Source organism: Paraglaciecola polaris LMG 21857 (assembly GCF_000315055.1).
Classification (GTDB): domain Bacteria; phylum Pseudomonadota; class Gammaproteobacteria; order Enterobacterales; family Alteromonadaceae; genus Paraglaciecola; species Paraglaciecola polaris.
On record NZ_BAER01000064.1, the window covers coordinates 57,672 to 115,085 of the forward strand.

At 43.7% G+C, this 57,414-nt stretch carries 48 protein-coding genes, 4 tRNA genes and 1 pseudogene (1 of these 53 cut by a window edge); 42 read left to right on the forward strand and 11 right to left on the reverse strand.

What is annotated here, in order from left to right:
• Nucleotides 1–390, reverse strand: the beginning of a protein-coding gene (gene nadB / locus GPLA_RS12660; RefSeq protein WP_007105320.1) for an L-aspartate oxidase. 1,215 nt of this gene lie to the left of the window's left edge; the window shows 390 of its 1,605 coding nt (coding positions 1–390); it begins with the start codon at nt 388–390; its stop codon lies off the left edge, out of view.
• A 230-nt stretch (nt 391–620) separates the two neighbouring features.
• Here nadB and rpoE point away from each other — a divergent pair, with 230 nt between their 5' ends.
• From rpoE to GPLA_RS12710, 10 genes are all read left to right on the forward strand, one after another.
• Nucleotides 621–1,199, forward strand: a complete 579-nt coding sequence (gene rpoE / locus GPLA_RS12665) for an RNA polymerase sigma factor RpoE (protein WP_007105321.1) — start codon at nt 621–623, stop codon at nt 1,197–1,199.
• A 132-nt stretch (nt 1,200–1,331) separates the two neighbouring features.
• Nucleotides 1,332–1,934 (forward strand): sigma-E factor negative regulatory protein, encoded by a 603-nt coding sequence (locus GPLA_RS12670; protein WP_007105322.1) that lies wholly within the window; start codon nt 1,332–1,334, stop codon nt 1,932–1,934.
• Between the two features lie 40 nt (nt 1,935–1,974).
• Entirely contained in the window at nt 1,975–2,976 is a 1,002-nt protein-coding gene (locus tag GPLA_RS12675) for a MucB/RseB C-terminal domain-containing protein (RefSeq protein WP_007105323.1), read from the forward strand.
• 1 nt (nt 2,977) lies between these two features.
• Nucleotides 2,978–3,460 (forward strand): SoxR reducing system RseC family protein, encoded by a 483-nt coding sequence (locus GPLA_RS12680; RefSeq protein ID WP_007105324.1) that lies wholly within the window; start codon nt 2,978–2,980, stop codon nt 3,458–3,460.
• A 189-nt stretch (nt 3,461–3,649) separates the two neighbouring features.
• A complete protein-coding gene (gene lepA, locus GPLA_RS12685; protein ID WP_007105325.1) occupies nt 3,650–5,446 on the forward strand; it encodes a translation elongation factor 4 in 1,797 nt (598 codons plus the stop codon).
• Nucleotides 5,447–6,352: a signal peptidase I gene (lepB, locus tag GPLA_RS12690; protein ID WP_007105326.1), complete on the forward strand. Its 906-nt coding sequence runs from the start codon at nt 5,447–5,449 to the stop codon at nt 6,350–6,352.
• Nucleotides 6,353–7,036 carry a ribonuclease III gene (gene rnc / locus GPLA_RS12695; RefSeq protein ID WP_007105327.1) on the forward strand — a complete coding sequence of 228 codons (684 nt, stop codon included), beginning with the start codon at nt 6,353–6,355 and terminating at the stop codon, nt 7,034–7,036.
• Complete coding sequence (gene era / locus GPLA_RS12700) at nt 7,029–7,931, forward strand: GTPase Era (protein ID WP_040514683.1); 903 nt, start codon at nt 7,029–7,031, stop codon at nt 7,929–7,931. Before rnc ends, era begins: the two co-directional genes overlap by 8 nt.
• A gap of 65 nt (nt 7,932–7,996) precedes the next feature.
• The gene (gene pdxH / locus GPLA_RS12705) at nt 7,997–8,638 is read left to right on the forward strand and encodes a pyridoxamine 5'-phosphate oxidase (RefSeq protein WP_007105329.1); all 642 of its coding nucleotides are present in this window, start codon (nt 7,997–7,999) and stop codon (nt 8,636–8,638) included.
• Nucleotides 8,639–8,651: 13 nt separating this feature from the next.
• A complete protein-coding gene (locus tag GPLA_RS12710) occupies nt 8,652–9,446 on the forward strand; it encodes a TatD family hydrolase (protein WP_007105330.1) in 795 nt (264 codons plus the stop codon).
• Here the strand turns inward: GPLA_RS12710 and GPLA_RS12715 are convergent.
• Nucleotides 9,443–10,093, reverse strand: coding sequence for a hypothetical protein (locus GPLA_RS12715; RefSeq protein ID WP_226993106.1), 651 nt, complete (start codon nt 10,091–10,093; stop codon nt 9,443–9,445). The two genes, GPLA_RS12710 and GPLA_RS12715, sit on opposite strands and share 4 nt — an antisense overlap.
• 231 nt (nt 10,094–10,324) lie before the next feature.
• On the opposite strand from GPLA_RS12715, the gene GPLA_RS12720 reads away from it, so the two are divergent.
• The 4 genes and pseudogenes from GPLA_RS12720 to GPLA_RS12735 all read left to right on the forward strand — a co-directional run bounded on the left by GPLA_RS12720 (nt 10,325) and on the right by GPLA_RS12735 (nt 14,903).
• Nucleotides 10,325–11,245 (forward strand): ABC transporter ATP-binding protein, encoded by a 921-nt coding sequence (locus GPLA_RS12720; RefSeq protein WP_007105332.1) that lies wholly within the window; start codon nt 10,325–10,327, stop codon nt 11,243–11,245.
• A 2-nt stretch (nt 11,246–11,247) separates the two neighbouring features.
• Nucleotides 11,248–11,982, forward strand: coding sequence for an ABC transporter permease (locus GPLA_RS12725; protein ID WP_007105333.1), 735 nt, complete (start codon nt 11,248–11,250; stop codon nt 11,980–11,982).
• 2 nt (nt 11,983–11,984) lie between these two features.
• Nucleotides 11,985–13,866: pseudogene (locus GPLA_RS12730) on the forward strand (GldG family protein).
• Nucleotides 13,863–14,903 (forward strand): DUF4340 domain-containing protein, encoded by a 1,041-nt coding sequence (locus GPLA_RS12735; protein ID WP_007105334.1) that lies wholly within the window; start codon nt 13,863–13,865, stop codon nt 14,901–14,903. The pseudogene GPLA_RS12730 and the gene GPLA_RS12735 overlap by 4 nt, the downstream one beginning before the upstream one ends.
• Before the next feature lie 6 nt (nt 14,904–14,909).
• On the opposite strand, the gene GPLA_RS12740 is transcribed toward GPLA_RS12735, so the two are convergent.
• Nucleotides 14,910–15,479 (reverse strand): DUF1415 domain-containing protein, encoded by a 570-nt coding sequence (locus GPLA_RS12740; RefSeq protein ID WP_007105335.1) that lies wholly within the window; start codon nt 15,477–15,479, stop codon nt 14,910–14,912.
• 15 nt (nt 15,480–15,494) lie between these two features.
• Nucleotides 15,495–16,352 carry a bifunctional methylenetetrahydrofolate dehydrogenase/methenyltetrahydrofolate cyclohydrolase FolD gene (gene folD / locus GPLA_RS12745; RefSeq protein ID WP_007105336.1) on the reverse strand — a complete coding sequence of 286 codons (858 nt, stop codon included), beginning with the start codon at nt 16,350–16,352 and terminating at the stop codon, nt 15,495–15,497.
• A gap of 166 nt (nt 16,353–16,518) precedes the next feature.
• Between folD and GPLA_RS12750 the strand changes: the two genes are divergently transcribed.
• From GPLA_RS12750 to GPLA_RS12805, 11 genes are all read left to right on the forward strand, one after another.
• Nucleotides 16,519–17,148 carry a GNAT family N-acetyltransferase gene (locus GPLA_RS12750; protein ID WP_007105337.1) on the forward strand — a complete coding sequence of 210 codons (630 nt, stop codon included), beginning with the start codon at nt 16,519–16,521 and terminating at the stop codon, nt 17,146–17,148.
• 246 nt (nt 17,149–17,394) lie between these two features.
• A tRNA-Pro gene (locus tag GPLA_RS12755) sits at nt 17,395–17,471 on the forward strand.
• Nucleotides 17,472–17,499: 28 nt separating this feature from the next.
• A tRNA-Arg gene (locus tag GPLA_RS12760) sits at nt 17,500–17,576 on the forward strand.
• Nucleotides 17,577–17,604: 28 nt separating this feature from the next.
• Nucleotides 17,605–17,680 (forward strand) — tRNA-His (locus GPLA_RS12765).
• A gap of 3 nt (nt 17,681–17,683) precedes the next feature.
• Nucleotides 17,684–17,768: transfer RNA gene (locus tag GPLA_RS12770), tRNA-Leu, on the forward strand.
• A gap of 272 nt (nt 17,769–18,040) precedes the next feature.
• Nucleotides 18,041–19,351: a trigger factor gene (tig, locus tag GPLA_RS12775; RefSeq protein ID WP_007105338.1), complete on the forward strand. Its 1,311-nt coding sequence runs from the start codon at nt 18,041–18,043 to the stop codon at nt 19,349–19,351.
• Nucleotides 19,352–19,437: 86 nt separating this feature from the next.
• Complete coding sequence (gene clpP / locus GPLA_RS12780) at nt 19,438–20,076, forward strand: ATP-dependent Clp endopeptidase proteolytic subunit ClpP (RefSeq protein ID WP_007105339.1); 639 nt, start codon at nt 19,438–19,440, stop codon at nt 20,074–20,076.
• A gap of 90 nt (nt 20,077–20,166) precedes the next feature.
• Entirely contained in the window at nt 20,167–21,444 is a 1,278-nt protein-coding gene (gene clpX / locus GPLA_RS12785) for an ATP-dependent protease ATP-binding subunit ClpX (protein WP_007105340.1), read from the forward strand.
• 255 nt (nt 21,445–21,699) lie between these two features.
• Nucleotides 21,700–24,066, forward strand: coding sequence for an endopeptidase La (gene lon, locus GPLA_RS12795; RefSeq protein WP_007105341.1), 2,367 nt, complete (start codon nt 21,700–21,702; stop codon nt 24,064–24,066).
• A 220-nt stretch (nt 24,067–24,286) separates the two neighbouring features.
• Nucleotides 24,287–24,577 carry an HU family DNA-binding protein gene (locus GPLA_RS12800; RefSeq protein ID WP_418889522.1) on the forward strand — a complete coding sequence of 97 codons (291 nt, stop codon included), beginning with the start codon at nt 24,287–24,289 and terminating at the stop codon, nt 24,575–24,577.
• 155 nt (nt 24,578–24,732) lie between these two features.
• A complete protein-coding gene (locus tag GPLA_RS12805; RefSeq protein WP_040514686.1) occupies nt 24,733–26,616 on the forward strand; it encodes a SurA N-terminal domain-containing protein in 1,884 nt (627 codons plus the stop codon).
• Nucleotides 26,617–26,664: 48 nt separating this feature from the next.
• Here GPLA_RS12805 and GPLA_RS23720 read toward each other — a convergent pair whose 3' ends face one another.
• Entirely contained in the window at nt 26,665–26,838 is a 174-nt protein-coding gene (locus tag GPLA_RS23720) for a hypothetical protein (RefSeq protein WP_007105343.1), read from the reverse strand.
• Nucleotides 26,839–27,060: 222 nt separating this feature from the next.
• Here GPLA_RS23720 and ndk point away from each other — a divergent pair, with 222 nt between their 5' ends.
• The 9 genes from ndk to der all read left to right on the forward strand — a co-directional run bounded on the left by ndk (nt 27,061) and on the right by der (nt 36,846).
• Entirely contained in the window at nt 27,061–27,492 is a 432-nt protein-coding gene (gene ndk, locus GPLA_RS12810; protein WP_007105344.1) for a nucleoside-diphosphate kinase, read from the forward strand.
• A gap of 132 nt (nt 27,493–27,624) precedes the next feature.
• Nucleotides 27,625–28,767 carry a bifunctional tRNA (adenosine(37)-C2)-methyltransferase TrmG/ribosomal RNA large subunit methyltransferase RlmN gene (locus tag GPLA_RS12815; protein WP_007105345.1) on the forward strand — a complete coding sequence of 381 codons (1,143 nt, stop codon included), beginning with the start codon at nt 27,625–27,627 and terminating at the stop codon, nt 28,765–28,767.
• A 20-nt stretch (nt 28,768–28,787) separates the two neighbouring features.
• Complete coding sequence (pilW, locus tag GPLA_RS12820; protein ID WP_007105346.1) at nt 28,788–29,777, forward strand: type IV pilus biogenesis/stability protein PilW; 990 nt, start codon at nt 28,788–28,790, stop codon at nt 29,775–29,777.
• Nucleotides 29,778–29,812: 35 nt separating this feature from the next.
• Nucleotides 29,813–30,790 carry a RodZ domain-containing protein gene (locus tag GPLA_RS12825; RefSeq protein ID WP_007105347.1) on the forward strand — a complete coding sequence of 326 codons (978 nt, stop codon included), beginning with the start codon at nt 29,813–29,815 and terminating at the stop codon, nt 30,788–30,790.
• Nucleotides 30,791–30,865: 75 nt separating this feature from the next.
• Entirely contained in the window at nt 30,866–31,984 is a 1,119-nt protein-coding gene (ispG, locus tag GPLA_RS12830) for a flavodoxin-dependent (E)-4-hydroxy-3-methylbut-2-enyl-diphosphate synthase (RefSeq protein WP_007105348.1), read from the forward strand.
• Nucleotides 31,985–32,098: 114 nt separating this feature from the next.
• Complete coding sequence (gene hisS / locus GPLA_RS12835) at nt 32,099–33,379, forward strand: histidine--tRNA ligase (RefSeq protein ID WP_083882057.1); 1,281 nt, start codon at nt 32,099–32,101, stop codon at nt 33,377–33,379.
• 68 nt (nt 33,380–33,447) lie between these two features.
• Nucleotides 33,448–34,071, forward strand: a complete 624-nt coding sequence (locus GPLA_RS12840; protein ID WP_007105350.1) for a YfgM family protein — start codon at nt 33,448–33,450, stop codon at nt 34,069–34,071.
• Between the two features lie 10 nt (nt 34,072–34,081).
• Complete coding sequence (gene bamB, locus GPLA_RS12845) at nt 34,082–35,311, forward strand: outer membrane protein assembly factor BamB (protein WP_007105351.1); 1,230 nt, start codon at nt 34,082–34,084, stop codon at nt 35,309–35,311.
• 86 nt (nt 35,312–35,397) lie between these two features.
• The gene (der, locus tag GPLA_RS12850) at nt 35,398–36,846 is read left to right on the forward strand and encodes a ribosome biogenesis GTPase Der (protein WP_007105352.1); all 1,449 of its coding nucleotides are present in this window, start codon (nt 35,398–35,400) and stop codon (nt 36,844–36,846) included.
• Between the two features lie 115 nt (nt 36,847–36,961).
• On the opposite strand, the gene xseA is transcribed toward der, so the two are convergent.
• Nucleotides 36,962–38,296 (reverse strand): exodeoxyribonuclease VII large subunit, encoded by a 1,335-nt coding sequence (xseA, locus tag GPLA_RS12855; RefSeq protein WP_007105353.1) that lies wholly within the window; start codon nt 38,294–38,296, stop codon nt 36,962–36,964.
• Nucleotides 38,297–38,399: 103 nt separating this feature from the next.
• Between xseA and guaB the strand changes: the two genes are divergently transcribed.
• From guaB to GPLA_RS12875, 4 genes are all read left to right on the forward strand, one after another.
• Nucleotides 38,400–39,869, forward strand: coding sequence for an IMP dehydrogenase (gene guaB / locus GPLA_RS12860; protein ID WP_007105354.1), 1,470 nt, complete (start codon nt 38,400–38,402; stop codon nt 39,867–39,869).
• Nucleotides 39,870–39,946: 77 nt separating this feature from the next.
• The gene (gene guaA / locus GPLA_RS12865; RefSeq protein WP_040514688.1) at nt 39,947–41,524 is read left to right on the forward strand and encodes a glutamine-hydrolyzing GMP synthase; all 1,578 of its coding nucleotides are present in this window, start codon (nt 39,947–39,949) and stop codon (nt 41,522–41,524) included.
• Between the two features lie 78 nt (nt 41,525–41,602).
• Entirely contained in the window at nt 41,603–42,136 is a 534-nt protein-coding gene (locus tag GPLA_RS12870) for a YaeQ family protein (protein WP_007105357.1), read from the forward strand.
• A gap of 125 nt (nt 42,137–42,261) precedes the next feature.
• On the forward strand, nt 42,262–43,389 hold the full coding sequence (locus GPLA_RS12875; protein ID WP_007105358.1) for a 1-acyl-sn-glycerol-3-phosphate acyltransferase: 1,128 nt from the start codon (nt 42,262–42,264) through the stop codon (nt 43,387–43,389).
• A gap of 132 nt (nt 43,390–43,521) precedes the next feature.
• Here GPLA_RS12875 and GPLA_RS12880 read toward each other — a convergent pair whose 3' ends face one another.
• Nucleotides 43,522–43,755 (reverse strand): hypothetical protein, encoded by a 234-nt coding sequence (locus GPLA_RS12880; RefSeq protein WP_007105359.1) that lies wholly within the window; start codon nt 43,753–43,755, stop codon nt 43,522–43,524.
• Between the two features lie 208 nt (nt 43,756–43,963).
• Between GPLA_RS12880 and tadA the strand changes: the two genes are divergently transcribed.
• Complete coding sequence (tadA, locus tag GPLA_RS12885) at nt 43,964–44,452, forward strand: tRNA adenosine(34) deaminase TadA (RefSeq protein WP_007105360.1); 489 nt, start codon at nt 43,964–43,966, stop codon at nt 44,450–44,452.
• Here the strand turns inward: tadA and GPLA_RS23725 are convergent.
• Both GPLA_RS23725 and mltF read right to left on the reverse strand, forming a co-directional pair.
• Nucleotides 44,449–44,601 carry a hypothetical protein gene (locus GPLA_RS23725; protein ID WP_007105361.1) on the reverse strand — a complete coding sequence of 51 codons (153 nt, stop codon included), beginning with the start codon at nt 44,599–44,601 and terminating at the stop codon, nt 44,449–44,451. The genes tadA and GPLA_RS23725 overlap by 4 nt on opposite strands.
• 252 nt (nt 44,602–44,853) lie before the next feature.
• Nucleotides 44,854–46,575 (reverse strand): membrane-bound lytic murein transglycosylase MltF, encoded by a 1,722-nt coding sequence (mltF, locus tag GPLA_RS12890; RefSeq protein WP_226993107.1) that lies wholly within the window; start codon nt 46,573–46,575, stop codon nt 44,854–44,856.
• A 154-nt stretch (nt 46,576–46,729) separates the two neighbouring features.
• On the opposite strand from mltF, the gene purL reads away from it, so the two are divergent.
• The 3 genes from purL (at nt 46,730) to GPLA_RS12900 (ending at nt 53,660) form a co-directional block, all read left to right on the forward strand.
• Entirely contained in the window at nt 46,730–50,617 is a 3,888-nt protein-coding gene (gene purL / locus GPLA_RS12895) for a phosphoribosylformylglycinamidine synthase (RefSeq protein WP_007105363.1), read from the forward strand.
• A gap of 361 nt (nt 50,618–50,978) precedes the next feature.
• On the forward strand, nt 50,979–51,143 hold the full coding sequence (locus GPLA_RS23730) for a hypothetical protein (protein ID WP_007105364.1): 165 nt from the start codon (nt 50,979–50,981) through the stop codon (nt 51,141–51,143).
• Nucleotides 51,144–51,758: 615 nt separating this feature from the next.
• Nucleotides 51,759–53,660, forward strand: coding sequence for a M1 family metallopeptidase (locus GPLA_RS12900; RefSeq protein ID WP_007105366.1), 1,902 nt, complete (start codon nt 51,759–51,761; stop codon nt 53,658–53,660).
• 86 nt (nt 53,661–53,746) lie between these two features.
• Here GPLA_RS12900 and GPLA_RS12905 read toward each other — a convergent pair whose 3' ends face one another.
• Together GPLA_RS12905 and GPLA_RS12910 are read right to left on the reverse strand one after the other, a co-directional pair.
• The gene (locus GPLA_RS12905; protein ID WP_007105367.1) at nt 53,747–54,523 is read right to left on the reverse strand and encodes a coiled-coil domain-containing protein; all 777 of its coding nucleotides are present in this window, start codon (nt 54,521–54,523) and stop codon (nt 53,747–53,749) included.
• A 294-nt stretch (nt 54,524–54,817) separates the two neighbouring features.
• Entirely contained in the window at nt 54,818–57,034 is a 2,217-nt protein-coding gene (locus GPLA_RS12910; RefSeq protein ID WP_007105368.1) for a TonB-dependent receptor family protein, read from the reverse strand.
• Nucleotides 57,035–57,414 lie beyond the last annotated feature (380 nt).

Here is a 57,414-nt window from a genome sequence, read left to right on the forward strand (position 1 = left end):
TATACGCCTATGGCTATGCCCCCCTTCTCTGGTTAAGTGATATCGTTGCTCCCCATCACTGCTATCAGTCATTTGATCAAACGGCATACCAAAATCAATCAGCCACTGCATGCAAGCTTTAGCGCGAGATGCAGTGAAGTGCACGGCTTTTTCATCACATAAACCAGCGCCGGCCATAAGCGTGTCTTTTACGTGGGATTCGATAGAATCATCTTCGTCGAAAACGGCTGCTATGCCTCCTTGGGCATAGCGAGTTGAACCTTCAGCCAAGCTGCTTTTACTTAACACGATAATCTGACAGTGCTCTGCAAGTTTTAGGGCTAAGCTGAGGCCAGCAGCGCCGCTGCCTATAATTAGTACGTCACAACGATGTTCAACAGTGGAGTGCATAGGGTAAACTACACCAATAATGCCAATAGAGGGTGGCAATACTAATTAATGTAGTGAAAAATACAATGACATTAGGGGATTGATGTCGCGATTGCCCATCGTGAATGAAGAATGTTTCGAATTTATTTCGAAAATAAATTCTTACAAAACGAACTTATTGCAAATAGCATGGTCAATTATAGTGCTTGCATGAGCCAGAATAAATATTTGTAGCAGGAGTATTGGCTCGAATGAGCGAGCAGTTAACAGATCAGCAAATTGTTGAGAAAGTGCAACGTGGAGATAAAGACGCATTTGGATTGTTGGTCGTTAAGTACCAACACAAAGTTGCTTATTTAGTATCACGATATGTGAAGAACTCCGGTGACGTTGCGGACGTAGCACAAGAAGCCTTTATTAAAGCTTACCGTGCATTACCTAATTTTAGGGGCGATAGCGCATTTTACACCTGGTTATATCGAATAGCCGTAAATAGCGCTAAAAATTATTTAGTCTCGCAAGGCAGAAAGCCCCCAGCGAGTGATGTAGATGCAGAAGATGCGGATTTCTATGATGGCAGTGATGCCTTGAAAGAAAATAATTCGCCAGAAAAAAGTTTAATGTCGGATCAAATGGAAAAATTATTGTTTGATACGATGGATAAGTTACCCGAGGATTTACGTATGGCCATAAGCCTACGTGAATTAGAGGGATTAAGTTACGAAGAAATTGCCAACGTGATGGATTGTCCTGTAGGGACTGTTCGTTCACGAATATTCAGAGCTCGAGAAGCGCTGGATAAGGTGATTCAGCCTTTGTTGCAACGCTAACAAAGGCAAGAACGGCAGATGCATCGCTAGTATTCTTAATATATGCGAGCGATGCAGCTGTAACAGTAATTTGAGATAGATTTTTATTTCAAGTAACAGTTTATTTAAGCGTATATTCAGGAAGCTTGTTATATGTCGCAAAAAATTGAAAATTTATCTGCACTAGTTGATGGTGAGTTACACGACGAACAGTTACTAGATGCAATAAAGAATGATGCTGAGCTAGCTAGTAAATGGCAGAGTTATCATATAATTCGCGATGGTCTTCGTAAAGAAATGGCTGCGCAAATCAACATTGATATTGCTGCAAATGTAGCAGCAGCTCTTGCATCAGAGCCTGCGATTCTTGCGCCGAAAAAATCATGGCGTGATCTACCTTTAATCGGTTCTGTGGTACCCTTTGCTAAACAAGGTGGGCAAATGGCCGTTGCGGCGTCAGTCGCTGTCGCCATGATAATTGGTGTGCAACAATTCAATCAAGCTGATGTCGAACAGCCTTTTAATTCAGCTCCGGCGTTATTGGGTATTCAAGGTGGTTTGTCACCGGTTAGCTTAGAGCAAACACGTACGTTGCCAAGAGCTGATGCATCTGAACAGCGCCGTGTCATTAACGCCTACTTAAACGACCACAAGCAGCAATTGCGTTTCAAGGCCGCTCCGGTCCAAGACGAATCTGAAGTAGAGTTATATGATACCGAACAGCCAAATAACGTTGAAAACATACCGCAAAGATAAATTTTCTAAATTCATTAGGCAGATAGCATTCGTCTGCCTAATGCCTTTATCCTTTTCCAGTATTGGGCAAGTGACTGATGATGCTCAGGATAATCTTTCTGTTAATTTGCCGTCTCCCTCTTATACTCAAGAAGTTGAAGCCTTTCCTTCAGATAGTGCTGTTGGCTGGCTGCAAAAAATGGCCTATGCCCACAGTAATTTAAATTACAGTATTTCTTTTGTTTTGCTTAAACCCGGCGTGGATTCACAGCCTTATTTATGGCGCCATGGCGTGGATGCTCTAGGTGCCAAAATGGAGCAACTCAACTTACTTAACGGACCTGGTCGCGAAGTTGTGCGCATTGGCAACAAAGTCAGCTATTTTGAACCTAATGTACCGCCCTATAGTTTGCAGTCAAATGTAATTAATGGTCCGTTTCCTAGTGAGTTTTTTCAACGCCCAGAGGAAATCGAGGACAGTTATGATTTTGTCATGGTTGGCCGTAGTCGGGTATCTGGACGTGCAGCACAGCAAATTCGTATCGTCAGCAAAGATAAATCACGTTTCGGCATGAATGTATGGTTAGATCAAGAAACTGGCTTAATGCTTAAATTGAATTTAGTGGACTTGAACGGCCAGTTGTTGGAACAAATTCAAGTAACGGCTTGTAATGTGACGGAGCAACCTGATGACTTCTTTGACAAAGTAGAACCCGCTATGCTGCCAGAAGTATTAAAGCTTAGACCGCAAACACATGCTAAAGCCATATGGAATATAGCCTATATGCCCGTAGGAATGGTTGAGGTTAAACGCGATATTCATCGCTTACCCATAACAGGTCAATCCGTTGAGTACGTGATGCTAAGTGATGGTTTAGTCGATGTATCTATTTATATGCGTGAAAGCCAAAATGATGGAGTCAATCAAGATATTTTACTGCGTCACGAGTCGGATACCTTACTAACGTTGAACCAAGGCAAACTCAATGTCACCGTCGTTGGGAAACTTCCCCCTGAAACGGCCAGCCATATAGCGAATTCCATTCATCTAGCGACCAATTAATATGATTGAAGAAGTCGGAACCGTTATTGATGTTCAATCACAACATGGGCAGCAAATTATAAAAATAGCGACTCAGGTTAAATCGACCTGTGGTAGTTGCCATGCAAAAGATAACTGCGGAACGGGCGTTATAGCAAGGGCGTTAGCAAATAAACGTGATGCTTTGTGGCTGAAATGTGATGAAGCCGTAGCCATAGGACAAGAGGTGAAATTGGGTGTTCCAGAGGCGATGCTGTTGAACGCATCGGTATTGGTTTACATTTTGCCACTTTTTTCATTGATTGGATTTGCTATCGTAAGTTCCATGTTGTTTACCAGTGAAGGCTGGGTGATCTTATTTTCTTTGTTGGGAGCGACTTTCAGTTTTTTAGGCGTAAAACGTTATATAGCAAAGCATAGTAAAGGCCAATTTGAGCCCATGTTATTAGCCGTGTTACCTAGTTTAAAAACCAAGGTAGATTGTATCGACGTGTCAATGATTTAACCTTAAATTGAATTCCGTGCATTAATTATGCATATCGGCAGAGTTCTTTATCGCAAATTGGCTGATAAAATTGTAAAATCCGCATCTATTTAATTTAATTTGTTCCCCTAATTTCCTTGAGCACATATCTGCTGCTTGCAAAATTACGCTTAGGGCAGGCAAAACGTACTAGGTACATTTCAAAAGTCTATGCAACACAAGCACATACGTAACTTCTCAATCATCGCCCATATTGACCACGGTAAATCTACGCTTTCGGATCGTTTGATTCAGCATTGCGGTGGATTAACAGAACGTGAAATGTCGGCTCAGGTTCTTGACTCAATGGATATTGAGCGCGAGCGCGGTATTACTATTAAAGCCCAGAGTGTCACGCTCAATTATAAAGCGAAAGATGGTGAAACTTATCAACTTAATTTTATCGATACGCCGGGACATGTAGATTTCTCTTATGAAGTATCTCGCTCTTTAGCGGCTTGTGAAGGCGCGCTACTTGTTGTTGATGCTGGCCAAGGTGTTGAAGCTCAGACATTAGCGAATTGTTACACCGCGATAGACTTGAACATGGAAGTGGTGCCTATCTTAAACAAAATTGATCTACCTCAGGCGGAGCCTGATCGTGTAGCAGAAGAGATCGAAGACATTGTTGGGATTGATGCTATTGATGCGGTGCGTTGTTCAGCTAAAACAGGTGTTGGTATTGAAGATGTATTGGAAGTCATTGTGCGCCAGATACCACCTCCTGAAGGAGAGATTGATGCGCCTTTAAAAGCATTGATTGTTGATTCGTGGTTTGATAACTATCAGGGCGTCGTGTCGCTAGTGCGTATCGTTCAAGGTGAGCTTCGTAAAAATGACAAAATAAAAATCATGTCGACAGGTGTGGTGCATCAAGCTGATAAAGTCGGTATTTTCACCCCGAAAGCAACGGACACTGGTACGTTACGTGCGGGCGAAGTAGGCTTTATTGTTGCCGGTATTAAGGAAATTCATGGTGCTCCAGTCGGTGATACGATTACGCTTGCGCGAAACCCAGCAGATAAAGCCTTGCCGGGCTTCAAAAAAGTTAAACCACAAGTTTATGCGGGTTTGTTCCCCATCAGTTCCGATGATTACGAAGATTTCCGTGATGCGCTAGCTAAACTTAGTTTAAATGATGCCTCTTTGTTCTTTGAGCCTGAAAGTTCTTCAGCCCTAGGCTTTGGTTTCCGCATTGGATTCTTAGGCATGCTGCACATGGAAATTATTCAAGAGCGGTTAGAGCGTGAATATGATCTGGATCTGATCACAACAGCACCAACCGTGGTTTACGAAGTTATCACCACTGACGGTGAAACCTTGTACGTGGATAACCCCTCTAAGTTACCACCGGTTAATGCTATTGAAGAAATTCATGAACCGATAGTGGAAGCACATATTCTTGTGCCACAAGAATATTTGGGCAGTGTTATCACCTTATGTGTAGATAAGCGTGGGGTACAAACCAATATGACGTATCACGGCAAGCAAGTTGCGGTGACATATGAATTGCCCATGGCTGAAGTGGTAATGGACTTTTTCGATAAGCTGAAATCAACCAGTCGCGGTTTTGCATCACTTGATTACAATTTCAAACACTTCCAAACAGCGGAAATGTCTAGACTAGACATTCTGATTAACGGTGAGCGAGTTGATGCATTAGCGATGATTACACACAAAGACAATGCACAATCCCGTGGCCGAGAGTTAGTTGAAAAACTGCGGGAGTTAATTCCACGACAAATGTTTGATATCGCCATTCAAGCGGCTATCGGCAACCAAATTGTGGCCCGCAGTACGATAAAACAATTACGTAAAAACGTTATCGCCAAGTGTTATGGCGGTGATGTCAGTCGTAAGAAGAAGCTTCTTCAGAAGCAAAAAGACGGTAAAAAACGCATGAAGTCAGTCGGTAACGTCGAGCTTCCACAAGAAGCGTTTCTTGCTTTGCTTAAGGTAGGTAAGTAAATGGCAAATTATTTTTCATTATTCTTAGTTGTTCTGACCATTGCGTCAGGACTCATTTGGTTGGCTGACTCGTTGATGTTTGCACCTAAGCGCAACGATCGTAAGGTTGTGGCCGAAGATGGCTCAAGTGTAACAGGCGACCCTGAAGAACAAAATTTACCTTGGTTGGTGGATACCGCCCAGCAAATCTTCCCCGTTATTGCGTTTGTTTTGGTGTTACGTTCGTTTTTGTATGAACCATTCCAAATACCATCAGGCTCGATGATGCCCACGTTATTAGTGGGGGATTTCATTCTGGTCGAAAAGTATGCATATGGTGTTAAAGATCCTGTTTTTAGGAGTAAGTTTTGGGACACAGGCGCTCCTGAGCGCGGTGACGTAGCCGTATTTAAGTATCCTAAAAACCCTAGCCAAGACTATATTAAGCGCGTGGTTGGGTTACCGGGTGACACGGTGATTTATCGTAACAAGCAATTATTTATTAAACCTGCATGTAATGACGGTAAAGATTGCCCCTCGATCGAGCCTGTAGAGCTTAATTTTGTTGACCGCGGTGAGGCCTATCAAAACTTTGTACCGCTGGAAAAATACCAAGAAAAACTTGGAGAAGTCACTCACGATATTTTCCGTTTACCCAGTAATTTAAATCGCACCCAAGATTATTACCAACAACCAGGTACCCAGACTGACGAATGGATTGTGCCTGAAGGTCAATACTTCATGATGGGTGACAACCGTGATAATAGCCTAGACGGCCGTTTTTGGGGATTTGTGCCTGATGACAACTTGGTAGGTAAAGCGGTTGCTATTTGGATTAGTTTTGAGTTTGACCGAGTGCCAAGTAGCTGGATCCCGAGCTGGATCCCAACCGGTGTTCGGTTTAGTCGTGTGGGTAGCATTATTTAGATGCAGTTGATTGACCCTTACAGACCTTTATATACCAAACTCGGTTACGAATTTGCAGATCCTCAGAACCTGACGATTGCTCTTACACATCGTAGTGTGGGCTCTAACCACAATGAACGCCTAGAGTTTTTGGGTGATGCAGTGCTCGGCCTCGTGATTGCTAAGGCGCTTTATGAGCGCTTTCCTAAGCAGCCCGAAGGAAACTTAACACGTATGCGCTCAAGCTTAGTGAAAGGCGATACACTGGCTGAAGTTGCTAGGGAGTTTTCATTAGGGGATTTATTACTACTTGGACCGGGAGAACTTAAAAGTGGAGGTCATCGCCGAGATTCTATTCTCGCCGATGCCGTTGAAGCGATCATTGGTGCGATATACCAAGAAGTCGGTATGCAAGGCTGCGAACCGCTAATATTAGCTTGGTTTGCTAAGCGCATTGATGCACTTAATCCAGATGCGACACCTAAGGACGACAAAACCCGTCTACAGGAATATTTACAAGGCCGCCAGCTGCCATTACCTGAATACGAAGTAGTTGATATTAGCGGCAAGTCCCATGACCAAACTTTTACCGTGCAATGCACGGTAGCAGGGTTAAGTACACCTATTGTTGGTCGTGGAAAAAGTAGACGCCGAGCTGAACAGCGAACGGCAAAGCAAGCACTCGAGAATTTGAAAAATGTCTGATATCACTTATTGTGGAATGATCGCCATCGTTGGCCGTCCAAATGTAGGGAAATCAACCCTACTTAATGCCTTACTTGGGCAAAAAGTGAGTATCACTTCGCGTAAGCCTCAAACTACACGCCATCGTATTATGGGTATCGACACCCATGAAAATCGTCAGGCAATCTATGTGGATACACCCGGCTTACACATCGAAGAAAAACGCGCTATTAATCGTTTTATGAATCGTGCAGCATCAAGCTCAATTGCTGATGTGGGTTTAGTGCTATTTGTTGTTGAAGGGACGCGTTGGACCGATGACGACCAAATGGTTTTAACCAAAATCATACAGAGCAATGTTGACTGCTGGTTGATCGTAAATAAATCGGACAATGTAAAAGATAAAGAGATCCTGTTGCCCCACCTGAAATGGTTAGGTGAGCAACATGCGTTTAATAAAATCATGCCGATTTCCGCGAAAAATGGCAAGAATGTCACGCAGCTAAGAGACATGGTAAATGAAATCTTGCCTGAAAGTGAATTCTACTTTCCAGATGACTACATTACCGACCGTTCGAGTCGCTTTATGGCTGCTGAGATTATTCGTGAAAAGCTTATGCGGTTTACCGGTGATGAATTGCCATATTCAGTGACCGTCGAGATCGAACAATTTATGTTGGCGGAAAATGGGGTTTATCGTATCAATGGTTTGATTTTAGTTGAGCGTGATAGCCAGAAAAGCATGGTCATTGGCAAAGGTGGACAACGCCTTAAAACTATTGGTGCTGAAGCGCGTAAAGACATGGAGCATTTGTTTGATACCAAGGTGTTTTTAGAACTTTGGGTTAAGGTCAAATCGGGTTGGGCTGACGATGAACGTGCACTGCGTAGTTTAGGCTACGGGCAAGATAACTAATCCATTCGTTATCGGCTTACGTAGTAACCACCATCTATCGACATGTGTTTTTGCAGGAGTAAATAATGCAACCTCTAAGTCAGATCCGGCGCGAGTATAGCCAAGGACACCTCACTGAAGATTCGTTACTAAAAGATCCGTTTGCCCAGTTTGATAAATGGATGGACGACGCGGTTAAAGCAAACTTACCGGATCCAACTGCTATGACCGTTGCCACGGTCGATAATCAAGGGCAACCATCGCAACGCATTGTTTTGTTAAAAGATGTGATGGATGGTTGCTTCGTTTTCTATACCAATCTTGGTAGCCGTAAAGCACGAGATTTAGCGCTAAATCCAAAAATTTCGCTGCATTTTCCATGGCATATTCTTGAACGACAAGTTGTCGTCAGAGGCCGTGTCGATTTACTCGGCAGAGAAGACGTACAACGTTACTTTTCATCTCGTCCTCTTTCGAGTCAATTGGCAGCATGGACATCTAAACAGAGTCAACCTGTTGCCAATCGTGCGGCCTTATTGACTCGGTTTGAAGCCACTAAAGCGCAATTTTTAGAGCAGGAAATACCTGCCCCAAAATTTTGGGGTGGCTATAAGGTTATCCCTCAAGAAATTGAATTTTGGCAGGGTGGGGATCACCGCTTACATGACCGTTTTGTGTTTAGTCGTAAAAATGCACAAGATTGGGCAATTGAACGCTTGATGCCTTAAAGGCGTTTTACTTGTGATTGATAGCCATTGCCATTTAGATTTTGACGCGTTTGATATCGATCGTCACACCGTTCTCGCACAATGTCAGGCGTTAGGGATAAAGCGTATTGTTATTCCTGGTACCCAAGCCAGCACCTGGCATGCCTTGATTGCGTTATGCGATATTTACCCGCAACTGCATTTTGCTCTAGGCATTCACCCTTACTTTTTAGATAACTTTGTTAATGCTCATTTATTGGCGCTCGACGAGCTGCTTTTGGCGCATAAAAGTCGCGTTGTGGCTGTGGGTGAAATCGGCCTCGATTATAGTTTGCATACCAGTGAGAAGATTCAAATGCACATCTGTGTCGAGCAGTTACAGCTAGCGCAACAACACCAATTGCCTGTGATTGTGCATCACCGACGCTCCCACAATGCGTTAATCCGTACGTTGAAACAGCAAAAATTCGAGCAAGGCGGCATTATTCATGCGTTTTCTGGCAGCCTATATGAGGCTCAGTCGTACATAGAACTCGGTTTTAAGTTGGGGGTTGGCGGTACTATTACTTATCCTCGAGCACAAAAAACACGAAAGGCCATAAGCCAAGTGCCACTTACCAGTCTCGTATTGGAAACCGATGCACCTGACATGCCGATTAATAACAAACAGGGGGAGCGAAATAACCCGCATTATTTACCGTTGATTTTACGAGAGCTACAAGCTTTACGCGCTGAGCCCGCTGATGAAGTACAATATGCTTGTCTGCACAATACGCTGGATATACTGGCAAATTTATCAAGTAATACAGTGCAATCAATAAATGACTAAGGTTTAGGTTTAGCTGTACCCCCATGCATATCAGTTTTGGGGAGGTTATTAGGGTGAATATAATGTCGATAACGTACTTTATAGAAAATTCTGGTTAGAAGCAGGGCACCTAGAGCAGCTAATAACCCCAATACTTGAGTCTGCTTGCGCAGTTGCGCTTGGTATTCACTATGCCAAACCATAACGCTTTGCTCGTTTAAGAGTAAACGCACATAGCCATATATTTGCTTGTCCACGCGAATATCTTGCACAAATACCAATGGCACGGCACTTTTAGCCTCATGATATTGTTTAACTATGGGTTGCTCAATACCAAGTTCTTCAATTTTCTGGCCGTACTGATCATATACCGCTACGGCCTCAATATGAGGGTCCTTAAGCAGAATATCCAATACTTGGCTAATACGTTGTTTGTCATTGTTGATAATTGGTTGGGCAAGAATTTCACTGCTAATTAAGCCAATACTATTCCCTAGTTGAGTACTTTCTTTGTTGCGCCAATTCTGTGCATTTTCGTTGTCAACAAACCACAGGTTTACGAATAACAACAGCATCACAATGACAATGACGAGGTTAATTATGCGTTTAAATATGGAGTAGCGACTATGCATATATAAGTCGACTGTGTGTAGTAGGGATTTTGCCATGCTCATAGCCGGAGACAATAAGGTAACAGCGCTGATTTGCCAAGAAATTTCGCGTATATACAGGCAAAAATCAATCCTTTGGCAAGTTTTAACGCAGAGTTTAATTGCTGTAAATCGAGTTATGCTCAGTTAAGTAGCATTGATTGCTATTTGACGTGCGCACAAGCGTTGAAACAGACTCTAGAACGCTATATCTTTAGCACGCTATCTTTTGGTCATACTAGGAACATCATGATATCAGTAAAGAACCTATCGAAATCGTTTGGCCATTTCTGCGCGGTCGAAGATCTAACTTTCGATATAAAGCCGGGCGACATCGTCGGCTTCTTGGGGCCTAATGGCGCTGGAAAATCGACTACGATGAAAATGTTAACTGGTTTTTTGCAACCTACCAGTGGCAGTATCGATATTTTTGATATGTCTGTGTTGCGTGATGCTAAAGACATTCAGCAACATATCGGCTATTTACCTGAAGGTGCGCCAGCATATGGAGATATGACGACCTATCAGTTTCTTAAGTTTATTGCAGAGATTCGAGGGTTCAGAGGTAAAGACAAAGAGCAGCGCATTAATCATGTGATAGAACAGATTGAGCTCCAAGATGTGGTTAATCGGCCCATAGAGAACTTGTCGAAAGGATTTAAACGACGTGTGGGGCTCGCACAGGCACTGATACATGATCCTGACATACTGATTTTAGACGAGCCCACAGATGGATTAGATCCGAATCAGAAGCATCAAGTGAGAGAACTGATAACAAAACTGGCCAAAGATAAGATCGTTATTATTTCCACTCATATATTGGAAGAGGTGACGTCGGTGTGTAATCGGGTCATGATTATCGCTAAAGGTAAATTACTGTTTGATGATACGCCTCTGAGCTTACAGCAGCGCTCACGGTACTATCATGCGGTGACCATTCATTTGAGTTACCTTGCGGATATTTCTGGCTTGGCAGAGCTTGAAGGGGTGGCTGAAATGGAAGTGGACCAGAAAACGGGACATGTCACGCTATTCCCTGAGCCGGGACATCATATCTTGCATGAAGTAACAGCCCACGTGCAACGTGCAAAATTACCTGTCGATACATTGTTTATTGAGCAAGGCAGGTTAGATCAAGTTTTCAGAGAATTAACAACAGAGGTTGCATAGCTGTGGCGCATATTTTTATTTTGTTTAAACGCGAATTTGCAGGTTATTTCGCCTCTCCAGTGGCGTATGTATTTATTGGTATTTTCTTAGTGTTATCGTCGGTCTTTGCATTTTTCATTGGTGGATTTTATGAGCGCGGGCAAGCTGATTTACTGGCATTTTTTAATTTCCACCCATGGTTGTATTTGTTTCTTGTTCCGGCTATCGCAATGCGAAGTTGGGCCGAAGAACGCAAAAGCGGCAGTATTGAATTATTGATGACACTTCCGATAAGCACATGGCAAGCTATGCTTGGGAAATTCTTAGCCGCTTGGAGCGTGTTAGGTTTAGCACTCATACTAACGTTTCCCTTATGGTTGACGGTGAATTACTTAGGCAACCCCGATAACGGGATTATCGTTGCTGCTTATTTAGGCAGTTGGTTGATGGCGGGGGCATTTTTGGCAATTGGGATGTGCATGTCAGCATTATCAAAAAACCAAATTATCGCCTTCATTCTTGCCATAGTTGTGTGTTTTCTTTTTGTGGTGAGTGGCAGCTCAATTGTATTGGATTCCTTTAAGGGGTGGGCGCCGTCGTTGTTGCTTGACACTGTGGCATCATTTAGCTTTCTAACGCATTTCGAAGCGATGGCAAAAGGTGTTATCGCGTTAAATGATCTCGGTTATTTCTTATTGGTCACTATGGCATGGCTGTATGCGGGATTGCTTATTATTGAACTGAAGAAGGCTGATTAACCATGACGAATAGATTAACAACTTGGTTAAGTATGCTGTTTATTGCGATTTTATTTTTTGCATTAGTTTTACTCAATAATCAGCTACTGAGTGCTTACCGTGTGGATCTGACAGAAGATGATGTTTATTCACTGTCACAAGGTAGTCAGCAAATATTGACGGAAATTGATGAACCGTTAAATTTGTATTTTTTCTTCTCCGACAAAGCTTCAAAGAATATGACGACGTTACGTAATTACGCAGCGCGAGTGCAGAGCTTGTTAGAAGAATACGCAGGACGATCCAATGGTAAAATTAAACTACATATTCTGGACCCCGAAGCCTTTTCTGAAAAAGAAGACCGGGCAGAGCAGTTCGGTTTGACTGGGGCTAATATTGGGCCCGCGGGGGAGGTGATTTATCTTGGGTTAGGGGCAAGCAATGCACTCGATGATCAGAAAATTATTGCCTTTTTTGACCCACAGCAAGAACGCTTTTTGGAATATGAAATTAGTAAGTTGATTTACCAACTGATTAATCCTAAGCAAGTTAAAGTGACTTTGTTGACTGATTTACCTGTTGCCGGTGGGCAAAATCCTTTGACCGGAAGCTTCGATCAACCTTGGACTTTCTATACGCAATTACAGCAATTGTATATAGTCGATAAAATAGGCAGTGATGCCTCCGAGCTGCCAAAAGGTACGGATGTATTGATGGTTGCTCACCCTAAAACACTCAGCGATGAATTACTGTACGCAGTCGATCAATATATTATGGGGGGGGGGCCGAGCACTTATTTTTGTTGACCCCCATAATGAATCAGATCAAATGAGCATGTTAACGGGGTCGGCTATGGGAGCAAATAGTTCAAATTTGACACGCTTGTTTGATACTTGGGGGGTGAATTTCGATGAGCAGCAGGTGTTACTCGATGCATTTTCCGGGCTTGATGTGCGCACACAAACAGGTGATGTTGCACGGCATTTTGGTTTTGTTGGTTTCAGTGGTAATGAGTTAAACGAGCAAGATGTGACCACGTCAAATTTGGATTTAATTAACGGTGCGTCATTTGGCGTGTTTAGTAAAAAAAGTAATTCTGCTTTACGTTGGTCGACGTTGATTCACTCAACAAAAAATTCTGACTTGATCGATAGCGTCCAGTACGCGCAAATGCGTGACCCTCAAGCCTTAAGTCAACAGTATAAAAGTGACAACAAAGAATACATTTTAGCTGCAAGATTGACAGGCAGTGCCAAATCCGCTTTTGACCAAGCACCCGAAGGTATCGATACCGATAAACGTTTAACACAAACACGAGATTTGAATCTAATATTGGTTGGCGATAGCGATTTGCTCTCCGATCGATTCTGGGTGCAGCAATCATCGTTTTTTGGTCAGACGATCACCACACCATTTGCGAATAATGGTGACTTTTTGACTAACGCTGTTGAAAATTTAGCTGGCAGTAATGCGCTGATAAGCATTCGTAGTCGTGGCACATTCGCTCGTCCATTCGACAAAGTAGAGCAGTTAAAGCTAGTTGCAGAGCAGAAATTCAGAGAACAAGAGAAAATACTACAGCAGCAACTCGAAGAAACGGAAGGGCAACTATCGCAGTTGCAGGAGCAACAGGGCGAAGGGGGGTCTTTAGTCATATCTCCTCAACAGCAAAAAGCAATCGATGACTTTATGCAACAAAAGGTACAGATCCGCAAAGCGCTACGTGATGTGCGCCATCAACTAGATAAAGACATTGAGAAACTGGGTAACTTGCTTAAGTTTGTCAATATTGTGCTGGCTCCGGTGCTGTTGGTTTTATTGCTGATGTTATGTCGGCGTTTATTGCGCAGCCGATATAAGCCAACAGTGCAAACTTCAAAGATGTCTAAGGAGGGACAATCATGAATCGTTCATTCGTTGTGCTGGCGGTATTGGCTGTGCTGGCCTGTGGGGCGGGTTATTGGTTGTTGCAACAAGATGATTCACCTCAAGACATCTCTCAAGCTGCGTTACCAACACTCGACCAGAAAGCAACCGAAGTGGATCGCATTACTTTAAGAAATGCCGGTGGTATTTTGCTCAATGCACGGCGTGATAATGATCGCTGGCAAACCGAGGTATATTTAGATGATGGTACTCAAGTTGGTCAATTTCCTGTTGACCGAGAAAAGCTAGCCACTCTAGTTCAGGCATTGGCTCAGGCTAGATTAGTGGAGTCTAAAACACAAAAAGACAGTAACTATCATCACCTAGGTTTACAGGATATTTCAGTCAGCGATAGTTTAGCAACGCTGATTACGTTAGGGAATAAAGAACAGTCTTGGCAGGTATTGGTTGGAAATCACGCTTCAGTTGGTAACAACAGTTACCTACGTATACCCAAACAAGCACAGGCGTGGCTAAGCGACCGTCCGATTAATCTGCCTATGACCAATAGCGAATGGTTACAGCAGCCAATTTTACCGTTTGATGAAACTGACTTTTCCAGTATCGCGAGAGTCGATGGTGATCCATGGCAGATTTATAGAGCGAGCGTAAATGAATCATTTATGTTGATAAATAAGCCGCCAGCACAAGAGCTCAAATATGCAGGGGTACTCGATGCAGTTGCGCTTAATTTAGCTGGGATCCATTTCGAACAGCTGTTACCGCTAACCTCAGTCGATTGGGAAAGTGTGATCCCCATGGTCATGCTTGATGTAACTACAGCGTACGGTCACACATTTAGAGTTGAAATAGCCAAGCAGCAAGATAGTGCCTTTTTACGGATTACCAGCGCGTCCCCAACCGATTACTGGGCGGATTGGATTTACCAAATACCTAAATTTAATGGTGAGCAGCTCAACAAAAATATAAACGATTTTCTATTAGGTGAAGCGCAAAAAGAAGCAAAACAGCCGATTAGGTCTTATCCTATTGACGAGGGGGAGTCGCCGAATTAAAGTGGATTAATCTTTGCTTTCAGGTCTGTTGAGTCTGTGCAGGGTTTGCTGCCAGTACATTTGACCCAGTTGTCGTGCTTTGTCGATATTACGTAAAGGAATGTTCTCTGGATCGGGGTAGGTACGCATCACTCGATCTAGGCTGCTTTCCCGTAATACATGCAGTATAGGTAGGGGGGCTCTGTTGGTATAATTCGATAAGTCGTCAGGGGCCTCACCTTCAAAGCAATAATCAGGATGGAAACTGGCTAATTGGAATTGCCCTGCATATCCGCCTCCCTCAATCAGTGCCTGTGACATAGCGACCAGATCGAGATAATCATCAAAATCACTGAAACCAGTGCTGAATATAAGCAAACTGGTCTCAATTTGACTATTTTGCTCCAAGGTGTGCAATTCAGTTAAAAGCTGATCCGTGGCATTTTTAAGGGTGACAGCCCGACTAACCGTATATGCGATACTTTCACGCTCAAATTCGCGTTTGGCGAATGGACAAAAGTTATGCCCGATAATGATGTCACTCAACCAAGCCTGTATCGTTTGAATGGCAACATCATTGTGTGGAATGTTATTCACGGTTAGGTAATACCCTTAACTTGAGTGATACTTAACGTAGGCTTCTAAGGTATTCTCAATTAGACTCGCCACCGTCATTGGACCCACTCCGCCGGGAACTGGGGTTATCCAACCCGCACGTTGCTCAGCGGTAGTAAAGTCGACATCACCGACTAAGGTGCCGTCGGTTTGGCGATTTATGCCAACATCGATCACGATAGCGCCGGGTTTGATCCACTCTCCAGGAATAAATGCTGAAATACCTACCGCAACTACTAAAAGGTCCGCCCGTTCAACATGAGATTGTAAATCTTTGGTAAATTTATGACAGCTGGTTACTGTGCAGCCTGCTAATAACAATTCCATAAACATTGGTCGGCCAACGATATTTGATGCGCCGACGATAACGGCATCAAGACCTTTCACTGGGCGCTTAGTTGATTCAATTAGGGTCATAATGCCTTTTGGCGTACAAGGACGAAGGGCCGGTATACGCTGGGCTAAACGACCGATGTTATAAGGATGGAAACCATCTACGTCTTTATGAGGTAAAATACGTTCTAATACTTGCTCTTTGTCTAAACCAGCTGGTAGAGGTAATTGCACTAATATGCCGTCTATCTCTGGATCATTATTCAGCTTATCAATCAGTTCAAGCAACACCTGTTGAGATGTGGTTGATGGCAAGTCATAGGATTTTGAAACAAACCCAACCTCTTCACAGGCTTTACGCTTGTTGGCAACATAGACATGAGATGCCGCATCACTTCCCACTAAAACGACCGCTAAACCTGGGGGGCGTTTGCCCGAAGAAACAATAGATTCAACATGAGAGGCAACGTGCTGACGGACTTGTTGGGCGATTAATTTACCATTGATTTTTTGAGCAGGCATATAAAAAGTAACTGAAAGACAAGGGGTCTGTATTGTCACATAATGCGGTTGTTTCAACAATCCGCAGCACGCAAATTTGTAAATAGTATCGAATCTACTTGCCCCAAAGTTACATCTAAACAAAGATACCGTTATATCAGTCTTGTTTATATTTAAGGTGTGTGGTTTGGAACTCTCTCCAGTAGAAATATTTGGCTATTGCGCGTCAGCTGTTATTGCGTATTCGCTAACTAGAAGTTCAATTGTTCGATTGCGTTGGTTCAATTTAGCTGGGGCTTCTTCGTTTTGTTTATATGGAATTATTATACAAGCCTACCCAGTGGCCATATTAAATGGATTTATTACGTTAACTAATCTGTTTTTCCTGCGTAGATTACTTTTTGATGTAGAACGGCAGTTTTCTGTGCTGGCCGTCAGTCGTCCGTCAAATTATGTAGATTTCTTTTTAGAATTCCATCAGCAAGAAATTAAACATTTGTTTCCGCGTTTTATGAAAGTGTCTGCGGATCCTCAGCGTCAATATTTTTTTCTAACTGAGCGAACCGAAGTCGTAGGGATGTTATCTGGTTACCGTGATGTAAATGATGACTTTGTCGTTGATTTTGATTTTGTTATCCCGGCTTACCGCGACTGTCACCTCGGTCAACATGTAATAGGTAAGGGCCAACAACTGTCAAAACAATTTGGATTTAAGAATATTGTTGCATTAGCGGACAGTTATGAGCATGAAAATTATTTAAATCGCATTGGATTTAGTCCGAAAAAGAACGGACGCTGGACATTTGACGGCCAATAAAAGAAAAATTTCACCTGGTTTCGGCCTACAACGTCAAAATAACGGTAATTGCGTTGTGAGTATTTCACTTGCTTTGGTACCTTGATTTGTATGTTTCACACTCTTTTTGCTGGTTTATCGGACAAATTGCTAAAAAAAACAGCAGTCAGTTATTTTCTTTTAAAAAAGTGTTTGACGAGAGAAATACATCTGTTTACTATGCGCTCCCCGTTGAGAGACAGAGAATAACTCTTCGGGTTGTTAAGTCGGTGAGTAGCGCAGCTTGGTAGCGCACTTGGTTTGGGTCCAAGGGGTCGCAGGTTCGAATCCTGTCTCACCGACCATTTTCTCAAATTGTAAAAGATTCGTCGAGCGCCCGTAGCTCAGCTGGATAGAGCACCCGCCTTCTAAGCGGGTGGTCGCAGGTTCGAGTCCTGCCGGGCGCACCATGCGAACCTGGCAACAATTATCGCTTTGGTGGGCGTAGCTCAGTTGGTAGAGTCCCGGATTGTGATTCCGGTTGTCGTGGGTTCGAGCCCCATCGTCCACCCCACTTGCGGAAGTGGTGAAATTGGTATACACGCTGGATTTAGGTTCCAGTGCCTTAGGGCGTGAGAGTTCAAGTCTCTCCTTCCGCACCATCTCTTATACTCCTTGTAAAAACTCTAATCCAATTCTTTGAATCATCAGATCTTTTCTTATCTCAAACTAAACTAATTAGTATTTCGACTCGACTTAAAGTAGTTGAATCGCTATACTGCTGCGTCTTTTTTATCCGGCTAGGCGAGATGATAAATAGGTCAACTCGTGATTGTGTGGGACGGATTAGGTTTACCTTAGTCATATTCCAGCGATAAAAAACCCATCAAAAATTTTATAAATGCGCAGACGAGCGCAAAGTTGAGGTAGAAGAATGCAAGTTTCCGTTGAGACGACTCAAGGTTTAGAACGCCGTCTTACCATCACTGTTCCTGCAGAATCAATTGATTCACAGGTTAAGTCTCGCTTACAACAGTTAGCTAAGACCCAACGTATTAATGGTTTCCGTCCAGGTAAAGTTCCAGCTAGCGTAATTAAGAAGCGTTATGGGCAAGCCGTACGTCAAGAAATTGCCGGCGAAGCTATGCAGCGCAACTTCTATGAAGCGATCGTGCAAGAAAAAATTACCCCAGCAGGTATGCCTAATTTCGAAATGAAAACTGACGTTGACGGACAAGACTTAGAGTTTGTTGCTGCGTTTGAAGTGTATCCTGAAGTTGAAGTAAAAGACGTTGAAAAAATTGAAGTAGAAAAGCCTGTGGTAGAAATTACCGATGCTGATCTGGACACTATGATGGAAACGTTGCGTAAACAGCACGCTACATGGAAAGAAGTTAAACGTAAATCGAAGAAAGACGACCGTGTAACGGTTGATTTCATCGGTACCATTGATGGTGAAGAATTTGAAGGCGGAAAAGCTGAGAACTTCGAACTAGAAATGGGCAAAGATCGCATGATCCCTGGTTTTGAAAAGCCAATCGTTGGCGCAAAAGCTGGCGAAGAAGTAGTGGCTGACGTGACTTTCCCTGAAGATTACCACGCTGAAGCCCTTAAAGGTAAAGCAGCACAATTTAAAATTACCGTCAATAAAGTAGAAGGCCTAAGCCTTCCTAAAGTTGACGAAGAATTTGCTAAATTGTTCGGTGTCGACAATGGTGACGTTGAAGCGCTTAATGCTGAAGTACGTAAAAACATGCAACGTGAACTTGAGCAAACATTGAAAGCCAATGTGAAAGAACAAGTGATTGAAGGTTTGTTAGCAAACAACGTAATCGATTTGCCAAAAGCATTAGTTGATCAAGAAATCAATGCTTTACGCGAGCAAGCGAAGCAACGTTTCAGCCAACAACAAGGCGGCAACGTTGATAACCTTCCTGAACTTCCAGCTGATTTATTCCAAGAAAATGCACGTAAGCGTGTTTCTATTGGCTTGTTGCTAGGTGAAGTCATCAAAAATGAAGAGTTGAAAGTTGACTCAGCTAAAGTTGATGCGTTGATCGAAACTGCTGCTTCTGCGTATGAAGATCCTCAAGAAGTGATCGAGTACTACAAAACTAACGATGAATTGATGCAACAAATGCAAAATGTCGCGTTAGAAGAGCAAGCGGTTGAAGTGCTTCTAAGTAAAGCAAATGTGAAAGAAGTAAACAAAGCTTTTGATGAGATCATGAACAAACAGGCATAAATTGCCCTTTGTTAATTGACTTATCTAGTCTGCAACTGCTTAAATGCTCGGTAAATACCGAGCATTTTTATTTGTGAAGAAAATATATGATGAATACACCGTTTGATCCTACAAATGCATTAGTACCTATGGTGGTTGAACAAACCGCGAAAGGTGAGCGCTCTTATGATATTTATTCACGCTTACTGAAAGAGAACGTCATTTTCATGGTTGGCCAAGTTGAAGACCACATGGCTAACCTAATTGTTGCCCAGATGTTATTTTTGGAAGCTGAAAATCCTGAAAAAGATATTTTCTTATACATCAATTCCCCGGGCGGCTCAGTAACTGCAGGTATGGCAATTTACGATACCATGAACTTTATTAAACCTGATGTGAGCACAGTGTGTATAGGTCAGGCTGCGAGTATGGGCGCATTTTTGTTGTCCGGCGGAGCGAAAGGTAAACGTTACTGTCTGCCAAATGCGCGTGTCATGATCCATCAACCATTGGGTGGATTCCAAGGTCAAGCATCTGATTTTGAAATACATGCAAGAGAAATCCTGTCTATTAAAGAGAAGATGAATCGTTTAATGGCAGCGCATACCGGACAAGATTACGACAAAGTTGCACGTGACACAGACCGAGACAATTTTTTAAGCGCTCAGGAATCTGTGGACTATGGTTTAGTAGATCAAGTGTTGTCGAGTCGTCCAGATGTCAGCAACAGCGACACTAAGAAGTAACCAGTTACTGTTGATATTGTTTAGTGCGTTTATGTGCATGGAATTGGCAATAAGACGCGCTATATCAACCAAATGAAGAAGAGATAATAGATGAGTGATAAGCAAAGCGGAGATGGCGATAACAAGCTACTTTATTGTTCTTTCTGTGGAAAAAGCCAGCACGAAGTGAGAAAACTTATTGCCGGTCCATCAGTTTTTGTGTGTGATGAGTGCGTTGAGTTATGTAACGACATTATTCGTGAAGAAATTAAAGAAATCGCACCTAAGCAGAAGCAAGATGAACTTCCCACACCGAAAGAAATTCACAGTCATCTCGATGATTATGTCATCGGTCAAGAGCATGCCAAAAAGGTGTTGTCGGTAGCGGTATATAACCACTACAAACGCCTGCGTAATGGCGATGTACACGATGGCGTAGAACTCGGTAAAAGCAACATTTTGTTAATGGGTCCCACTGGTAGCGGTAAAACCTTACTAGCAGAGACGTTAGCGCGTTTATTAGATGTGCCCTTTACTATGGCTGATGCCACGACGCTTACTGAAGCGGGTTATGTGGGTGAGGACGTTGAAAATATCATTCAGAAGTTATTGCAAAAATGCGATTACGATGTTGAAAAAGCGCAACGTGGGATCGTATACATAGACGAAATCGATAAAATTTCTCGTAAGTCAGATAATCCATCGATTACGCGTGATGTGTCTGGTGAAGGTGTTCAGCAAGCTTTACTTAAATTGATCGAAGGCACGGTTGCTTCTGTACCTCCTCAAGGAGGGCGTAAGCATCCTCAACAAGAATTTTTGCAAGTTGATACTTCTAAAATTCTCTTTATCTGTGGCGGAGCGTTCGCAGGACTTGATAAAGTCATTGAACAACGCGCTCATACCGGCACAGGCATTGGTTTTGGAACGGCGATTAAAGACATCAACAATAAAGCCAAAGAAGGAGAATTGTTGAAAAAAGTTGAGCCAGAAGATTTGGTTAAATACGGTCTTATTCCTGAGTTTATTGGACGCTTACCTGTTTTAACCAGTCTCGAAGAATTAAGTGAAGATGCGCTTATCCAAATTTTACGTGAGCCTAAAAACTCACTTACTAAGCAATATGCCGCTTTATTCGCCCTTGAAGGAACGGAGTTAGAATTTAGAGAAGATGCACTTCAGGCTATTGCTAAAAAAGCCATGTCACGTAAAACGGGAGCCCGTGGTCTTCGCTCAATCGTTGAAGCTGTGTTACTCGATACAATGTACGAGTTACCGTCTATGTCTAATGTTTGCAAGGTAGTGGTGGACGAAACGGTTATTCGTGGCGAGTCGAAACCTATATTAATATACGATAGCGCGGCGGATAAAAAATCCATCTCGGAATAGTAAATCAGACAAAATTATAAAGGCTCCTCAGGAGCCTTTTTTTATATCTGCGCATTGCTTTACATTGATGCTAAAGTCAAAAGTTTGAGGATCTATGAATATATAATCTTTTTCCGCGCTCGATTTATGCTTTATTGGGGGTTCTAAATTAGAGGCTTCAGTGGATAGTTTTCGTTTTTCGTTTGAACTTTTTGTGCAAAGCCCCATATACAGTTTCATTGCACCATTTTTACTTTTTATTACACGAGACACTATATGACCAAAGAGAATGTTGATTACACAGAAATGCCGGTCTTGGCATTACGTGATGTGGTGGTTTATCCGCATATGGTTATTCCCTTATTTGTCGGTCGCGAGAAGTCGATACGTTGTTTAGAAGCGGCGATGGATAAAGACAAACAAATTTTTCTAGTCGCCCAAAAAGACGCCAGTACCGACGAGCCGCAACCTGACGATATATTTACTGTTGGCACCATAGCAACAATATTGCAGCTACTGAAATTACCTGATGGCACCGTTAAAGTATTGGTTGAAGGTAACCAGCGCGGGCATATCGAAGAGTTCGTCAGCACTGAAGATTTCTTCATCGCTAATATTGTTGCGAAAGACGATTTAGAAGTTGAAGACAACGAACAAGAAGTTATCGTTCGTTCGGCTATTTCTCAGTTTGAAGGTTATGTAAAGTTAAATAAAAAAATCCCACCAGAGGTATTGACCTCGTTAAGTGGTATTGAGCAAGCCGCTCGCCTCGCAGATACAATGGCTGCGCATATGCCACTTAAACTAGCTGAAAAGCAAAAAGTATTAGAGATGACACAAGTTAATGAACGTCTCGAATATTTAATGGCGTTGATGGAAAGCGAAATTGATTTGCTTCAGGTGGAGAAAAAAATTCGCACCCGAGTCAAAAAGCAAATGGAGAAGAGCCAGCGTGAATATTATTTGAATGAGCAAATGAAAGCCATTCAAAAAGAGCTTGGTGAGCTGGATGAAGCGCCTGATGAATTCGAAGCGTTAAGCAAAAAAATTGACGATGCGAAAATGCCTGAAGAAGCTAAGAAAAAGGCAACGACTGAGCTTAGTAAGCTGAAAATGATGTCTCCCATGTCAGCAGAAGCCACGGTAGTGAGAAGCTATATAGAATGGTTGACGAGTGTACCATGGGCTAAACGCAGCGCTGTGAAAAAAGATCTAGCCGCGGCCGATAAGCTTTTAGACACCGAGCATTATGGTTTAGAAAAAGTTAAAGAGCGCATCATTGAATATTTAGCGGTTCAGCAGCGTGTCAGAAAGTTAAAAGGGCCTATTTTATGCCTTGTGGGCCCTCCAGGGGTGGGTAAGACGTCGCTTGGTCAGTCAATTGCAAAAGCGACCGGCCGTAAGTATGTACGCATGGCCCTAGGTGGTGTACGTGATGAAGCGGAGATCCGCGGTCATCGACGAACTTATATCGGCTCAATGCCAGGTAAATTGATTCAAAAAATGGCCAAAGTTGGTGTTAAAAACCCACTGTTTTTATTAGATGAAATAGATAAAATGTCTTCAGACATGCGCGGTGATCCTTCGTCGGCATTACTTGAAGTATTGGATCCTGAGCAAAATGGTACCTTTAGTGACCATTACTTAGAAGTGGATTATGACCTGTCTGATGTCATGTTTGTGGCAACGTCTAACAGTATGGATATTCCCGGGGCTTTGTTAGACCGTATGGAAGTTATTCGTTTATCGGGTTATACCGAAGATGAAAAACTGAATATCGCTACGAGGCATTTACTCGATAAACAAATCGCTCGTAATGGTCTTAAAGCCAAAGAGTTGGTGATAGAAGAATCTGCCATCATGGGTATCATCCGTCACTACACCCGTGAAGCGGGTGTGCGTAGTTTAGAGCGTGAAATTTCCAAAATTTGCCGTAAAGCAGTGAAAAATATCCTATTAAATAAAGACACGAAATGCGTGACGGTCACCCACGAAAACCTGTCTGATTACCTTGGTGTTCAGCGTTTTGATTACGGTAAAGCAGAAAACAACAACCAGATTGGTCAGGTTACCGGTTTAGCATGGACCCAAGTAGGTGGTGAATTACTCACTATAGAAACCACATCTGTGGTGGGCAAAGGTAAAATGACTTTCACCGGTTCGCTGGGTGATGTCATGCAAGAGTCTATCCAGACAGCCATGACGGTTGTTCGTAGCCGAGCTGAAAAATTACGCATTAACAACGACTTTCACGAGAAACGCGATATTCACGTTCACGTACCTGAAGGTGCTACGCCGAAAGACGGCCCAAGTGCAGGTATTGCGATGTGCACTGCGTTAGTTTCAACGCTCACTGGTAATCCTGTTCGTTGTGATGTTGCTATGACCGGAGAGATCACACTGCGCGGCGAAGTCCTGGCGATCGGTGGGTTAAAAGAGAAATTGCTAGCCGCTCATAGAGGCGGAATAAAAACAGTTATCATTCCAAAAGAGAACGAGCGCGATTTACAAGAGATCCCAGATAATGTAAAACAAGACTTGTCAATTCATCCTGTACGTTGGATTGACGATGTTTTACAGCTGGCATTGCAAGAAAACCCCGAGCGTTTTAGCCTTGAAAAGCCAAGTAAGGGTAAAAAATAGCCACTTACGGCTAATTTTTTTGTTTTTTTTGATATTTAGGGCTTCACACAGCAATAAGTTGTGGTAGCCTTTATCCCAGTTTCGCTTTAGGCCTTGTCACAAAAGGGATTGCGGCGATATCTAGAAAGTTAAAAATTTGTGAATTTATGCTTGAAGTTCGAATTTAAGCTTGGTATAACGTTTTTCGCATTTTTGTTTTGCGGATACTCATATAATAACAATTGAAGGGGATCATATTGTGAATAAGTCTCAACTTATCGACCAAATCGCTGCAAGTGCAGACATTTCTAAAGCAGCTTCAGGACGTGCACTTGATGCATTAACTGATGCAATCACTGCAGCACTAAAGGAAGGTGATCAAGTTGCTCTTGTAGGTTTCGGTACATTCTCAGTACGTGAGCGTGCAGCTCGTAGTGGTCGTAATCCACAGACTGGCGAAACGATTCAAATTTCTGCAGCTAAAGTTCCGTCTTTCAAAGCGGGTAAAGCGCTTAAAGACGCTTGTAACTAAGCAAAAGTTTTTCTGTTTAAAAGGCGATGATTTATCATCGCCTTTTGTTTATCTGCTGTTAATTAATGATTACGTTTAATATATAATCCTGCCTCTTTATAAATTAGTAAAAATTCAGCTTATCTCAAGCAACTCATTTGGAGTTAGAAACGAACATGTTGGAAAGAATCAGAGAGGGAACCCAAGGAACATGGGCCATGGTAATCCTAGGGTTGGTGATTTTAAGTTTTATGTTTGCCGGTGTAGGCAGTTATATAAATTCATCTGCCGAAACTGCGGCAGCTAAAGTCAACGACGACACCATTTCACAAGCCGATCTTGAACGTGCTTATCAAAACGAACGCGGACGCATGGAATCACAGTACGGCGACGCTTTCGCTGCTCTGACGGCTGATAGTGCTTATTTACAACAATTCAGACAAGGCATTTTAGATCGTTTAATTGGTGACAAGTTACTTGAACAAGCTGCCGTTGATTTAGGTCTTCGTGTTAGTGATGCCCAGATAAAGCAAGCTATAGTTGCTATGCCTGAGTTTCAGTTTGACGGTAAATTCGACAACGAACGCTATACCGCTGTTTTACGCCAAGCTGGATTTCAGCCTAATGATTTTCGCGATTACATGCGTGTAGATATGACGCGTCGTCAACTTTCAAATGCCCTTTTAGGCTCTGAATTTACCTTAGCAGCAGAATCAACCCAAGCTTACAAGCTGCAACAACAAACCCGTGATGCACGATACTTAACGATAGCTGCACAGCCTTTTGCTGACGATATTACCGTATCTTCTGATGCAATCGAAAACTATTATCAAGCCAATATCACCCAGTTCGACACACAGCAAAAAGTGAGTCTAGCGTTTGTTGAATTATCAGTTGAAGATTTGCTGCCTAGTATTCAAGTTTCTGTTGACGAAGCGCAGCAATACTATGAGCAAAATATTCAAGACTTCAGAACTCAAGAGCAACGCAGAGCATCGCACATCCTCATAGAGTTTGCTGATGACGAGCAAAAAGCTGAACAACAAGCACAAGATATTTTGCTTAAAGTGAATGACGGTGGAGATTTCGCTGAGTTAGCAAAGGAATATTCGAGCGATACGTTTAGTGCTGAAAACGGTGGTGATCTCGACTGGTTTACTGCTGGCATGATGGACCCCGCTTTTGAAGAAGCCGCGTTTGCCTTGGCTAATGTGGATGACGTTTCTCAAGTGGTCAAAAGTGAGTTTGGTTTTCACATTATCAAATTAACGGATGTCAAACCTGAGCAAACCAGTCCTTTCGCTGACGTGCAGGATGATGTAATTGCTAAACTTAAAACCGAAAAAGCGGAAGAAGAGTTTTATGCCAAACAGCAACGCATGGCTGAAGTGGCGTTTGAAACTCCTGACACCTTGGATGAAGTTGCCGGAATTGCACAGGTTGACGTGCAAACTACAGCTATGTTCAGCCAAGACAATGCTCCGAGTACGGTTAACTATCCTGGGGTTGTTTCTCAGGCATTCTCAGACGAATTAATTAATGACCAAGTGAACAGCGATGTGATTGAGTTAGATGACAATCACATTATGTTTGTACGTGTGGCAACTTATGAAGCTCAGCGCACTAAAGCTTTGGACGAAGTTAGTGCTCAAATCAATGACATCTTATTAGCAGAACAAGCACAGCAAGCAGCTAAAGCTTGGGCTGATGACTTGCTCGCGGACGTTCAGGCTGAAAATGATATCAATGAAAAGCTGAAAACTAAAAACATTGAGTGGCAAGAGCAAGAAGCTGTCGCTAGAAATGGATCAGCTGTTGCCCCAGCTATCGTTGAAGCACTGTTTAAATTAACGGATAAAAAAGAATCTAACGCGCAAGTTGTCGCGTTGTTTAATGGTGACGTGGCGCTTGTGCAGTTAGTGAATGTCAATGAAGGTGCTGATATTCCAAGTACCGACGCTGCGGCATTGCAAAACAGACTGTCGACTATGCGTGCTCAGTTTACCTATGGTGAATTTATCAATGCCCTGCGTGAAGACGCTGACATTGAAGTTTACTAATTTACGCTAGAAATAAAAAAGGAGCTTAGGCTCCTTTTTTATTAGGTGTTATGTACCTGTTAACCACAGCATTATTGTATAAAACGCGGCAATAATGGCGGAAAACGCCAAAATATAAATAAACCCTTGTTTTCCCTGACGAATTGAAAACCCGCGTAATCTCAGATAAACGAACCACAGTAGACTCAATACTAACGGTAGTAAAAAAAGTAGACGTAACACGGTTGCTCCTTAACATTTGTTTTTCTGATTCAAGCATCATAAACAGTTTGCGTCAGTGAATAAACGTCAATCTAATCTGGTTGTTAACTATGTATACCTTCATTTCCCCGCAGCCCCAGATTAATTTTGCTATTTGTTGGGCTTTTGCCAAGGAAACGCATATAATCCGCGCGAATTTTTAATCACCCCCCCTTTTGTTTATTTTGTCATCGGAGACCAATCATGGCCTTAGAACGTACTTTTTCTATTATCAAACCAGACGCAGTTGCTAAAAATGTAATCGGCGCTATCTACAACCGTTTCGAAAGCGCAGGTCTACGCCTTGTTGCTTCTAAAATGCTTCACCTTAGCAAAGAACAAGCAGAAGGTTTCTATGCTGAGCACAGCGAGCGTCCTTTCTTCGGCGCTTTGGTCGAATTCATGACCTCTGGTCCTGTAATGGTTCAGGTTTTAGAAGGCGAAAACGCTGTTCTTAAAAATCGTGAAATCATGGGCGCAACGAACCCTGCCGATGCACTAGCGGGTACGTTACGTGCAGATTATGCTGCATCCATTGATGAAAATGCATGTCACGGTTCAGATGCACCAGAATCAGCGGCTCGCGAAATTGCTTATTTCTTTTCAGATGAAGAAATTTGCCCACGCACACGTTAATATTTTTAGCGTCTGTATTTAAGGGAGCTTAGGCTCCCTTTTGCGATCTAAATGCTATTGATATGCCAACAAAATGGCAGTTTTAGCGTAAAAAATGTACACTAGTTTCTTTTATTTGAGGTACCCAGTTCCATGTCAGAAGTGAAGTCAGCAAAACCGACTAAAATCAATTTACTCAATTTCAACCGTGCAGGTTTAAGGGAGTATTTTAGTTCGATTGGCGAAAAGCCATTTCGTGCTGACCAAATGATGAAATGGATTTATCAACAAGGGATATCTGATTTTGATCAAATGACTAATTTGAACAAAATATTACGTGAAAAACTGAATGCACAATGTGAAATTAAGGCCCCTGAGATTGCCTACCAACAAGCTGCATCTGATGGCACAATTAAGTTTGTGTTGCGTTTAGAAGGTGGCCAGGAAGTTGAAACCGTTTGGATCCCTGATGCAGACCGTGCCACTTTGTGTGTGTCCTCTCAAGTCGGTTGTGCTTTAGAGTGTACGTTCTGTTCTACCGCGCAACAGGGATTCAACCGCAACCTTAGCGTATCTGAAATCATCGGTCAGGTGTGGCGAGTTGCTACAACCATTGGTCTATCTAACGATAGCTCTAAGCGCCCCATCACCAACGTCGTCATGATGGGGATGGGTGAACCATTGTTGAACCTCAAAAATGTAGTACCTGCCATGGAATTGATGTTGGATGATCTCGCATTTGGTTTATCAAAACGCCGGGTGACTTTGAGTACCTCCGGCGTTGTGCCTGCACTTGATATATTAGGCGACAAAATTGATGTGGCGCTGGCTATTTCGTTGCATGCTCCGGATGATAAGTTACGTGACGAACTTGTACCGGTTAACAAAAAGTATCCTATTCAAGAGTTTCTTGCCGGTGTGCGTCGTTATTTAGCTAAATCTCATGCGAATCAAGGTAAGGTTACCGTAGAATATGTGATGCTAAATGGCGTGAATGACAGTACGGATCAAGCACATGCCTTAGCAAAAGTGCTTGCGGACACACCGTGTAAACTTAACCTTATTCCATTCAATCCTTACCCTGGATCGCCTTATACGCGTTCTAGCAATTCACGTATTGATCGTTTTGCCAAAGTTTTGTCGAGTTACGGCCTGATGGTCGTGGTACGTAAGACCCGTGGTGATGACATTGATGCCGCATGTGGCCAATTAGTGGGCGATGTGGTGGATAGAACAAAACGTTTGCTGAAAAAACAGATGAAGGGTGAAGAGATTTCGGTAAAAATGGAGCATTGAGTATTAACGGCTTGATCTTCATGAAATTTATCCGCTTACTGAGCTTACTTCTGGTACTTGGCGTGAGTGCTTGTGTTAGCCAAAATAATCACTCAAACGGTGAAGACTTTGATAAGCAACGTGCGGCTAAAACCCGATTATCTCTGGGATTAACCTATTTAAAAAATGGCAACTTTAGCCAGGCTAAGTTTAATCTTGATAAAGCGTTAGTATTTGCACCTCAGCTCGCAGACGCTCACTACGGTATGGCTTATTATTATCAGAATGTAGAAGATTTTGATGCCGCGTCGCAAGCCTACCAAAAGGCGCTATCCCTTGCCCCTAAGAATGCTGATATTGCTAACAGTTACGGAGCGTTCTTGTGCGAGAGAGGAAACTACCAGCAGGCTAAAGTCTACTTTTTTAAAGCATTAAACAGTGACGTGTACAACTCGTCAGCTGAAACGTATGAGAATTTGGCATTGTGTAGTCAAAGTCAAAATGCGTTAGATGAGGCAATCGGTTTTTTGCAGGACGCGCTAAATCATCAACCTGGCCGAGCAAAAAGCTTATTTTTGTTGGCACAGTTACAGCTACAGGCACATAGGTTTGCTCCTGCGCGCGACAGTCTGCGACGCTACGAAAAAGTTGCTTCGGTATCCGCTGACAGCTTATGGTTGGCGGTACAAATAGAGCAGGGCGCTGGCGCACCTAAGCGGGCAAATGATTATGCCAACATGCTGCTCAGTTTATATCCTGATTTTGCGCCCGCACGGGATTATATTAATGGGCTTGGTGTGATAAACACATCTCAACCAAATATAACTCCGCCAGTGGCACAACCCAAAGTTGCTCCGGTGCAAGATAAGTTACCCGCTAGTCAGTATCATGTTGTCACAGCGAAAGAGAATCTTTATCGCCTTTCGTTGCAATATAACGTTAAGATGAGCGAGCTTATGACGTGGAATAATATTTCTGATCCGGCGTCGATATACATAGGGCAAAAATTAATTGTTGTTGAGCCCAAATAACCATCCCATAGTAAATGAAGAGTAGCGTTAGTTAAATGAGTGAAGAAGTACAACAGGTAGAAGAATCTCAGATTTATGGTCCAGGCCCAGTATTAAAAGCTGCGCGCTTAGAAAAAGGCTTAACGGTCGAGCATATTGCCAGTCAAATCCATTTGAAGGCTAGTTTGATCCTAGCTTTAGAAGAAGATAAGTACGATCCAACTATCTCTATGACCTTTATAAAAGGTTATCTCAAGTTATATGCACGTCAGGTTGATGTGTCTGAAGCTAAGGTACTTGATGGGCTCGATAATTTGAATATGCACAAGAAAGAGCCCGCTAAATTACAGAGCTTCTCTCGCCGTGTTGCGCATCAAGCTAACGATGACAAACTCATGTTGGTCACCTACTTTATATTAGCCGTAGTGGTGGCTTTGGTGGTCGTGTGGTGGTTTCAACAAAGTGATAACGATAAAGTCGATGCACTTGAAGCACCCGTTGCACAAACACAACCTCTTGAAGTTGAGACCTTAGCGAATAGGGAAGTGCCCAACCCAGCAATGGTGACAAACGACATAGCCCAAAGTACCGAAGATGATTCCATTTATACGCCAGTTAGCGAGGCGTTAGTGCCATCAAGTGATAGTCGTGAGCAAGATGGTCATGATGAACTAACGGAAGATAGCGCGGCTTTAAACCCGCAAAATAACACACCTGAACAGGCTACTTCGCCTCAGGCCGAGCCGAGTCAAACCACAACGAGCGCACAGAGCGACGAATCAGTAAACCAAGTTGAATTGGTTTTTAAATTTGCGGATGATTGCTGGGTCAGTGTGGTGGATGCAAGCGGTGAAACAATTGCCGTGGGCGTTAAAGTCTCGGGCCGCGTTATGGCGGTTTCAGGTATGCCACCGTTCGAAGTCATCTTAGGCGCACCGAGTGTGGTCACTATTCGATATGCTGATGAAGACGTCGATATGTCGTTCCTACAGCCGAACAGCACAGCTAAATTTACCTTACCTTTATCGTTATAATTCGCTGAAATAATTGGCGGTAAACGTTTCGATTCCCGCCGGAAAAACACGTTATCAATTGAGTTAGGAAAGAGCATGTTTGCAGAATCACCCATCAAGCGCAGAGTATCAACCAGAATTAATGTGGGTAAGGTTCCTATTGGCGGCGGAGCACCGATAGCGGTGCAGTCTATGACCAATACCCCCACTACAGATGTGGATGCGACCGTTGCGCAAATTAAACGTATTGTCGCAGTTGGCGGTGAAATTGTCCGTGTATCCGTACCCACTATGGACGCTGCCGAAGCGTTTAAACTAATCAAACAGCAAGTTGATGTCCCCTTAATTGCTGACATCCATTTCGATTATCGCATTGCCTTAAAAGTAGCGGAGTACGGTGTTGACTGCTTGCGTATTAATCCGGGAAATATTGGTAGCATGGACCGTGTGCGTTCTGTGGTTGATTGTGCTCGTGATTACGGCATCCCAATTCGTATCGGTGTGAATGGTGGCTCATTAGAGAAAGATATTCAGGAAAAATACGGTGAGCCAACACCGGAAGCTCTGGTCGAGTCGGCGATGCGTCACGTAGACATTTTGGATAAATTAAATTTTGACCAATTCAAAGTCAGTGTTAAAGCCTCCGATGTGTTTTTGGCCGTGGGGGCTTACCGGGCGCTTGCTAAAAAAATTGACCAGCCGCTGCATTTAGGTATTACCGAAGCCGGTGGCTTTCGTGCTGGTGCGGTAAAAAGTGCCGTGGGTCTAGGAATGTTGTTAGCTGAAGGCATTGGCGACACCATTCGTATTTCACTCGCCGCAGATCCTGTTGAGGAAATCAAAGTCGGTTTCGACATTTTGAAATCACTGCGTATTCGTTCTAGGGGCATCAATTTTATCGCTTGTCCTAGCTGTTCTCGGCAAGAGTTTGATGTCATTAGTACAGTCAATGCACTGGAAAGCCGCTTAGAAGATCTATTAACCCCGATGGATGTCTCTATCATTGGCTGCGTGGTGAATGGGCCAGGGGAAGCCGAAGTCTCAGATTTAGGCTTAACCGGTGCGCGTAATATGAGTGGTTATTATGTTGATGGTAAACGCCAAAAAGAGCGTTTATCCAATGACGATTTAGTCGACCAGCTTGAAAAACGCATACGTGCTAAAGCTGCATTGCTTGATAGCAGTAAAAAAATTGACGTAAAACAGCTAGGTTAAGGGTTAACCTGAGCAAAAAAGCACAATTAAGCGGTGTCTTCGTTTTACGTTTACCGTCAACGCCCCTATAATACGGGGCTTTTAAATCGTATCTAGTCAAAGAGAATTTCTTTAGTGTCTAAACAAATACAGGCAATACGAGGCATGAATGATTGCCTTCCTGAACAGTCAGGCTTATGGCAATGGGCTGAAAATGCGATCCGTCAAGTTGTTGCCAGTTATGGTTATCAAGAGATCCGCACGCCAATCGTTGAAAGTACTGATCTCTTTAAACGATCTATTGGTGAAGTGACCGATATTGTTGAAAAAGAAATGTACACGTTTGCCGATCGTAACGACGATAGTTTAACGTTGCGCCCCGAAGGTACAGCAAGTGTCGTGCGAGCGGGTAATGAACATGGTTTACTTTATAATCAGCAACAGCGTCTATGGTACTTGGGACCGATGTTTCGCTACGAACGTCCGCAGAAAGGACGGTATCGTCAATTCCATCAGTTCGGTGTCGAAGTGTTCGGGTTAGCTGGCCCAGATATTGATGCTGAAGTGATCGCCCTTAGTGCGCGTTTATGGAAGAAGTTTGGCATTGCAGAACAGGTCACACTGGAACTCAATTCATTAGGGTCTAACCAAGCGCGAGAAACTTATCGCCAAGCATTGGTCGAGTATTTGTTGGCCAGAAAAGAACATTTAGATGAAGACAGTTTACGCCGTCTTGAAAGCAATCCTCTGCGTGTGTTGGATAGTAAGAATCCTCAAGTGCAAGCCGCTATAACCGATGCGCCTAGTTTATTAGATTACTTAGATGCTGAATCTAAAGAACATTTTGACGCTTTGTGTGAACGTTTAGACGCCTTAGGTATCCAATACCGAGTTAATCCGAGATTGGTACGAGGATTAGACTATTACAACCGTACAGTATTTGAATGGGTAACCGATAGTTTAGGCGCCCAAGGTACTGTGTGTGCTGGCGGTCGATATGACGGTCTGGTCGAACAATTGGGTGGTAAAGCGACCCAAGGCGTTGGTTTTGCTATTGGTATGGAACGCTTGGTATTAATGCTTCAAGCTTGTGGTGCAGAGGAATTCGTTGCTGCACCTGTTGATGTGTATATCACTGCTATGGGAGACGACGTTGAGCTTTACGCACTTAACATTGCAGAAAGTTTGCGTGACGCCATGCCAACCCTTAGAGTACAAACCCATTTTGGTGGCGGCAACTTTAAGAAGCAGATGAAGCGTGCGGATAAAAGTGTTGCTCGTGTTGCCTTGGTATTAGGCGAGACTGAAAAAAACGATGAACTGGTAAGTATTAAATTTTTACGTGAAGATAAACCGCAAATTCAGATTGCTCGCTCTGCGCTGGTATCTACATTAGCTGAGCTATTTTCACTTTAATATGTGTTTGAACAGATAAATAGTCACTGCTTGATTTTGAGGCAGTGCTGCAGTCAGAGGAAGTTGCGATGGAACATTACGAAACAGAAGAACAACAAGTTGAAGCGATAAAGCGATTTTGGAAAGAGAACGGCACCGCGGTTATTGTTGGTGCTGTGCTCGGTTTAGGAGGCTTGTGGGGATGGCGTTATTATAACGATGAACAAATTGCCTCCAAAGAACAAGCGTCCGTTGCGTTTGAAACACAAACTGCATCGCTGCAAGCACAAGATGCAAGCTTCGGTCAGGCCAAGCAGTACATTGATGAGAATAGTGATAGTGGTTATGCCCTCTTAATGGCCTTTCAACTTGCACAACAAGCGATTGACCGTAAAGATTTAACTGAAGCGGAAAAACAACTTTCTTTTGCCGCACAAAATAGCGACAGCGAGGCGGTAAAAGCCCTTGCTAATTTACGCTTGGCTCGCGTGCAGCTAGCGTTAGAGCAACCTGATAAGGCCCTAACCAGCATAGATAAAGTGACTGCCACAGCGTTTAGTGCCCAGCAACAAGAAATCAAAGGCGATATTTACGTTAACCAGAAAATGTTTGATAAAGCACGCAGCGCATACAGCGCGGCTCTAGCCGCTAATGGCGCAAACAATATAGTGAAAATGAAACTCGACAATTTAGCACTTGCAGCCAATGGGTAAGGATCGAAACGTGAAGAAAGCATTACTGCCATTGCTACTTATCAGCACCTTTGGTTTATCAGCATGTAGCACTATTTCAGGTTGGTTTACTGATGATGAAGAATTAGAAATTCGTGTTCTCAAACCAATTGACTCTGAATTTACGCCAACCACGTTATGGGATACCGAGTTAGGCGATGGCATTGATCATTACTTTTCTCGCTTAAAACCAGCGGTTGCCTATGACATGGTATTCGCGGCTAATCGCCAGGGAAAAGTAGCTGCTTACAACCAAGATAATGGCAAAGAAATTTGGCATAAAAATTACGCTGTTTTCAACAACGAAGGCTTCACTTCCAGTATTACTAACTTATGGGCAAGTGGCGCGTCTGCTAAAATTGCAGGTGGTTTAGCCGTAGCCTATGAAACGCTATTCTTTGGTACCGAAAATGGTGATGTAACGGCACTTGATGTACACACTGGTGAGCAAAAGTGGTCAGTAAAAGTTAAAGGCGAAGTACTTGCTTCGCCTGCGATTGACGAAGGTGTTGTCGTGATTAATACCGGCTCAGGTTTAATGTTCGGGTTAAATGCAGAAACAGGCGAGCAAGTTTGGTCTTATGAGTCTGATGTACCGCCTCTGTCATTGCGCGGCATCGCCGCACCTGTTGCGGCAAATGGTGGCGCTATCGTTGGTACAGCTTCTGGTAAGTTGGCAGTGAATATTTTAGCGACAGGCCAAACGGCGTGGGAGCAACCTATCGGCTCTGCAACTGGCGCAACTGAGCTTGATCGTATTGTTGATATTGATAGTAAGCCTTTGGTGGCAGGTGGCGTGATTTACGTCATTTCATTCGACGGCAGTCTTGCGTCGGTTGAACTGCGAAGTGGACGTGTTATCTGGAAGCGTGAATACAAATCATATCGCCGTTTAACTCAAGCGGGAAATACCTTGTTTGTCGTCGACGCTAACAGCAATGTTTACGCACTTGACGCGCGAAATGGCATTGAAATGTGGAGCCAAGGTGCGTTAAAGCAGCGCTTATTGACGGCCGCTGAGCCTGTCGGTGATTACTTGGTAGCGGGCGATAAATGGGGGTTTTTACATTTTTTCAACCAAGCTGACGGTAAGATTGTAGCGCGACTTGATGTGGGTGGAGATGACGAAGATGAGAGTATTTATAGCGCACCAGTGGTTGATGGCAAGATGCTGTATACTCAGACTCGCGATGGTAAGTTAGTGGCGATTCAGGTCCCTTAGTTACCCTTTAGTTGGCGTGTGCCACTATAATAATTTTATCGGCTCAGGTGTTTCCTGAGCCGTTTGCGTTTTAAGGATTGTGAAATATGTTACCCGTTGTTGCCCTAGTTGGCCGCCCTAATGTGGGTAAATCCACGTTGTTTAATCGCCTAACGCGTACTCGAGATGCGTTGGTCGCTGATTTCCCTGGATTAACCCGGGACCGTAAATACGGTCAGGCTAATTACGAAGGACTACAGTTCATTGTGGTCGATACTGGCGGCATCAGTGGTGACGAAAAAGGCATCGATGTAGCAATGGCTCAACAATCGCTAATGGCGATTGATGAAGCGGATGTGGTGTTATTTTTAGTCGACGCCCGGGCTGGGCTGACCGCTGCAGATCAAGGCATTGCCGAGCATCTACGTAAGCAAAATAAGTCAGTTTACGTTGTGGCGAATAAAGTCGACGGTATTGATGGTGATAGCGAAAGTGCGGATTTCTTTGCGTTAGGGTTAGGGGATGTTAGCCAAATTGCAGCGGCCCATGGTCGAGGCGTAACACAATTACTGACACATACCTTAATGCCACTATCTGAACAGTTCCCTGATATGCAGGTTCCTGAAGACGAAGGGGTTGACCAAGAGCTGGACGCTGAAAAGCAACTAGAAAAATTACTTGCGTCACCCATCAAGCTAGCAATCGTTGGCAAGCCGAACGTAGGTAAGTCAACACTGACCAACCGTATCCTCGGTGAAGAGCGGGTAGTGGTGTACGACCAACCTGGCACCACACGAGATAGTGTATTTATTCCCATGGAACGTGACGGGCGAGAATATGTACTGATTGACACCGCAGGTGTTCGCCGACGTCGTAACATTTCCGAAGCAGTAGAGAAGTTTTCTATCGTAAAAACGTTGCAAGCAATTGAAGAAGCCAACGTGGTACTGCTCATTATTGACGCCCAAGAAGGCGTGACAGATCAAGACTTAAGTTTATTGGGCTTTGTGCTAAATTCCGGCAGATCACTCGTGGTGGCTGTGAATAAATGGGATGGTTTAGCCAAGGACGTCAAAGAAGAGATTAAGCGCGAATTGGACAGACGTTTAGGTTTTATTGATTTTGCCCGTTTGCATTTTATATCCGCTTTGCATGGCACAAATGTGGGGCATTTGTTTGAGTCGGTGCAAGAAGCATACAATAGTGCGACTAAACGAATTAATACCTCAATGCTAACGCGTATCATGGATATGGCACAAGCAGATCATCAGCCGCCTGTTGTGCGCGGTCGTCGGGTGAAAATGAAATACGCTCATGCCGGTGGTTATAATCCTCCGATCATTGTTATCCATGGTAATCAGGTTAAAGATTTACCTGATTCTTATAAGCGCTACATGATGAATTACTTCCGCAAGTCACTCAAAGTGATGGGTACGCCGATAAAAGTAGAATTCCGTGAAGGGGCAAACCCTTATGAGAGCGATAAAAATGTTATGAACGACTCTCAACGGCGTAAACGTAAATTGTTAATGCGAATGCACAAAAACAATAAATAGTTAGCGAATTTGCCATGTAAGGTATGTATTGCCTTTAAGAAAAAGCCCTTTAATCATTTTTTGTGATTAAAGGGCTTTTGTATAGTTAGCGTTACGCACCCAGGTATTTAACCGGTTAAATAACCGTGCTTTTAGCCTCACCGTCCTCAAAACGAGTGGTGATTACATCGCCTTTCGCTAACTCCACACGACTTTTGACTACATCTTTGTCTTTAAATGTAATGCTGTAACCTCGGGCTAGTGTCGCCAAAGGACTGACGGTATCGAGCAAATGACTGCTATTTGCTAGCTGTTGTTGGCGTTGCTCAAAAGCACTTAGCCATGCTTTTTCTAAGCGTTGGGACAACAAACTGTGATGACGCTGTTGCTCAGTCAATAACTTACGAGGGGAGAATTGCTGTAGCTTCGCGACACGGGTCTCATTGGCCTGCTTGGCCCACATGAGCCGTGTCGTAATGTTATGGGATATGGCAGTGAGCTGGTTGTCTACTCGTTGCATGTATTGGCGTAATTGATTACGAGGGTGGTAGCCATTAAGTTCTTGCGTGAGAGACAGCTGTTGGTATTGAAATTCTTTGATACGTGTTTTTGTGCTTTTAAATAACCTATCGCGCTTGGCCGTTAATGTGCTGAGCATCTCTATTTGTGACTGACTCACCAATTCGGCCGCAGCCGATGGAGTAGGGGCGCGCAAATCAGCAACAAAGTCTGCTATGGTAATGTCCACTTCGTGTCCAACAGCACTAACGATAGGGAGTACGCTGTAATGAATAGCCCAAGCGACGTTCTCTTCATTAAAACACCACAGATCTTCTAATGAGCCGCCTCCACGTCCAACTATTAAGACATCAACCTCGCGACGCTGATTAGCGATTTCAATGGCGCGGCATATCTGTTGACTGGCACTGATACCCTGTACTTGGGTAGGATAAATAACCACTTCAACCGATGGATTACGCCGCTTCAATACGGTGAGTATATCGTGCAGCGCTGCACCTGTAGCTGATGTGATGACGCCAATACGAGCAATATTTAGCGGCAACGCTTGTTTGTTCTCGTTTGCGAATAAGCCTTGCGCGGACAATGTACGTTTGAGTTCTTCAAATTGACGTTTAAGTTGACCTTCACCCTCAGGTTCTAGATGCTCCACGACAAGTTGGTAGTCGCCTCTGGGTTCATAAATACTCAAATTGGCTCGCACTAAGACTTTGTCCCCTTCTTTGGGACGTATGTTGACTTTGCGGTTGGCGCCTTTGAACATGGCACTTTTAATTTGTGCGCGATTATCCTTGAGGGTGAAATACCAATGTCCGGAGCTGGCAGCGATGAAATTTGAGATTTCAGCGCTGAGCCACACTTGACCAATTTCTGATTCCAGAATCGAACGCGCCAAGTGATTAAGTTTGCTAACGGTGAAAATATTTCGGTTTGCAGGTGATGCATTAAACATAAAGCACAAAATCTTAAATAAATAATAGGAATGGAGTTTACCTGATAAGGTAAAGCGTCTACAATTGCGCCGCAATAAAAACCCATTTAACAGGTGTTGTTGCATGTTACGGATCGCTAAAGAAGCTCTTACGTTTGATGATGTGTTGTTAGTGCCCGGGCACTCAACCGTTCTCCCCCATACCGCTAATCTGAATACCAGATTAACTCGCGGTGTTACCCTCAATATTCCCCTTATTTCTGCTGCTATGGATACTGTATCTGAAGCACGTCTCGCTATTGCGTTGGCGCAAGAAGGTGGTATCGGCTTTATTCATAAAAATATGCCAGCAGAAGTACAAGCTGACCATGTTCGTATGGTGAAAAAATACGAAAGTGGTGTGGTGTCAGACCCAGTTACGGTTTCACCTCATGCGACCATTGGCGAAATTAACGCCTTGAGCAAGCATCATGGCTTTTCTGGCTTCCCGGTTGTGGATAAAGACAATGCGTTAGTGGGTATTGTGACTGGCCGCGACTTACGATTTGAAAATCGCCTTGATCAGCCGATTTCGTCCGTGATGACACGTAAAGATGATTTGGTTACTGTCAAAGCCGGTGCGCATTCAGATCAAGTGTTAGAACTGATGCATGAACATCGCATTGAAAAAATTCTGGTGGTTAATGATGCGTTCAGGCTAACCGGTTTGATCACAGTTAAAGATTTTCAAAAAGCGGAAAGTAAACCCAACGCCTGTAAAGACGAGCTAGGCCGTCTGCGCGTTGGCGCAGCGGTAAGCGTTGGTGCTGGAACTGATGAGCGTATAAAATTACTGATTGAAGCGGGCGTGGACGTTCTATTGATTGATACGTCCCACGGTCACTCGCAAGGCGTTATCGACAGAGTGAAAAAAGTACGCGCTGATTATCCCGATGTTCAGTTAATTGCTGGTAACGTCGCTACAGGCGATGGCGCAAAAGCCCTCGCTGATGCAGGCGTTGATGCGGTCAAAGTCGGTATCGGCCCAGGCTCTATTTGTACCACGCGTATCGTAACAGGTTGCGGTGTGCCGCAAATTACTGCGGTATCTGATGCTGTTGAAGCATTAGAAGGTACAGGTGTACCGGTTATCGCTGATGGCGGTATTCGTTTTTCTGGTGATATTGCGAAAGCTATCGCTGCTGGCGCCAGCTCCGTTATGGTCGGCAGCATGTTAGCGGGTACTGAAGAAGCACCTGGTGAAGTTGAGTTATACCAAGGCCGTTATTATAAATCTTATCGCGGTATGGGTTCACTGGGCGCGATGGATCAAAATAATGGTTCCTCTGACCGTTATTTCCAGGACAGTAACAGTGCTGAAAAATTGGTACCTGAAGGCATTGAGGGTCGCGTGGCATATAAAGGACCTATTTCTACCATTATTCATCAACAAATGGGCGGATTACGCTCAGCAATGGGCTTGACTGGCTCGGCTACCATTGACGATCTGCGCACTAAAGCAATGTTCGTTAAAGTGACGGCAGCCGGCATGGGTGAATCTCATGTACACGACGTGAGTATTACTAAAGAAGCGCCAAACTACCGCTTAGGATAATTATCCATATCGACTATTGGGCTGGTTATTAACCAGCCTTTTTTTATCGCCATTGCGCTTTTAACACGAGTACCAAGATGACAACAAATATTCATGAACAACGCATACTAATCCTCGATTTCGGCTCTCAATATACTCAACTTATTGCACGACGGGTGCGTGAGATAGGAGTCTATTGTGAGTTATGGGCATGGGATGTTACCGAAGCGCAGATTCGTGAATTTAATCCTAATGGCATTATTTTATCAGGTGGTCCTGAATCTGTTCACGCAAAAGACTCTCCTCGCGCGCCGCAATACGTATTTGATGCCGGGGTGCCCGTATTTGGCATTTGTTATGGTATGCAAACTATGGCTGAGCAGCTGGGCGGTGCGGTATTGGGTTCGGACATGCGAGAATTTGGTTATGCTCAGGTAGAAGTTGTCGAAAAGATGGCGTTGTTAGACAACATTGAAGACCATGTTAGCCCCAATGGGAATGCCTTGTTAGATGTTTGGATGAGCCATGGCGATAAAGTGGCTGCTGTGCCTGAAGGCTTCATTACAGCGGCGAAAACCGATAGCTGTCCATTTGCCGCAATTGTACATCCTGAAAAGCAATTTTATGGTGTTCAGTTCCACCCCGAAGTGACCCATACTCGCCAAGGGCACCGCATGTTGTCACATTTTGTGCTCGACATTTGTAAATGTGAAAAATTGTGGACCCCCGGCGCTATCATCGAAGACGCTATCGCCCGTATGAAAAAACAAATCGGCGACGATGAAGTTATTTTAGGCTTGTCTGGCGGGGTAGATTCCTCCGTGGTAGCCATGCTGTTGCATCGTGCGATCGGCAAACAGCTAACGTGTGTATTTGTTGATAACGGCTTACTGCGTTTGAACGAAGGCCGGCAAGTGATGGATATGTTTGGCGACCACTTTGGGCTAAACATTATCAAAATCGAAGCCGAAGAGCGCTTTTTGGCGGCTCTGGCAGGGACGGATGAACCCGAAGCCAAACGTAAAATCATTGGCCGCGTGTTTGTTGAAGTCTTTGATGAAGAATCAAAGAAACTTAAAAATGCAAAATGGTTGGCTCAAGGAACGATTTACCCTGATGTCATTGAATCTGCGGGCTCAGCAACAGGTAAAGCGCATGTCATTAAATCTCATCACAATGTGGGTGGCTTACCCGCAGATATGTTGATGGGCTTAGTTGAACCACTTCGAGAGTTGTTTAAAGACGAAGTGCGTAAGATTGGACTTGAGTTAGGCTTGCCGTACGACATGCTATACCGCCATCCTTTCCCAGGGCCGGGCTTAGGTGTACGTGTGTTAGGTGAAGTTAAAAAAGAATATTGTGATCTACTGCGCCGGGCAGATGCGATCTTTATCGAAGAGCTGCACAGCCACGATTTGTACAACAAAGTCAGCCAAGCATTTACGGTATTCTTGCCCGTTAAATCGGTAGGCGTGATGGGCGATGCGCGTAAATACGATTGGGTTGTATCATTACGAGCCGTTGAAACAATCGACTTTATGACCGCGCACTGGGCACACTTACCCTATGACTTCCTAGGCAAAGTCTCCAACCGCATTATTAATGAAATCGATGGTATTTCCCGCGTGGTTTACGATATTTCAGGTAAGCCACCCGCGACGATAGAGTGGGAATAACGCATAACGCTATTTTATTAAGGCCAGTATTTACTGGCCTTTTTTATCCGATCTTTGTCTTTTACCTTGAGAATATTTATGGCGATTAAGCCGACTATTTACAAATTCAAAATTTCTTTATCCGATCTTAACCGTGATTATTACAGTGCGTTGAACCTAACGGTTGCCCAACACCCTTCTGAGACGTTAGAGCGAATGATGGCGCGTGTGTTAGCGTATTGCTTAAACGCCGATGAATTATTAAGTTTTACCAAGGGACTTAGCTCAGTTGAAGAGCCAGATATTTGGTTGCGTGGCCTAGATGACCAGCTACATTTATGGATTGATGTGGGTGAGCCGGCACAAGATAGAATCAAAAAGGCCAGTCGTATGGCTAAAAGTACCAGAGTCTATAGTTTCAACAGCAAGTCAGACACATGGTGGAGGCAAAGCCAAGCTGGTTTTGCTAATTTACCGGTGCAGGTTTTTCAGTTTTCATGGGCAGATATGCAAGCGTTGGCAAAGTTAGTGTCAAGAACTTCAGATATGTCATTTACCATTACGGGAGATTCAACCTACATTGCTGCTGACAACGGTGAGGTAGAAATAATTTGCCGAGAACTACAGGCCTGATGTGTGGTCTGTATAATGGTTGCGAGCAGCTTTAGAGCTGATATTTATAACAAAATTAGGTTTGCTGATTGACCTGTTCACAGGCAAAATGCGTGCCCTTCATCTTTTGTGAGTAGTTTCTCTTCATGAATGCAAAGTTTGACTCGATTCGTCCATTTAACGATTGCGATCTACCACAGGTGTTAGGTCGACTCATTCAAAATCGTCAACTGATGGACAGCTTAGTCGCCTTTCGTTTCTCTACCTGGCCGCGTTTTTGTTATCCGCTGTTACGTGCTGTAACCCGACTGTATTTAACCAGACGGCGCAACCGTATAAAGAACTTGCGGGATTTTCAAGTGTTAGTTGAACCCTATATGCAGCGCATGATTGAGCAAACAACAGATAGCTTTAGTGTGTCTGGGCTTGATGAACTGGACCTAAGCCAGCCGTGTATATTCATTAGTAATCACAGAGACATTGCTCTTGATCCTGGTTTTGTTAATTGGTCATTACACCTAAATGGACAAGACACGGTACGTATTGCTGTTGGTGACAATCTACTAAAAGAAGAGTGGGTTGCTGATCTGATTAGACTTAATAAGTGTTTTATTGTGCACCGTAGTGCCAAAGACAGACGGGAAAAATTGGCTGATGCAAAACTGCTAAGTGAATATATCTTTCATACGTTAAAAAACGATAACCAACATATCTGGATTGCGCAGAGGGAAGGCAGGGCAAAAGATGGTGTGGATGCAACCAACCCGGCTATTATTTCTATGCTCAGTTTAAACAAACCTAAAGAACAACCATTAAGTGAGTACATTGCTAGTTTGCGTATCGTACCCGTATCTATTTCTTATGAATTTGACCCTTGTGATTTGAGTAAGGCAAAAGAGTTACATACCACAGAGGTCGAAGGCAGCTATGACAAACAAGATAGTGAAGACATTCGCAGCATAGTCGATGGTATCGTTGGCTATAAGGGGAATGTACATGTCTCTTTTGGGCAGTTACTAAACAGTGAATTTGAGAACGCTAAAGGGGTTGCCGAGCAAATAGATATGCAGATTAAGCAAAATTATCGCCGTTTTCCTAGTGCGGACGCCGCGGTTCAAATGTTGGAAGGGAATGAAAACGCAAAAGATGACTTATTTCCCCAACAAAAAATAGACGAAGCCAAAGCGCATTTAACTTCGCGTTTATGTGATGAGCCGCTGGAGATAAAACACAAAGTATTGTCTATGTATGCCGTTCCTATCACGATCAAATGATGATGAATTTTTGAGTTAGACTGATTTCTTGAATTGAACGAACATGGTGCTTTTTTCGGAGTGCTTTTCATAAAACTTATCAGACATTAAAAAAGGGCGATTGCGCCCTTTTTTAATGTCTTAACGCATATACTAAGCGACTTTATTTTTTTTAAGATCATCAAACTGTCGATGCAAATCGTATTTTTCATCGGTGACAATTTTCTCTAAGGTTTCAATACGCTCTTTTAGATCAGCGATTTGTTGTGCGAGTTGTACATCCTGTTGCTCAGCAGCTTTATTTTTTTTCTTGGTTTTTGTGCCATTAGTTAGTTCAACAATAGCCCAACAGATGATGGCAACGATAGCGACGGCAGTGATGTTCATGTGTCTATTCCTCAAATCGATGTGTTAAAATAGTGTCCATATTTGTATAGTGTTAAGCAATTCGCTGACCAAAATTAAAAAACCTTTTTAATCAAATAGTTAATTAATTTAACGCTATGTTAGGTTAAGCTTAATTGGTTAATTTGACGAATTAATTAATGAATTTCACCAACTCCGTCACCCGTTTATAAGCTAACTAAAGAGTAAGATGAGTTTACAACAAGATCAACTATGGATGCGTCATGCCCTTAGCTTGGCGAGCAAAGCCGCCGATGCTGGCGAAATTCCCGTGGGCGCTGTGCTTGTCAAAGACCAGGAAATCGTAGGAGAAGGCTGGAATCAATCCATCATGCTTAACGACCCGTCAGCGCATGCCGAAATGCAAGCTATCCGTCAGGCGGGCGCTACAATTCAAAACTATCGTTTAATAAATACCACGCTCTACGTGACGTTGGAGCCATGCACTATGTGCGCAGGTTTGTTGGTGCATAGCCGTATTCAGCGGTTGGTGTTTGGTGCTTTTGATGCCAAAACGGGTGCCGCAGGCAGCATTATGGATGTGCTCAGGGACACTCGCTTAAATCATCAGGTCGCCGTATCTGGTGGTGTACTGGGGGAAGAATGTGGTGAAACTATTTCTGCTTTTTTTCGCCAACGCAGAGCGCAAATAAAAGTCAGTAAACGGAAAGAAACTTAACTGACCGAAGCCCATTCGTCGGCTAGCTCAGTCATTTGAAACTGCTGACGACGATTGACCACTTTGCTATGCACGCGTTTAAGTAATTGTCGACGGCGACTGGTGTTACATACGCGAGGGCGGTTGTTAATGGTGGCTCTTTTCTTCATGTTATATCCTTCTTTTCATTCTTTATCATGTTCGTTGAGTGGTGTTCCAATTGGCTAGATATTGCATTAGCCACGCTAATGCTTCTGTATTTTAGCGCCAATGTAGACCACATTAGGTGAACTTATGTTCCCCTAAACATAATCTACCAGTTTGATATGAATGAAAAATGACAAGGAAATAACACTAGCAATAAAAATGTAAAATATTGTTTACTTTGAAAAAGGCATATTGCAAGTCGATGTGTTTTTCACCTAGGGACTGGATTCTGGCTCAAGCGCTTCGGTTTCTGAAGACGGCTCAGTTGATTCGCCGATAGTGTCGTCATTAGATTCTCGTTCGGTTTCAGGTTTAATTTTGACGTTTGGCGTTTCTTCGTCAATGGCCTCAAGTTCCGCTTCAAACGACAGGTCAGAAATAATAGGTGGGGGCGACACCTGCTTCCTATTTTTTATTGTTTTTGCGTTACCCATACTCTCTGGCGCGGACGCTGGGTTGTTAACGTCTGCTTCATTTGTTATCTCAGGCTCATTCTGAAGGTCAACCTCTGGTGTTTGTTCAACAGGCAACAAATCAGGTTGTTGCTCATTTAACCAGACCAAGGTGTCGTAGTAGCGCCGAATATTATCTACATATATAACCGCTTCGTTGCCTCTAGCATATCCGTAGCGAGTGGTCTTGTAATACCTTTTTTGGCGCAATTGCGGTAGACGTTTTTTTACATCAACCCACATATCTGGATTACCGCCTTGGCGTTCAGTTAACACTCGTGCATCTTCTAAATGACCTAAACCTATATTGTATGCAGCCAATGCAAACCATAATCTGTCTGGTGATGGTATGCGATCTGGAATACGGGTTAGTAATGAGGATAAATATTCTGAACCTCCGCGAATACTTTGCTCAGGGTCAAGACGAGAGGTTACACCTAAATCCTTTGCCGTATTTAGCGTTAGCATCATTAAACCACGTACACCGGTAACCGATTTAGCTTTGGGATCCCAATGGCTTTCTTGGTAACTGAGTGCGGCCAGTAAACGCCAGTCGAGATCATTCGCATAACGTTCAAACAAGCTGAGATAGGGTGTCAATTTACTGGATGCTGAGCGGATGAAGTCTCGGGTATCAACATAATTAAATTGGCGTACGTGACCAAAATGTTTATCTTCAAGCGCAGCTAGCGTACCGTTTTCATGGATTTCACCAAAATATTCGATAAGCGCAGCACGCAAAGCATCATCGCTCTTTTTGCTGGTGGCCCAGGCTATACCTTGAGATTGACTCAACGAGAATCCAATGCTTAATTCGGGATAACGACGGCGCATTAAGGCTAATATATTTGAGTCAACGACTGTGTAATCCAACTCATCGGCCAGTACCGCTTCAAGTAGCTCTTCGGAGTCTTTGTCGTTGGTTTCTTGCCAGCTTAATGTTGGGTTTTGTGCTTGAAAATTACGTAAGGTTTCACTGTGGCCACTGCCAGCGACGACCATAAATTCACCTGTAAGATCAGATAGCTCTCTTGGCCTCACATCCCCTTGTTTAAAAACCAATTTTTGGCTGACGTTTTGATATGCAGGGCCAAAACGAAATTGCGCGTAGCGCTCAGGACTGACGTTAATACCAGCCGCTATGATATCTAAATGGGCGTTATCTAGCTGGGGGAAAAGCTCGTTGACTGTGTAGTAGGGGAAAATTTCTAGCTTTACGCCTAAATAATCAGCAAAGCCAGCTGCAAGTTCATATTCGAATCCTTCAGGGCCATTGGGACCGTTATAATAGGTCGTAAGCCCATAAATGGTCCCCACGCGCAGGACGCCTGTATCGAGAACACGTTGCAGACTATCTTGCTTTTCTGGCTCACTACAAGCACTGAGAAACAATGACACAATGAACAGAAAATAATAACGAAATGAAATACCCAACCCCTTAAAAAACGATAAGCCGGATATTGTGACCAAAAGTGATGAATTCATCCAGATATTTATCATTTAATAAAAGTCCTAAAGAAGCGGTTAAGTGCTTATCAATCGTGCCAAAATCAGTATATAATCCTGCGCTTAAAAATTTCCCGAAAATCGGTTTGCTACCACGAAAGTGGGTGAGCCCTGCAACTTGGTGATTACCTTTATGCTTGTCCTTCGCGGCGCCCCAGCCCTTTCTGAATTTCGTACTAAAAAACTCATGCAATCTATTGCGTCTCTTAACCTACCGGTTCATTCATTATTTGCTGAATTCGTGCATTTTGCTCAAGTGAGTGCACAGTTAAGTGAAAATGACCAACAGGTGTTGGATAAGTTACTGACCTACGGGCCTAAAATTGAAGAGCAGCAGCACAAAGGCATGTTGTTATTGGTTATCCCGCGTGGGGGCACCATTTCGCCTTGGTCGTCAAAAGCTACCGATATTGCGCATAACTGTGGGCTGAAAAACGTGCAACGCTTAGAGCGTGGTTGTGCGTTTTACGTTGACGCAGATACCTTGAATGATAGTCAGCTTTCTCAGCTGAAAAATGTGCTACATGATCGCATGACACAAAGTGTTGTCACGGACTTACAAGATGCGAGCGTATTATTTAGACATGAGTCACCTAAGCCACATACGTCGATTGATATTTTAGGTGGAGGCAGAGAAGAATTAGTCAGCGCAAATGTACGTTTAGGCTTGGCACTTGCTGAGGACGAGGTCGATTATTTGGTCGATAGTTTCAATACACTGGGGCGTAACCCCAATGATGTTGAACTGTACATGTTCGCGCAAGCGAATTCAGAGCATTGTCGCCACAAAATATTCAACGCAGATTGGACAATTGATGGGCAAGTTCAGCCTAAGTCGTTGTTTAAAATGATTAAAAATACTTATGAAAAATGTCCTGACTATGTGCATTCCGCATATTCAGACAATGCTGCCGTAATGGAAGGCAGTTTTGCAGGACGATTTTTCCCCCAGGCGGATAGCAACCAATACCGCTACCATCATGAAGATATTGATATTTTGATGAAAGTCGAAACCCATAATCACCCAACCGCGATTGCGCCATTTAGTGGTGCAGCAACTGGCTCCGGTGGTGAAATTCGTGATGAAGGGGCGACGGGGCGTGGCTCAAAACCTAAAGCTGGCTTGGTCGGTTTCTCTGTTTCAAATTTACGTATCCCAGGATTCGAGCAACCTTGGGAAAACGATTATGGCAAGCCTGAACGTATTGTTACCGCGTTCGATATTATGCTAGATGGCCCATTGGGTGGTGCCGCATTTAATAATGAATTTGGTCGGCCCAATATATTAGGTTACTTCCGTACTTATGAGCAGCAAGTAACCAGCTTTAACGGTGTTGAAGTGCGCGGCTACCACAAGCCTATTATGTTGGCTGGTGGACTAGGTAACATTCGTAAACAGCATACCCAAAAAGGTGAAATCACGGTAGGCGCTAAACTCATCGCTCTTGGCGGCCCAGCAATGAATATTGGCTTAGGTGGTGGTGCGGCTTCATCTATGGCCTCAGGTGAGTCAAATGAAGATCTTGATTTTGCATCAGTGCAACGTGGTAATCCAGAAATGGAGCGTCGCTGTCAAGAAGTGATTGATAAGTGTTGGCAGTTGGGTGATAACAACCCTATTCAATTTATTCACGATGTGGGCGCGGGTGGCTTGTCTAATGCGTTTCCTGAACTGGTCAATGACGGTGGCCGTGGAGCCAATTTCTCGCTGCGTAATGTGCCGAACGACGAACCAGGTATGACCCCTCTAGAAGTCTGGTGTAATGAATCGCAAGAGCGTTACGTGATGTCAGTTGCGCCTGAAAATTTGGCCATATTTGCTGATATTTGTGCCCGTGAGCGTGCACCTTTTGCCGTTGTGGGCGAAGCAACCGAAGCGCGTCACCTGACCTTAGATGATAGTCATTTCAACAATAAACCCATCGATATGCCGCTTGATGTATTACTAGGTAAAGCGCCAAAGATGCATCGCGATGTGCAGTCTAAACGTCTCACTGGTCGTGCGTTTGACTTGAGTCAGATTAATTTAGAGGAGGCTGCGACGCGCTTATTGCACTTACCTGCAGTGGCCGAAAAAACCTTCTTGATTACCATAGGCGATCGCTCTGTAACTGGGTTGGTCAATCGCGACCAAATGGTTGGCCCATGGCAGATACCTGTGGCTGATGTGGCGGTCACTGCTGCTGCCTTTGATTCGTATCAGGGCGAAGCCATGTCATTAGGTGAGCGCACGCCCGCAGCCTTATTGAACTTTGCCGCATCTGCGCGCTTGGCTGTAGGTGAAGCGTTAACCAATATTGCCGCTGCAGATATTGGCGATTTAAAACGTATTAAGCTTTCAGCTAATTGGATGGCTGCTGCTGGACATCCTGGCGAAGATGCTGGTTTGTATGAAGCAGTTAAAGCCGTGGGTGAGGAGCTATGCCCAGCGTTAGGTTTGACCATTCCGGTAGGCAAGGACTCAATGTCGATGAAAACCCAATGGCAAGACGAGCAAGGCGATAAGGCTGTCACATCACCTATGTCGTTGGTTATCACCGCATTTGGCGCAGTGCAAGACGTACGTAAAACCCTTACTCCTGAATTAAGCCGTGAAGGTAACACTCAGTTAATGTTAATTGACCTAGGTGCGGGTAAAAATCGTATGGGTGCCTCGTGTTTAGCTCAGGTTTACCAGAGGCTTGGTGACCAGACTCCTGATGTAGATTCACCCGAAATACTCAAAGGGTTTTTCTTAGCTATTCAGCAATTAGTACATGATAAAGCGTTATATGCGTACCATGACCGCTCTGACGGTGGATTATTTACGACACTCGTCGAAATGGCATTCGCAGGTAACACCGGCCTTAATGTAAATCTTGATCGTCTTGTTGGGGATAATGCCAGTGCATTATTTAACGAAGAGTTAGGCGCGGTGATCCAGTTTGACGCGGATAAATTAAACCAAATTGAAGCGGTGTTAGCTAAAAATGGCTTAACAGAGATGAGTCATGTGATTGGCAGTTTATCGGCAGACGATAATATTACCTTTTTCCGTGATGGCAGCCCAGTGCTGCAAAATAGCCGCCGTGTTTATCGTAATGCGTGGGCGCAAACAACGCATCATATGCAGAGCTTACGCGATAATCCTGTGTGCGCAGAGCAAGAGCTTGCGACTAAAAATGATGTAAACAACCCAGGCTTGCACGCATCTCTTAGTTTTGATTTGAATGAAGACGTTGCTGCACCTTATATCGCCAAGGGAATTACACCCAAAATGGCGATACTGCGTGAGCAGGGCGTGAACTCCCATGTTGAAATGGCTGCTGCATTTGACCGTGCCGGTTTTACATCCGTCGATGTGCACATGAGTGATATTTTGTCAGGACGGGTATCGCTTACTCAGTTTCAAGGCTTGGTTGCCTGTGGTGGCTTCTCGTACGGAGATGTATTGGGTGCTGGTGAAGGTTGGGCCAAGTCTATTTTGTTTAATGCTATGGCCCGGGATGAGTTCTCTGCGTTTTTCCAGCGCAATGAAACGTTTACGTTAGGTGTGTGTAATGGCTGCCAAATGTTGTCCAACTTGAAATCACTTATTCCTGGGACGGAACATTGGCCGCACTTTGTGACCAATAAATCAGAGCGCTTTGAAGCGCGTGTGGCCATGCTTGAAGTCAAAGACTCGCCGTCCGTTTTCTTTAACGGCATGCAAGGCTCAAAAATGCCAATTGCGGTATCCCATGGTGAAGGCCGGGCGGAGTTTGCCCAAACATCAGGCTTACAAAATGCACTAAGCAGCAATACGATTGCCCTACAATATGTGGATAACTACGGTAAGGTAACCGAGCAATACCCAGCTAACCCGAATGGTTCGCCTGCGGGTATTGCAGGGCTAACGTCTTTAGATGGACGAGCAACGATTATGATGCCTCACCCTGAACGTGTGTTTAGAACCGTTGCCAACTCTTGGCACCCGGATGAGTGGCAAGAAGACAGCCCATGGATGCGTATGTTTAGAAATGCACGGGTTTACTTAGGCTAGCCAGAACCTAAGTTAGCTCAGATTACTCACGGTTCACAGGTAAGTAATTTGCACTTAGAAAAAGCCTCAAATTTTGAGGCTTTTTGATTTTTTGCTTATGTATTAATAACTTATAACTTTAGTCTAATGGGAAACGACGTAATTTATTACAGTGTTTAAAAAATAAGCGAAAAGTTCCCTGTTTAACGAAATTATTTACTCATTCAATTCTTTGATTTAATTAAATAAAAACTTGTATCCTTGTTTAAATCTGCTTATTATTCGTCCGTTTCTTGACAGAAGTTTACAATTCTGCTTGTAAAGAGGATGTTAAGATATTGGGGCAGGATGCAGGTACTTATAAAATAAAAAGAGACGTGATATGAATCGTTCATCTAAAGGTTTTGGTTTGGCAGGTGTTTTGGCTACTGTCGTATTTCTCATCGTAGCTGCTATTTTTAGCGCTTCAGCAAAATCACAAGCAATGCCGACGAATGTTGTACAGCTGGAAGCGGGTAAAGTGACAGGGATCTCAGTCGTACCGTAAATATATTTATAGCCTTGCTGTTTGTTTCTACCCTTTTTAGGAATGCGAATAGCGTATTTGCCGGCTTATCTTCTGCTTTATTCTAATTAATTTACTTTTTACACTGTAACTCCCTGTTATGCGTTTTGTGCTGTGCGCTTTTTTCAGTAAAGCATATACGGCGGCGCTTCCTCCGTGGTGTATTTGTGCGCTGTGAAACGCAATAACCTGAGGCATTTGCAACAATCAGTGATTCACACCACTGCTTAAATAGCCCTGGATAGGTTTACTCTGCGCACCTCGTTGACAGGATATTGACCCAGGCGCAGATTTTTAAACACCTCTTCTTGTACACCATCCTGCTTGGAGCTGAGTATATCGTTTGGATCGATTAAATGAGTGGCCTCATTTGATAGGTAGTTATTGGTTTCATTTAGCTGGCGCACCAACCTCTGACGTTTAAGGTGCTGAGCTAAGGTTTTTGTGTTTGCGTGATGCAGACTTTGTCATCAGGTATTAGGGGCGTGGAAGTAGATTTCAATTTACAAAATGTTGCAAACAAGACACCGGGTGAAAGGTTCTGTTAATGAAACGAATATGCCACAATTTGCGGTGGACAAACCATTAGGAATAACAATGAAGTCAGCAATATTAGCCACCACCATTTCAGCCATATTTGCCTTGAGTGGTTGTGCTGGGCAGGGAAATACCAGTCAATCAGGTTCCCATAGCACGTTAGATAGTGCCACCAATGCCGCCATCAGCATTGAGTCAGGTAAGGATTACCATTCCTTTTCAAACCCTGAACAAATTAGTGTTAGCCATTTAGCCTTGGATCTGGATGTTAACTTTGATAAAAAAATTATTTCAGGTGACGTGGAGTTAACGGTTAAGCGTATGCAAGCGGGTGCCAATACGTTGATCCTTGATACCCGAGATTTAACCATTAATGGTGTGACTGCCAACGGCATGCCAATTCCGTATACCTTGGGAGCGGAAGATTCATTTTTAGGTGCTCCGCTTTCGATCACCGTGCCAGAAGGCGTGAATAAAGTGACGGTTTCCTACCATACGTCGCCACAGGCATCTGGTGTTCAATGGTTAACACCAGCGCAGACAGCGGGTAAGCAGCATCCATTTTTGTTTACTCAATCACAAGCTATTCATGCTCGTAGCTTTATGCCATTGCAGGACTCACCTCAGGTGCGTGTGACATACAGCGCAACTATTCATACGCCGAAAGATTTATTGGCGGTAATGAGTGCGTCCAATGATCCGGATACTGCTCGTGATGGTGTATACGAATTTGATATGCCTCAGCCAATCCCAGCTTATTTGATTGCATTGGCTGTGGGAGATTTGAAATTTAAGGCCATGGGAAAACGCACTGGCGTATATGCTGAGCCAGCATTGCTGGATGCAGCAGCAGACGAATTTGCTGACACCGAATCGATGCTTGAAATGACAGAAAAAACCTACGGACCTTATCGCTGGGATCGCTACGATCTGTTGATACTACCGCCATCATTCCCGTTCGGAGGCATGGAAAACCCCCGTCTGTCGTTTATTACCCCAACCGTTATTGCTGGTGACAAGAGTTTAGTGTCACTTATCGCACATGAACTGGCGCATTCGTGGTCGGGGAACACGGTTACTAATGCCACATGGCGTGACTTGTGGTTAAACGAAGGCTTCACGACATACCTTACGTATCGCATTATGCAGATGGTATATGGTAACGACAGATACAATATGGAAGCCGTTTTAGGTCGCCAGGACTTGCAAGCCGATATTGACAGCTTGCCAGAGGACGACCAGATCTTAGCGATTGATCTTCGTGGCCGCGATCCTGATGTGGTGTTTAGCAATATTCCCTATGAAAAAGGTGCGTTGTTTCTACGTGAGCTTGAGCAGAAAGTTGGCCGAGCAAACTTCGATAAATTCTTGCTAAATTATTTTGAACATTTTGCGTTCCAAAGCATTACGACAGATCAGTTCTTGGCTTATTTGAACGATACACTGATGAAAGATTACGCGGATAAGTTGTCCTCTGAACGCATTCATCAATGGATATTCGAGCCTGGGATCCCGGATGGTGCTCCGGTAGCGACGTCAAATGCATTTAAAGTCGTCGACGATGCCCGGAGCCAATGGTTAAATGGCGCGATTAAGGCACAAGACATAGATGCGGTTGATTGGGTTGTGCACCAATGGCTGTATTTTTTAAACAATATGCCTGAGACGTTAACACAAGCGCAACTACATGAGCTCGATCAGGCGTTTTCTTTAACCCAAAGTAAAAACAATGAAATTGCCCACAGCTGGCTATTGATGGCAGTAGAAAACTGGTACGAACCTGCATTACCCCGTGTGCACAGTTATCTGGTTAGCATTGGGCGTAACAAGCTGGTTAAGCCTATTTACAAAGCGTTGTCGCAAACAGTCAAGGGCAAGGCATTAGCGAAGAAAGCATTTACTGAAGCAAAACCTGGCTATCACCCATTAACCGTTAAAGCCAATGAAGGCTTTGTTGAGTAGTGGAATAAGAAATAACCTGTGAAATAAAAATGGAGACCTTCAGGTCTCCATTTTTATTTGGGGTGAACAGCCTTTTCAAATTACTGTTATGGTGTTGATGTATTGGGTTGAGCGTTGGCTTTTAGCTGCTGTTCAGCGGCTTTACGCCACTTTTCCAATTCCGCTAAACGTCCAGTTAAACCATTGCTTGCTAAAGCCGTCGACATGAGTTTTTCCCGTAAACTTGCAAGTTGTTGTTCGGATTCAGTTCCGGTTTGCTCCACCTTATTGATTAACTCAGCCAATCTGTTTGCTGTTTTATTGGTGTTGTCTAACTGTTCTTGCAGTAAACCCACAGTCGTGGCGTTCACGTCGGTTTCACCTTTGACTGCGCTAATACTTTGCTCAACAGCTGCTTTTTGTGATTTCACGCTGGCTTCGAGATCTTTGATTTCAGATTGGTTTCTACGCCAGGCTGACGCCCACAGCTTGTCCATTTGCTCCCACAAGTCTTGTGTTTTAGCACTAAGTTCACCGACCTTAACCTGTAATGCCACGGCGGATTGATCCATTTCCTCACCTGTTGCTGAAAGTCTATTTTCTAGGTCGCCAATACGTTTTTGCGCTTCAATAATAACTAATTTCTGCTGCTCTATGGTGTAGGCGGTATAGCCAATGCCTGCGCCCAACATAATGATGATAAATATTAACGCTAGCCATGATGGCCCAGAAACTTTCGCTTTTTGCTCAGGGGGAGGCGGCGGCGTTGAAGATGAAACTGCTTTTTTCGATGGTGAAGCGCCACGGTTACGACGATAGGAATCGACATCGTCTTTGTCTAAAACCATGGAGGGCATTTCATCTTTTATATTATCGTTCGACATAACCTTGTGTACATCCTCTAGCTAATTACAACAGGCCGATTATAACGTTGATTATAGGAAAATTACCAAGTCAGTATTTAATATGACCTTGATTTAACATTAATTTAGTCGTTGTTACACAATTAGAAACACATTTACAGCCATCTCAAGTACCCAGCAATGCATATTTGGCAATATTGACGCACGCTTTACTGTGATGAACGAATAGATAAATTTTCTACAGACTGAGGCGACTACGCCCTAAAACGACAAGGAAATCGTGTTTAGGGCGTGGTTATTTTAGCAAAAAGTAAGTTAGAAGCGGTAAGTCACACCAACTGACGCTGTGCGTGACTTGTTGGGACGTGCACCATAAGGTTGGCGACTAACAATATCTTCTTGGTCGGTTAGGTTTTCGATACGTGCGAATAAACGTAAGCTGTCGCTGACATTGTAAGAGCCTGATAAATCGACAATGAATGATGGGTCAGTCACTTCAAACGTGTCGCACGATGCGCGTGTGCATACCCCGTCGACATATAAGGCGTTGAGATAAGTTGCCCAATTGTTGCCTTCTAGGCCTAAGGTTATTTGCCCCTGATTTTCCGGTATATATGGAATACTGTCGCCAGCGGTCACATCACCAAAAAAATCCGTACCAGAAATGTCTGTATCAAACTCACTATCGATGTAGCTGTATGTCACATTTAGTGGAACGCGTATACCGTTGAATTGACCGAGTTCAGTTTTGAGTAGGAACTCAACACCTTGCACTGTCGCGGCGTCACCGTTAAAGGCATCACCTATTTCACAATTGCTACCAGAAGATGCAGTACATACACCGACTATGTTGTCGTAATCACTGAGAAAATAAACAACTTCGGCATTTAAATTATTGTTTCCGTAGCGAAAACCAAATTCATAGTTAACCGCTTCTTCTTCTTTCGCGCCAGGGGAGTTGCTTGGTGCCGTGAAGCCTTTGTGAGCACCCGCAATTAAATTCAAGTTACTGTCAATTTTGTACAGAACACCTAACCCGGGCAGAACGACTGTGGTGTCGTTTTCGCGCTCGTCGCGAAATACCCTTTCTGCGCCGTTGGTGTAGCGGGTTCTGCTTTGATTTATATCTTCAAATCGCAGACCTGGCGTAAATACCCAGTCACCTAGTTCGATCCGATCGTATACATGAATAGCTAATGCATCCGCGTCCTGTACGCGGTTACCTGCGTTACCTAGCTCCCCTAAATCATTCAGTACAAGCTGACCATCGATTTGTTGGTAAGTGCTATTGCGTTGTAAGCGGTCCTCTTCATCTTCATGAAGACGCACGCCCACTTCCACATGGTGCTTTGCTTCACCTAATTGAGTATCCCAATTGAGACCAAATTGAATACCACGAGAATAATACTCACGTTTATTCGAACGAAGTTGAATACTGCCCGCTTCGGTATCAATCGTGCCGTTCAAAATACCTTGTAACTGAGCTACATCGATACCTGCAACGGTTTCATTGTCATTTACGGCACTGATGACGTCTGACCAACTGGTACGCGAGAAATCTTGAGCGTTGTCACTGCCATCAAAATCAATACCTTCCGTTTTAAACCAATCTCGCTCATGAGTATTGTTGTATGCGACCGCCGTGAGGCTTAGGGTTTTACTGACTTGAAATGCATAGTTCAGCATGACTTGTGTATGCTCAGTGCTGATGTTGTCCAAAGCAGATAATCCGTAACGGCGCATTGCGTTGTCTGCAAAATCTGTGTCAGTCAAGCCCAGATAACTTTGCTCAGAGTCCTGATCGGTATATTGCAATTTAAGCTCGACACTGTGGCGAGAATCTTTCGGTGCATACGCTAGTTTCATGGTTAAGTCAGTAACATCAAGGCCAGTGTCACTATTACTACGATCTATGCTTTGAAAGCCGTCTGATTGCCATTGGTGCGCTTCGAGCAAGTAGCCAAACCCGCCATCATTTTGGCCGCCGAATGTAGCATGGGCTCGGTAAGTCGAATCTTGGCCTGCTTCAACGGTGATTTGGCCGCTTTGACTACTAGGAATCGGCGTTGAAAGCATATTGATAGCCCCACCAATAGTATAGGGACCTTGGGTGATAGCCGCCGGTCCTTTAACCACTTCAAAGGCACTCATTCGACCTGCTGTGGGGAAATAATATGCAGAAGGAGCAGAGTAGGGGGCTGGAGCGATAAGTATATTGTCTTCCAATAGTGTTATACGGCCACTTCGCTCAGTTGCCACACCTCTAATGCTGATATTGGGTCGCAAACCGTAACCGTCTTCAACCTGCAGAGATACGCCTGGAGCTTGTCTAATAATGCGCTGAATATCGCTGTAGGCGAATTTTTCTAAGTCTTGCTCACCAATATATTGCGCTGAACCTGTTGCTTCCTGAGCTTTAAGCTGGTTGCCGTAAATGGTGACAGTTTCGATGGCTTTGATACCAGGGGATTCTTGTGCAGAGACATTAAACATGGTCAGAGCAATCGCAGTAGCGAGCAGTGTTTTCTTCATTGTGTTTTTCCGATCCGTTACTTTTGTGTTGATAGTGTGTCAAGCATGTTAAAAAGCGCAGGGATGATAGGTAAAAAAGAAAGGTAATGCAAATAATTATCAATAACTTAAGTGGTTAGGAGTGCATATGTAGCATTCGAGAAGTAGTAATATGTACTGTCAAAAGTAATAATACGATGGATTCAACCAGTTATTTTTTATTAAGTAGTTTAAACGTAATGAATTGGGACGTTATTGTTACAGGTCTGATGTGGTTAATTAAATAAAATTCTCGCTTGGTAATATCAATTTTCCACTATTGGATGCCAGTGACTGAAAATTTTACGTTGCTAAAAGAGGTAAAAAATTACGCCTATTTCTTTGCGCACTATATAGGTCAT

Excerpts from the sequence above, each read along its gene's own strand:
- era (WP_040514683.1), top strand. The coding sequence starts at position 7,029 with ATGTCTGATATCACTTATTGTGGAATGATCGCCATCGTTGGCCGTCCA.
- GPLA_RS12670 (WP_007105322.1), top strand. The coding sequence starts at position 1,332 with ATGTCGCAAAAAATTGAAAATTTATCTGCACTAGTTGATGGTGAGTTA.
- lepB (WP_007105326.1), top strand. The coding sequence starts at position 5,447 with ATGGCAAATTATTTTTCATTATTCTTAGTTGTTCTGACCATTGCGTCA.
- tadA (WP_007105360.1), top strand. The coding sequence starts at position 43,964 with ATGAGTTTACAACAAGATCAACTATGGATGCGTCATGCCCTTAGCTTG.
- pdxH (WP_007105329.1), top strand. The coding sequence starts at position 7,997 with ATGCAACCTCTAAGTCAGATCCGGCGCGAGTATAGCCAAGGACACCTC.
- GPLA_RS12680 (WP_007105324.1), top strand. The coding sequence starts at position 2,978 with ATGATTGAAGAAGTCGGAACCGTTATTGATGTTCAATCACAACATGGG.
- GPLA_RS12840 (WP_007105350.1), top strand. The coding sequence starts at position 33,448 with ATGGAACATTACGAAACAGAAGAACAACAAGTTGAAGCGATAAAGCGA.
- clpP (WP_007105339.1), top strand. The coding sequence starts at position 19,438 with ATGATGAATACACCGTTTGATCCTACAAATGCATTAGTACCTATGGTG.
- ndk (WP_007105344.1), top strand. The coding sequence starts at position 27,061 with ATGGCCTTAGAACGTACTTTTTCTATTATCAAACCAGACGCAGTTGCT.
- GPLA_RS12910 (WP_007105368.1), bottom strand. The coding sequence starts at position 57,034 with ATGAAGAAAACACTGCTCGCTACTGCGATTGCTCTGACCATGTTTAAT.
- mltF (WP_226993107.1), bottom strand. The coding sequence starts at position 46,575 with ATGAATTCATCACTTTTGGTCACAATATCCGGCTTATCGTTTTTTAAG.
- lon (WP_007105341.1), top strand. The coding sequence starts at position 21,700 with ATGACCAAAGAGAATGTTGATTACACAGAAATGCCGGTCTTGGCATTA.
- GPLA_RS12875 (WP_007105358.1), top strand. The coding sequence starts at position 42,262 with ATGAATGCAAAGTTTGACTCGATTCGTCCATTTAACGATTGCGATCTA.
- folD (WP_007105336.1), bottom strand. The coding sequence starts at position 16,352 with ATGCCTGCTCAAAAAATCAATGGTAAATTAATCGCCCAACAAGTCCGT.
- GPLA_RS12815 (WP_007105345.1), top strand. The coding sequence starts at position 27,625 with ATGTCAGAAGTGAAGTCAGCAAAACCGACTAAAATCAATTTACTCAAT.
- rpoE (WP_007105321.1), top strand. The coding sequence starts at position 621 with ATGAGCGAGCAGTTAACAGATCAGCAAATTGTTGAGAAAGTGCAACGT.
- GPLA_RS12825 (WP_007105347.1), top strand. The coding sequence starts at position 29,813 with ATGAGTGAAGAAGTACAACAGGTAGAAGAATCTCAGATTTATGGTCCA.
- guaA (WP_040514688.1), top strand. The coding sequence starts at position 39,947 with ATGACAACAAATATTCATGAACAACGCATACTAATCCTCGATTTCGGC.
- guaB (WP_007105354.1), top strand. The coding sequence starts at position 38,400 with ATGTTACGGATCGCTAAAGAAGCTCTTACGTTTGATGATGTGTTGTTA.
- GPLA_RS12880 (WP_007105359.1), bottom strand. The coding sequence starts at position 43,755 with ATGAACATCACTGCCGTCGCTATCGTTGCCATCATCTGTTGGGCTATT.
- tig (WP_007105338.1), top strand. The coding sequence starts at position 18,041 with ATGCAAGTTTCCGTTGAGACGACTCAAGGTTTAGAACGCCGTCTTACC.
- rnc (WP_007105327.1), top strand. The coding sequence starts at position 6,353 with ATGCAGTTGATTGACCCTTACAGACCTTTATATACCAAACTCGGTTAC.
- lepA (WP_007105325.1), top strand. The coding sequence starts at position 3,650 with ATGCAACACAAGCACATACGTAACTTCTCAATCATCGCCCATATTGAC.
- GPLA_RS23725 (WP_007105361.1), bottom strand. The coding sequence starts at position 44,601 with ATGAAGAAAAGAGCCACCATTAACAACCGCCCTCGCGTATGTAACACC.
- xseA (WP_007105353.1), bottom strand. The coding sequence starts at position 38,296 with ATGTTTAATGCATCACCTGCAAACCGAAATATTTTCACCGTTAGCAAA.
- GPLA_RS12675 (WP_007105323.1), top strand. The coding sequence starts at position 1,975 with ATGCCTTTATCCTTTTCCAGTATTGGGCAAGTGACTGATGATGCTCAG.
- GPLA_RS23730 (WP_007105364.1), top strand. The coding sequence starts at position 50,979 with ATGAATCGTTCATCTAAAGGTTTTGGTTTGGCAGGTGTTTTGGCTACT.
- pilW (WP_007105346.1), top strand. The coding sequence starts at position 28,788 with ATGAAATTTATCCGCTTACTGAGCTTACTTCTGGTACTTGGCGTGAGT.
- GPLA_RS12805 (WP_040514686.1), top strand. The coding sequence starts at position 24,733 with ATGTTGGAAAGAATCAGAGAGGGAACCCAAGGAACATGGGCCATGGTA.
- GPLA_RS12905 (WP_007105367.1), bottom strand. The coding sequence starts at position 54,523 with ATGTCGAACGATAATATAAAAGATGAAATGCCCTCCATGGTTTTAGAC.
- GPLA_RS12735 (WP_007105334.1), top strand. The coding sequence starts at position 13,863 with ATGAATCGTTCATTCGTTGTGCTGGCGGTATTGGCTGTGCTGGCCTGT.
- GPLA_RS12715 (WP_226993106.1), bottom strand. The coding sequence starts at position 10,093 with ATGGCAAAATCCCTACTACACACAGTCGACTTATATATGCATAGTCGC.
- clpX (WP_007105340.1), top strand. The coding sequence starts at position 20,167 with ATGAGTGATAAGCAAAGCGGAGATGGCGATAACAAGCTACTTTATTGT.
- GPLA_RS12900 (WP_007105366.1), top strand. The coding sequence starts at position 51,759 with ATGAAGTCAGCAATATTAGCCACCACCATTTCAGCCATATTTGCCTTG.
- der (WP_007105352.1), top strand. The coding sequence starts at position 35,398 with ATGTTACCCGTTGTTGCCCTAGTTGGCCGCCCTAATGTGGGTAAATCC.
- ispG (WP_007105348.1), top strand. The coding sequence starts at position 30,866 with ATGTTTGCAGAATCACCCATCAAGCGCAGAGTATCAACCAGAATTAAT.
- GPLA_RS12870 (WP_007105357.1), top strand. The coding sequence starts at position 41,603 with ATGGCGATTAAGCCGACTATTTACAAATTCAAAATTTCTTTATCCGAT.
- purL (WP_007105363.1), top strand. The coding sequence starts at position 46,730 with ATGCTTGTCCTTCGCGGCGCCCCAGCCCTTTCTGAATTTCGTACTAAA.
- GPLA_RS12720 (WP_007105332.1), top strand. The coding sequence starts at position 10,325 with ATGATATCAGTAAAGAACCTATCGAAATCGTTTGGCCATTTCTGCGCG.